This is a genomic window from Micromonospora sp. WMMA2032 (genome assembly GCF_002688545.1).
GTDB classification, from domain to species: domain Bacteria; phylum Actinomycetota; class Actinomycetes; order Mycobacteriales; family Micromonosporaceae; genus Micromonospora; species Micromonospora sediminicola.
In genome coordinates, this window is the sequence record NZ_CP024052.1 from 5826065 (window position 1) to 5882757 (window position 56693).

The 56693-nt window shown below is 73.3% G+C and carries 52 protein-coding genes, 1 tRNA gene and 1 other RNA gene (1 of these 54 cut by a window edge); 34 read left to right on the forward strand and 20 right to left on the reverse strand.

The window, feature by feature from the left end; all coding sequences use genetic code 11:
* Positions 1-223: 223 nt before the first annotated feature.
* The 3 genes from gltX to CO540_RS27160 are packed head-to-tail and all read right to left on the reverse strand — an operon-like array spanning position 224 to position 4269.
* Positions 224-1633 carry a glutamate--tRNA ligase gene (gene gltX / locus CO540_RS27150; protein ID WP_099164133.1) on the reverse strand — a complete coding sequence of 470 codons (1410 nt, stop codon included), beginning with the start codon at positions 1631-1633 and terminating at the stop codon, positions 224-226.
* A gap of 48 nt (positions 1634-1681) precedes the next feature.
* Positions 1682-2959: an MFS transporter gene (locus CO540_RS27155; RefSeq protein ID WP_099164134.1), complete on the reverse strand. Its 1278-nt coding sequence runs from the start codon at positions 2957-2959 to the stop codon at positions 1682-1684.
* On the reverse strand, positions 2956-4269 hold the full coding sequence (locus CO540_RS27160) for a GH1 family beta-glucosidase (protein ID WP_099164135.1): 1314 nt from the start codon (positions 4267-4269) through the stop codon (positions 2956-2958). The genes CO540_RS27155 and CO540_RS27160 overlap by 4 nt, the downstream gene beginning before the upstream one ends.
* Before the next feature lie 202 nt (positions 4270-4471).
* Here CO540_RS27160 and CO540_RS27165 point away from each other — a divergent pair, with 202 nt between their 5' ends.
* Positions 4472-4918, forward strand: a complete 447-nt coding sequence (locus CO540_RS27165; RefSeq protein ID WP_091572600.1) for an SRPBCC domain-containing protein — start codon at positions 4472-4474, stop codon at positions 4916-4918.
* 138 nt (positions 4919-5056) lie between these two features.
* Here the strand turns inward: CO540_RS27165 and aceE are convergent, their stop codons facing one another.
* Positions 5057-7801 (reverse strand): pyruvate dehydrogenase (acetyl-transferring), homodimeric type, encoded by a 2745-nt coding sequence (gene aceE, locus CO540_RS27170; protein WP_099164136.1) that lies wholly within the window; start codon positions 7799-7801, stop codon positions 5057-5059.
* A gap of 182 nt (positions 7802-7983) precedes the next feature.
* Here aceE and CO540_RS27175 point away from each other — a divergent pair, with 182 nt between their 5' ends.
* Both CO540_RS27175 and CO540_RS27180 read left to right on the forward strand, forming a co-directional pair.
* Positions 7984-8331 (forward strand): hypothetical protein, encoded by a 348-nt coding sequence (locus tag CO540_RS27175; RefSeq protein WP_157779183.1) that lies wholly within the window; start codon positions 7984-7986, stop codon positions 8329-8331.
* A gap of 23 nt (positions 8332-8354) precedes the next feature.
* On the forward strand, positions 8355-8759 hold the full coding sequence (locus CO540_RS27180) for a YjbQ family protein (RefSeq protein ID WP_172967946.1): 405 nt from the start codon (positions 8355-8357) through the stop codon (positions 8757-8759).
* Positions 8760-8802: 43 nt separating this feature from the next.
* Here the strand turns inward: CO540_RS27180 and CO540_RS27185 are convergent, their stop codons facing one another.
* Together CO540_RS27185 and CO540_RS27190 are read right to left on the reverse strand one after the other, a co-directional pair.
* Positions 8803-10446, reverse strand: coding sequence for an alkaline phosphatase (locus CO540_RS27185; RefSeq protein ID WP_099164138.1), 1644 nt, complete (start codon positions 10444-10446; stop codon positions 8803-8805).
* A 130-nt stretch (positions 10447-10576) separates the two neighbouring features.
* Positions 10577-11347, reverse strand: coding sequence for an AraC family transcriptional regulator (locus tag CO540_RS27190; RefSeq protein ID WP_098746803.1), 771 nt, complete (start codon positions 11345-11347; stop codon positions 10577-10579).
* 87 nt (positions 11348-11434) lie between these two features.
* Here CO540_RS27190 and CO540_RS27195 point away from each other — a divergent pair, with 87 nt between their 5' ends.
* The 7 genes from CO540_RS27195 to CO540_RS27225 all read left to right on the forward strand — a co-directional run bounded on the left by CO540_RS27195 (position 11435) and on the right by CO540_RS27225 (position 18037).
* A complete protein-coding gene (locus CO540_RS27195) occupies positions 11435-12856 on the forward strand; it encodes an MFS transporter (protein WP_157779184.1) in 1422 nt (473 codons plus the stop codon).
* A gap of 21 nt (positions 12857-12877) precedes the next feature.
* Positions 12878-13339 (forward strand): MarR family winged helix-turn-helix transcriptional regulator, encoded by a 462-nt coding sequence (locus tag CO540_RS27200; protein ID WP_099164140.1) that lies wholly within the window; start codon positions 12878-12880, stop codon positions 13337-13339.
* A gap of 51 nt (positions 13340-13390) precedes the next feature.
* A complete protein-coding gene (locus tag CO540_RS27205; RefSeq protein ID WP_099164141.1) occupies positions 13391-16114 on the forward strand; it encodes a thiamine pyrophosphate-dependent enzyme in 2724 nt (907 codons plus the stop codon).
* A gap of 111 nt (positions 16115-16225) precedes the next feature.
* Positions 16226-16663 (forward strand): DUF3052 domain-containing protein, encoded by a 438-nt coding sequence (locus CO540_RS27210; protein WP_091572628.1) that lies wholly within the window; start codon positions 16226-16228, stop codon positions 16661-16663.
* A 43-nt stretch (positions 16664-16706) separates the two neighbouring features.
* Positions 16707-17174 carry a peroxiredoxin gene (locus CO540_RS27215; RefSeq protein ID WP_091572632.1) on the forward strand — a complete coding sequence of 156 codons (468 nt, stop codon included), beginning with the start codon at positions 16707-16709 and terminating at the stop codon, positions 17172-17174.
* A 79-nt stretch (positions 17175-17253) separates the two neighbouring features.
* Positions 17254-17328, forward strand: a tRNA-Val gene (locus CO540_RS27220).
* A 229-nt stretch (positions 17329-17557) separates the two neighbouring features.
* Positions 17558-18037, forward strand: a complete 480-nt coding sequence (locus CO540_RS27225) for a hypothetical protein (RefSeq protein WP_099164142.1) — start codon at positions 17558-17560, stop codon at positions 18035-18037.
* Positions 18038-18106: 69 nt separating this feature from the next.
* On the opposite strand, the gene CO540_RS27230 is transcribed toward CO540_RS27225, so the two are convergent.
* Complete coding sequence (locus tag CO540_RS27230; RefSeq protein WP_099164143.1) at positions 18107-18610, reverse strand: hypothetical protein; 504 nt, start codon at positions 18608-18610, stop codon at positions 18107-18109.
* Positions 18611-18763: 153 nt separating this feature from the next.
* On the opposite strand from CO540_RS27230, the gene CO540_RS27235 reads away from it, so the two are divergent.
* Complete coding sequence (locus tag CO540_RS27235) at positions 18764-19099, forward strand: glyoxalase superfamily protein (RefSeq protein ID WP_099164144.1); 336 nt, start codon at positions 18764-18766, stop codon at positions 19097-19099.
* Positions 19100-19106: 7 nt separating this feature from the next.
* On the opposite strand, the gene CO540_RS27240 is transcribed toward CO540_RS27235, so the two are convergent.
* Together CO540_RS27240 and CO540_RS27245 are read right to left on the reverse strand one after the other, a co-directional pair.
* The gene (locus tag CO540_RS27240; RefSeq protein ID WP_099164145.1) at positions 19107-20954 is read right to left on the reverse strand and encodes a glycoside hydrolase family 15 protein; all 1848 of its coding nucleotides are present in this window, start codon (positions 20952-20954) and stop codon (positions 19107-19109) included.
* 58 nt (positions 20955-21012) lie between these two features.
* On the reverse strand, positions 21013-21999 hold the full coding sequence (locus CO540_RS27245; RefSeq protein WP_099164969.1) for an NAD(P)/FAD-dependent oxidoreductase: 987 nt from the start codon (positions 21997-21999) through the stop codon (positions 21013-21015).
* 79 nt (positions 22000-22078) lie between these two features.
* On the opposite strand from CO540_RS27245, the gene CO540_RS27250 reads away from it, so the two are divergent.
* The 3 genes from CO540_RS27250 (at position 22079) to CO540_RS27260 (ending at position 25263) form a co-directional block, all read left to right on the forward strand.
* A complete protein-coding gene (locus tag CO540_RS27250; protein ID WP_099164146.1) occupies positions 22079-22663 on the forward strand; it encodes a helix-turn-helix domain-containing protein in 585 nt (194 codons plus the stop codon).
* A 229-nt stretch (positions 22664-22892) separates the two neighbouring features.
* Positions 22893-24383, forward strand: a complete 1491-nt coding sequence (locus CO540_RS27255; protein WP_099164147.1) for an NCS2 family permease — start codon at positions 22893-22895, stop codon at positions 24381-24383.
* Between the two features lie 82 nt (positions 24384-24465).
* A complete protein-coding gene (locus tag CO540_RS27260) occupies positions 24466-25263 on the forward strand; it encodes an alpha/beta fold hydrolase (protein WP_099164148.1) in 798 nt (265 codons plus the stop codon).
* A 23-nt stretch (positions 25264-25286) separates the two neighbouring features.
* Here the strand turns inward: CO540_RS27260 and CO540_RS27265 are convergent, their stop codons facing one another.
* The 4 genes from CO540_RS27265 to CO540_RS27280 form a co-directional block, all read right to left on the reverse strand.
* Positions 25287-26714: an MFS transporter gene (locus CO540_RS27265; RefSeq protein WP_099164149.1), complete on the reverse strand. Its 1428-nt coding sequence runs from the start codon at positions 26712-26714 to the stop codon at positions 25287-25289.
* 73 nt (positions 26715-26787) lie between these two features.
* Positions 26788-27267 (reverse strand): MarR family winged helix-turn-helix transcriptional regulator, encoded by a 480-nt coding sequence (locus CO540_RS27270; RefSeq protein ID WP_099164150.1) that lies wholly within the window; start codon positions 27265-27267, stop codon positions 26788-26790.
* A gap of 108 nt (positions 27268-27375) precedes the next feature.
* Complete coding sequence (locus CO540_RS27275; RefSeq protein WP_099164151.1) at positions 27376-28323, reverse strand: phosphotransferase; 948 nt, start codon at positions 28321-28323, stop codon at positions 27376-27378.
* Positions 28324-28446: 123 nt separating this feature from the next.
* Positions 28447-29043: a dihydrofolate reductase family protein gene (locus CO540_RS27280; protein ID WP_172967947.1), complete on the reverse strand. Its 597-nt coding sequence runs from the start codon at positions 29041-29043 to the stop codon at positions 28447-28449.
* Between the two features lie 64 nt (positions 29044-29107).
* Here CO540_RS27280 and CO540_RS27285 point away from each other — a divergent pair, with 64 nt between their 5' ends.
* Positions 29108-29686: a TetR/AcrR family transcriptional regulator gene (locus CO540_RS27285; RefSeq protein ID WP_099164153.1), complete on the forward strand. Its 579-nt coding sequence runs from the start codon at positions 29108-29110 to the stop codon at positions 29684-29686.
* Positions 29687-29778: 92 nt separating this feature from the next.
* Positions 29779-30924 (forward strand): polysaccharide pyruvyl transferase family protein, encoded by a 1146-nt coding sequence (locus tag CO540_RS27290; protein ID WP_099164154.1) that lies wholly within the window; start codon positions 29779-29781, stop codon positions 30922-30924.
* A gap of 10 nt (positions 30925-30934) precedes the next feature.
* Here CO540_RS27290 and CO540_RS27295 read toward each other — a convergent pair whose 3' ends face one another.
* Positions 30935-31141, reverse strand: a complete 207-nt coding sequence (locus tag CO540_RS27295; RefSeq protein WP_099164155.1) for a hypothetical protein — start codon at positions 31139-31141, stop codon at positions 30935-30937.
* An 83-nt stretch (positions 31142-31224) separates the two neighbouring features.
* On the opposite strand from CO540_RS27295, the gene CO540_RS27300 reads away from it, so the two are divergent.
* Complete coding sequence (locus tag CO540_RS27300; RefSeq protein ID WP_098746787.1) at positions 31225-31746, forward strand: DinB family protein; 522 nt, start codon at positions 31225-31227, stop codon at positions 31744-31746.
* Positions 31747-31749: 3 nt separating this feature from the next.
* Here the strand turns inward: CO540_RS27300 and CO540_RS27305 are convergent, their stop codons facing one another.
* Entirely contained in the window at positions 31750-32610 is an 861-nt protein-coding gene (locus CO540_RS27305) for a carbohydrate kinase family protein (RefSeq protein WP_099164156.1), read from the reverse strand.
* Between the two features lie 65 nt (positions 32611-32675).
* On the opposite strand from CO540_RS27305, the gene CO540_RS27310 reads away from it, so the two are divergent.
* Together CO540_RS27310 and CO540_RS27315 are read left to right on the forward strand one after the other, a co-directional pair.
* The gene (locus CO540_RS27310; protein ID WP_099164157.1) at positions 32676-35936 is read left to right on the forward strand and encodes a DEAD/DEAH box helicase; all 3261 of its coding nucleotides are present in this window, start codon (positions 32676-32678) and stop codon (positions 35934-35936) included.
* Positions 35933-36907 (forward strand): SWIM zinc finger family protein, encoded by a 975-nt coding sequence (locus CO540_RS27315; protein ID WP_099164158.1) that lies wholly within the window; start codon positions 35933-35935, stop codon positions 36905-36907. Before CO540_RS27310 ends, CO540_RS27315 begins: the two co-directional genes overlap by 4 nt.
* Positions 36908-36958: 51 nt before the next feature.
* On the opposite strand, the gene CO540_RS27320 is transcribed toward CO540_RS27315, so the two are convergent.
* A complete protein-coding gene (locus CO540_RS27320; protein WP_091572710.1) occupies positions 36959-37216 on the reverse strand; it encodes a DUF3040 domain-containing protein in 258 nt (85 codons plus the stop codon).
* A gap of 574 nt (positions 37217-37790) precedes the next feature.
* On the opposite strand from CO540_RS27320, the gene CO540_RS27325 reads away from it, so the two are divergent.
* The 5 genes from CO540_RS27325 to CO540_RS27345 are packed head-to-tail and all read left to right on the forward strand — an operon-like array spanning position 37791 to position 44157.
* The gene (locus tag CO540_RS27325; protein ID WP_099164159.1) at positions 37791-39878 is read left to right on the forward strand and encodes a DUF1800 domain-containing protein; all 2088 of its coding nucleotides are present in this window, start codon (positions 37791-37793) and stop codon (positions 39876-39878) included.
* Positions 39879-39892: 14 nt separating this feature from the next.
* Entirely contained in the window at positions 39893-41266 is a 1374-nt protein-coding gene (locus tag CO540_RS27330) for a DUF1501 domain-containing protein (RefSeq protein WP_253866784.1), read from the forward strand.
* Positions 41263-42678, forward strand: coding sequence for a ferric reductase-like transmembrane domain-containing protein (locus CO540_RS27335; RefSeq protein WP_099164161.1), 1416 nt, complete (start codon positions 41263-41265; stop codon positions 42676-42678). The genes CO540_RS27330 and CO540_RS27335 overlap by 4 nt, the downstream gene beginning before the upstream one ends.
* Before the next feature lie 10 nt (positions 42679-42688).
* Entirely contained in the window at positions 42689-43288 is a 600-nt protein-coding gene (locus CO540_RS27340) for an FMN-binding protein (RefSeq protein ID WP_099164162.1), read from the forward strand.
* Positions 43289-43335: 47 nt separating this feature from the next.
* A complete protein-coding gene (locus CO540_RS27345) occupies positions 43336-44157 on the forward strand; it encodes an FAD:protein FMN transferase (RefSeq protein ID WP_099164970.1) in 822 nt (273 codons plus the stop codon).
* 162 nt (positions 44158-44319) lie between these two features.
* Here CO540_RS27345 and CO540_RS27350 read toward each other — a convergent pair whose 3' ends face one another.
* Positions 44320-44991 carry a bifunctional DNA primase/polymerase gene (locus CO540_RS27350; RefSeq protein ID WP_091572730.1) on the reverse strand — a complete coding sequence of 224 codons (672 nt, stop codon included), beginning with the start codon at positions 44989-44991 and terminating at the stop codon, positions 44320-44322.
* Positions 44992-45208: 217 nt separating this feature from the next.
* Here CO540_RS27350 and CO540_RS27355 point away from each other — a divergent pair, with 217 nt between their 5' ends.
* The 7 genes from CO540_RS27355 to mctP all read left to right on the forward strand — a co-directional run bounded on the left by CO540_RS27355 (position 45209) and on the right by mctP (position 51915).
* Positions 45209-46441: a helix-turn-helix domain-containing protein gene (locus tag CO540_RS27355; protein WP_099164163.1), complete on the forward strand. Its 1233-nt coding sequence runs from the start codon at positions 45209-45211 to the stop codon at positions 46439-46441.
* Between the two features lie 16 nt (positions 46442-46457).
* Positions 46458-47039: a flavoprotein gene (locus CO540_RS27360; RefSeq protein WP_099164164.1), complete on the forward strand. Its 582-nt coding sequence runs from the start codon at positions 46458-46460 to the stop codon at positions 47037-47039.
* Between the two features lie 89 nt (positions 47040-47128).
* Positions 47129-47995: a Nif3-like dinuclear metal center hexameric protein gene (locus CO540_RS27365; RefSeq protein WP_099164165.1), complete on the forward strand. Its 867-nt coding sequence runs from the start codon at positions 47129-47131 to the stop codon at positions 47993-47995.
* A complete protein-coding gene (locus tag CO540_RS27370; RefSeq protein WP_099164166.1) occupies positions 47992-48729 on the forward strand; it encodes a zinc ribbon domain-containing protein in 738 nt (245 codons plus the stop codon). Before CO540_RS27365 ends, CO540_RS27370 begins: the two co-directional genes overlap by 4 nt.
* Before the next feature lie 5 nt (positions 48730-48734).
* Positions 48735-49883, forward strand: a complete 1149-nt coding sequence (locus tag CO540_RS27375; RefSeq protein ID WP_099164167.1) for a bifunctional RNase H/acid phosphatase — start codon at positions 48735-48737, stop codon at positions 49881-49883.
* Between the two features lie 134 nt (positions 49884-50017).
* Entirely contained in the window at positions 50018-50263 is a 246-nt protein-coding gene (locus CO540_RS27380; RefSeq protein WP_091572757.1) for a DUF3311 domain-containing protein, read from the forward strand.
* Entirely contained in the window at positions 50263-51915 is a 1653-nt protein-coding gene (gene mctP, locus CO540_RS27385) for a monocarboxylate uptake permease MctP (RefSeq protein ID WP_099164168.1), read from the forward strand. The genes CO540_RS27380 and mctP overlap by 1 nt, the downstream gene beginning before the upstream one ends.
* Positions 51916-51974: 59 nt before the next feature.
* Here mctP and CO540_RS27390 read toward each other — a convergent pair whose 3' ends face one another.
* The gene (locus CO540_RS27390) at positions 51975-52442 is read right to left on the reverse strand and encodes a MarR family winged helix-turn-helix transcriptional regulator (RefSeq protein ID WP_091572765.1); all 468 of its coding nucleotides are present in this window, start codon (positions 52440-52442) and stop codon (positions 51975-51977) included.
* Between the two features lie 57 nt (positions 52443-52499).
* Here CO540_RS27390 and CO540_RS27395 point away from each other — a divergent pair, with 57 nt between their 5' ends.
* Positions 52500-53723: an MFS transporter gene (locus tag CO540_RS27395; RefSeq protein ID WP_099164169.1), complete on the forward strand. Its 1224-nt coding sequence runs from the start codon at positions 52500-52502 to the stop codon at positions 53721-53723.
* Positions 53724-53730: 7 nt separating this feature from the next.
* Here the strand turns inward: CO540_RS27395 and CO540_RS27400 are convergent, their stop codons facing one another.
* The gene (locus CO540_RS27400) at positions 53731-54492 is read right to left on the reverse strand and encodes a sulfite exporter TauE/SafE family protein (RefSeq protein ID WP_099164170.1); all 762 of its coding nucleotides are present in this window, start codon (positions 54490-54492) and stop codon (positions 53731-53733) included.
* 186 nt (positions 54493-54678) lie between these two features.
* On the opposite strand from CO540_RS27400, the gene rnpB reads away from it, so the two are divergent.
* Together rnpB and CO540_RS27410 are read left to right on the forward strand one after the other, a co-directional pair.
* An RNA gene (gene rnpB, locus CO540_RS27405) (RNase P RNA component class A) lies at positions 54679-55087 on the forward strand.
* Between the two features lie 624 nt (positions 55088-55711).
* Positions 55712-56206 carry a hypothetical protein gene (locus tag CO540_RS27410; RefSeq protein ID WP_216642307.1) on the forward strand — a complete coding sequence of 165 codons (495 nt, stop codon included), beginning with the start codon at positions 55712-55714 and terminating at the stop codon, positions 56204-56206.
* On the opposite strand, the gene CO540_RS27415 is transcribed toward CO540_RS27410, so the two are convergent.
* Positions 56199-56693: the final stretch of an ATP-binding protein gene (locus tag CO540_RS27415; RefSeq protein ID WP_099164971.1), read on the reverse strand. It continues 2310 nt past the right edge of the window; 495 of the gene's 2805 nt are visible here — the last part of the coding sequence; its start codon lies off the right edge, out of view; its stop codon occupies positions 56199-56201. The two genes, CO540_RS27410 and CO540_RS27415, sit on opposite strands and share 8 nt — an antisense overlap.

A 56693-nucleotide genomic window follows, 5' to 3' on the forward strand; every position in this document is an offset into this window, starting at 1 on the left:
GGTATATCGCTCGCACCTGTATCGGCTCTCGGCCGCGACACGCCTGCGGACGACACGCCGGTCGGCTCCCCACAGGCCAGCCGCGCCACGCCGCGGGATCGTGCCGCGTCGGGCCGCGCCGCTGGGCCCACCCCGTCGGGCCGCGCCGCCAGGCCCGCCCCGCCGGACGGCACGGTCGGGGCGTCCGCGGAGCGACCGTCACGGGGCGACCGCGCCGGGCGGGTCAGACCAGGCGTACCCGGGCGGCGCGCAGCCGGGTGAGCGTGCGGTCGCGGCCGAGCACCTCCAGGGACTCGAACAGCGGCAGCCCGACGGTGCGTCCGGTGACCGCGACCCGGACCGGCGCCTGTGCCTTGCCCAGCTTCAGCCCGCGCTCCGCGCCGACCGCCTCCAGCGTGGCCTTCAGCGACTCGGCGTCCCACGAGTCGAGCGCGTCGAACGCGGCGATCGCGGCGTCCAGCAGCTCGGCGGCGCCCTCCTTCATCGCCTTCGCCCAGGCCGCCTCGTCGATCAGCGGGTCGGTCAGGAAGAGGAAGTCGACGTTCGGCACGATCTCGCTGAGGACCGCGATCCGGGTCTGCGCCAGCGGGGCCACCGCGGCGAACGCGGCCGGGTCGAACTCGGCCGGCTGCCACGGCGGCGGGGCGATCGTGTCGGTGCCGGTGAGCCACGGCCGGCAGGCGGCGACGAAGTCCTCCACCGGCAGCGCCCGGATGTACTCCCCGTTGAAGGCCCGCAGCTTCTTCTCGTCGAAGAAGGCGGGGGAGGGGTTGACCTCGTCGAGCCGGAACTCGTCCTCGATCACCGACCAGGGCACGATCTCCCGGTCGCCCGACGGCGCCCAGCCGAGCAGCATCAGGTAGTTGCGCATCGCGTCGGCGAGGTAGCCCTCGTCCCGGTACGCCTCCAGGGCGACCTTGTCGCGCCGCTTGGACAGCTTCTGCCGCTTCTCGTTGACCACCACCGGCACGTGCGCCCAGATCGGCGGCTTGACCCCGAGCGCGTCCCAGAGCAACTGCTGCTTCGGGGTGTTGGGCAGGTGCTCCTCGGCCCGGATCACGTGGGTGATCCCCATGGTCATGTCGTCGACCACGTTGGCGAGCAGGAAGACCGGCGACCCGTCGCCACGGGCGATGACGAAGTCCTCGATCAGCTTGTTCTCGAACGTCGGCTCACCCCGGATCAGGTCGACCACCACGGTCTCGCCCTCGTCCGGCGTACGGAAGCGCAGTGCCCGGCCCTCGCCCGGCCCCAGGCCGCGGTCGCGGCAGAAGCCGTCGTAGCCGCGGTGCTGCGAACCGGTACGCGCCTGCACGTCCTCGCGGGTGCAGTCGCAGTAGTAGGCCCGGCCGCCGTCGTACAGGCGCTGGGCGGCGGCGCGGTGCTCGCCGGCGTAGGAGGACTGGAAGTACGGGCCCTCGTAGCTGCCCCGCGAGATGCCGATCCAGTCGAGCGCGGAGAGGATGCCCTCGGTCCACTCGGGCTTGTTGCGGGCCGCGTCGGTGTCCTCGACGCGGAGCACGAACACCCCGCCCTGCTGCTTGGCGAAGATCCAGTTCTGCAGCGCCGAGCGGGCGCCGCCGACATGGAACATTCCGGTCGGGGAGGGGGCGAAGCGTACACGTACCGTCACGTCCCCCAGCCTACGGCGGGCCGCGACCGTGTTCCGGCAGGGGGCCGGTCAGGGCACCGCCCTGATCTTCACCACCAGGGCGCTGCCGAGCAGGGTGACCGCTGCGGTCACCGCGTACAGCGTCGGGTAGCCGCCGAGGTGCACGACGATCGGTGCGGACAGCGCCGGACCGAGCACCTGCGGCGCCGAGTTGGCAATGTTGATCACGCCGAGGTCCTTGGCCCGGTCGGTGGCGGCCGGCAGCACCTGGGTGATCAACGCGGCGTCCACCGCCAGGTAGACGCCGTAGCCCGCGCCGAGCAGGAGCGCGGCCACGATCGCCATCGGCCAGACCGGCGCGACGGCGAGCAGCGTCGCCGCCACCGCCATGATCAGCCCCGACACGATCACGAAGACCTTACGCCGGCCGGAGCGGTCGGAGAGTCGCCCGGCGACCACGGCGGTGAGCATCATGCCCAGCGTGTAGAGCAGGATCAGCACCAGCAGCGAGCCCTCGGGGTCGGTCACCCGCACCCCGTCGGTGAGGAAGTAGAGCAGGTAGAGCGTGCCGAGCGCGTTGCCGGTCTGCACCAGGAAGCGGGTGAACCAGGCCCAGGCGAAGTCGGGGTGGCGGCGCGGGCTGATCCACATCGAGGCGAGCAGGGCGCGCAGCCGCACCGGCGACCGGTGCTCCCGCGGCAGCGGGTCGTCCTGGGTGAGCAGCGCGAACGGCAGCGACAGCAGCAGCACGGCGAGCGCGATCGCCGCGTACCCGGCCGCGTTTCCGGTCACCACGGCGGTGACCAGCACCGCGCCCAGCACCAGGCCGAGCGCCTGCGGGATGCCCACCCAGCCCGAGACGCCGCCGCGCTGGGCCACCGGCACCCGGTCCGGGATCGCGGCGGTGAGGCTGGCCAGCATGGCGTTGAAGCAGACCTGCGCGGCCACCCAGGCCACCGCCACCCCGGCGATGCTGTCCTGACGGGCCAGCAGCATCAGAGCGGCCGCGCCGACCACCGCGCCGGTCGCGGTCCAGACGTGCCGGCGGCCGAAGTGCCGGTTGGCCAGCCGCAGCGAGGTACGGTCCGACAACGCGCCGGCGAGCGGGTTGGCCAGCACCGCGGCGAGTGCGCCGAGCCCGGTCACCACCGCCAGCATGGCCTCCTTGTCGCCCGGCGCGATCCGTTCCACCTGCTGCGGCAGCAGAACCTGGATCGGGGTGAAGAACGCCATCCAGACGCCCAGGTTGGCCGCGAAGATCAGCGCGATCCAGCTCCGTCGGACCGGCACCGTCGGCTCGGCGAGCGCCGCCGGCAGCGAGGCCGGCGTCGGGTTCACCGTGGTCATCGCCGCACCAGGTCACGGAACCAGGCGTACGACGACTTCGGCGTGCGCCGCTGGGTCGGGTAGTCGACGTGCACCAGGCCGAAGCGCTTGGTGAACCCCTCGGCCCACTCCCAGTTGTCCAGCAGCGACCAGACGAAGTACCCGGTCACCGGCACGCCCGCGCCGATCGCCTCGTGCACCGCGCGCACGTGCCCGTCCAGGTAGGCGATCCGCTCCGGGTCGTTCACCCGGCCCTGGGCGTCGGGCGCGTCGTCGTACGCGCACCCGCTCTCGGTGACCTGGATCTCCGGCAGCGCGTCGCCGTACCGGTCCCGGAGCTGGAGCAGCAGCTCACGCAGCCCGTCCGGGGCGACCGGCCAGTCGAACGCGGTGCGCGGGTAACCGTCCAGCAGCACGATCTCGAACGGCAGCGGCGACCCTTCCTCGGGCGCGCGGATGCCCGTCGGGTTGTAGTAGTTCACGCCGAGTACGTCGATCGGCGCGGCGATGACGTCCAGGTCGCCGTCGCGGACCACGGTCGGGTCGACGCCGGGCGCGTCGGGGTAGCCGAGACCGAGCAGCGGGTCGGTGAAGAGCCGGTTGTGCAGCGCGTCGTACGCCGCGGCGGCGGCCCGGTCGGCGTCGCTGTCCCCGGCCGGCCGCACCGGCGAGTAGTTGTTGGCGATCGCCACCGGGCTCGCGGTGCGGGCCCGCAGCGCGGCGACCGCGAGACCGTGCCCGAGGAGCTGGTGGTGCGCGACCGGGAAGGCGTCGAAGAGCAGCACCCGGCCCGGCGCGTGCACGCCCATGCCGTGGCCGAGGCTCATGTGGATGAATGGCTCGTTGAGCGTGATCCAGAGCTTCACCCGGTCGCCGAGGCGGGCCGCGGTCACGTCGGCGTACTCGGCGAAGCGGGCGGCGGTGTCCCGGTTCAGCCAGCCGCCGGCGTCCTCCAGCGCCTGCGGCAGGTCCCAGTGGAAGAGCGTGGCGACCGGGTCCACGCCGGCTGCGAGCAGACCGTCCACCAGCCGGTCGTAGAAGTCCAGCCCGGCCGTCAGGGCCGGACCGGCGCCGGTGGGCTGGATCCGGGGCCAGGAGATCGAGAACCGGTACGCGGACACCCCCAGCCCGGCCAGCAGCGCGGTGTCCTCGGCGTACCGGTGGTGGTGGTCGCACGCCTCGTCGCCGGTGGTGCCGTCGACGATCCGGCCGGGCTCGCGGGCGAACGTGTCCCAGATGGACGGCCCGCGACCGTCGACGGTGGTCGCCCCCTCGATCTGGTACGCGGAGGTGGACACCCCCCAGCGGAAGCCGGCGGGGAAGTCGGGCATCGGCGCGGTCGTCAAGTCACCCTCCCGAGACGTGAAGCGTGTTCGCGACTCTAGGGCTCGGACGACCGCCGCGCCATAGGCCGGAAAGCGTCGACGGCACAAGGGTTTCCGGCGTGTCTTCTCCAAACTCGTCCGCTTAAGTCCGATTTACACATAGAGTGCCGAATATCGCGGATGTGATTTAAGTGGGGGAAAGATACTCATGATCCTCGTGGAACGCAGCGCACACGTGGCGGCGCCGGTGGAAGTGGTCTGGGACGTCGTGCAGCGGGCCGAGCAGCTGCCGGCCTGGCTGGCGGGGGTCCGCGCGGCCGAGGTCCTGTCGGGGGAGGGATTCGGCCGGCGACAACTGGTCCAGGCCGGACGCGGCTCCGCGCACGAGGCCGAGGTGATCGCCTACCAGGAGCCGACCCTGATCGGCTGGCGCGAACGGGCCAAGGGCGCGGGCGCCCGGGCCGAGGCGCGCACCGAGATCTACGTCCAGCTGACCGCGGACGAGGAGGACGGTGGCACCGTCGTACGACTGATCGTCGTGCGGTGGCCCGCCGGCCCCGTCAAGGCCGCCCTGCTGCGGCTCGGCCTGCGCCGGGTCGGCGCCGACCTGGAGGACTCGCTGGCCCGGCTGACCGACCTGGCCGCCGTCGGCTGACCGAGCCCGTCCCGGCGTCGCCCGCGATGGTGATGGTCCGGCGTCCCCGCCAGGGACGCCGGACCATCGTCGTCTGTACCCGAAGTGTTAAGAAGGGGCCCCTTCTCTACCGGAGGCGTTAAGAAGGGGCCCTTCCTTTCAGCTGTCGCCGCCGGTCTCGCCGACCGGGGCGGCGGTGACGTCGTCCAGCGCGTACTTGCGGGCGGCGTCGGCCGGCACGTGGGCCGGCACCGTGCCGCGCAGGGCGAGCTGGCGCAGCGTGGCGACCGCGATCGACTCGGCGTCGACGTGGAAGTGGCGGCGCAGCGCGTGCCGGGTGTCCGACATGCCGAAGCCGTCGGTGCCGAGCGAGGTGTAGTCACCGGGCACCCAGCGGGAGATCAGGTCCGGCACCGCGCGCATCCAGTCGCTGACCGCGACCTTCGGGCCGTCGGCGTCGGCCAGCTTCCGCGCGATGTACGGCACCCGCTGCTCCTCGCCCGGGTTGAGCAGGTTGTGCTCCTCGCACTGCACCGCGTCGCGGCGCAGCTCGGTCCAGGACGTCACCGACCACACGTCGGCGGACACGCCCCAGTCCTCGGCGAGCAGCTGCTGGGCCTTGAGCGCCCACTGCATGCCGGTGCCGGAGGCGAGGATGTTCGCCTTCGGCGCGTCGTCACCGACCTGCGGCGCCGGCGAGTAGCGGTAGATGCCCTTGAGGATGCCCTCGACGTCCACGCCCTCCGGCTCGGCCGGCTGGAAGATCGGCTCGTTGTAGACGGTGAGGTAGTAGAAGACGTTCTCCTGCTCCTCGCCGTACATCCGGTGCAGGCCGTTCTCCATGATGTGCGCCAGCTCGAAGGCGAACGCCGCGTCGTAGGAGACCACCGCCGGGTTGGTGGCGGCGAGCAGCAGCGAGTGGCCGTCCTCGTGCTGGAGGCCCTCACCGTTGAGCGTGGTCCGGCCGGCGGTGGCGCCGAGCACGAAGCCCCGCGCCATCTGGTCCGCCGCCGCCCAGAACCCGTCGCCGGTGCGCTGGAAGCCGAACATCGAGTAGAAGATGTACAGCGGGATCATCGGCTCGCCGTGCGTGGCGTACGCCGTGCCGGCGGCGGTGAACGAGGCGACCGAACCGGCCTCGTTGATGCCCTCGTGCAGGATCTGCCCGGTGGTCGACTCCTTGTAGGACAGGAACAGCTCCCGGTCCACCGAGGTGTAGCGCTGGCCGTGCGGCGAGTAGATCTTCTGGGTCGGGAAGAGCGAGTCCATACCGAAGGTGCGGGCCTCGTCCGGGATGATCGGCACCCAGCGCTTGCCGAACTCCTTGTCCTTCATGATGTCCTTGAGCAGGCGGACGAACGCCATCGTGGTGGCGACCTTCTGCTTGCCCGACCCGCGCTTGACGTCGGAGAACCGCTCGCTGCCCGGGACGGCCAGCGTCTTGCGCGCGGTGTTGCGCGTGGGCAGGTAGCCGCCGAGCTGCTGCCGCCGGTCCTTGAGGTACGCGATCTCGTCCGACTTCTCGCCCGGCGTGTAGTACGGCGGGAGGTAGGGGTTCTCCTCCAGCTGCTTGTCCGGGATGTCCAGGTAGAGGCGGTCGCGGAAGAGCTTCAGGTCCTCCAGCGTCAGCTTCTTCATCTGGTGGGTGGCGTTGCGGCCCTCGAAGTGCGAGCCCAGGGTCCAGCCCTTGATCGTCTTGGCGAGGATCACCGTCGGCTGGCCGGTGTGCTCCGTCGCCGCCTTGTAGGCCGCGTAGAGCTTGCGGTAGTCGTGACCGCCCCGCTTGAGGTTCCAGATCTCGTCGTCGGAGAGGTGCTCGACCATCTTGCGGGTGCGCGGGTCGCGGCCGAAGAAGTGCTCCCGGACGTACGCCCCGGACTCCGCCTTGTAGGTCTGGTAGTCACCGTCGGGCGTGGTGTTCATCAGGTTGACCAGCGCGCCGTCGGTGTCCGCCGCGAGCAGCGGGTCCCACTCGCGGCCCCAGACGACCTTGATGACGTTCCAGCCGGCGCCCCGGAAGAACGCCTCCAGCTCCTGCATGACCTTGCCGTTGCCGCGGACCGGTCCGTCCAGGCGCTGGAGGTTGCAGTTGATCACGAAGGTGAGGTTGTCCAGCTCCTCGCGGGCGGCCACGCCGATCGCGCCGAGCGACTCGACCTCGTCCATCTCACCGTCGCCGAGGAACGCCCAGACGTGCTGCTGGGAGGTGTCCTTGATGCCGCGGTGGTGCAGGTAGCGGTTGAACCGCGCCTGGTAGATCGCGTTGAGCGGGCCGAGGCCCATGGACACGGTGGGGAACTCCCAGAAGTCCGGCATCAGCCGCGGGTGCGGGTACGACGGCAGCCCGCCGCCGGGGTGCGACAGCTCCTGCCGGAAGCCGTCGAGCTGGCTCTCGCTGAGCCGGCCCTCCAGGAACGCCCGCGCGTACATGCCGGGGGAGGCGTGACCCTGGTAGAAGATCTGGTCACCACCGCCCGGGTGGTTCTTGCCCCGGAAGAAGTGGTTGAAGCCCACCTCGTAGAGCGACGCGGAGCTGGCGAACGTGGAGATGTGGCCGCCGACGCCGATCTCCGGCCGCTGCGCCCGGTGCACCAGCATGGCGGCGTTCCAGCGGATGTACGCCCGCAGCCGCCGCTCGATGTGCTCGTCACCCGGGAACCACGGCTCCCGCTCCGGCGCGATCGTGTTGATGTAGTCGGTGGTGGTCAGGGACGGCACCCCGACCTGGCGCTCGCGGGCCCGCTCCAGCAGGCGCAGCATGACGTACCGGGCGCGCTTGGTTCCGCGCTCGTCGATGACACCGTCGAGCGACTCGACCCATTCGCTGGTCTCTTCAGGGTCGATGTCCGGAAGCTGGCTCGGCAGACCAGCGGTGATCACCGGGCGCTTGCGTTCCGTAGCCACAGGCGTTCCCTCGGTTCTGTGTGGGATAGGTCTCTAGCGCCATCCTGCCCCCTCGTGGCGCTCGTCGTCACGTCTCCCTCCCCCAGACGCGACGCTGAACACAGGTACCCACCAGTAACTTTGTGCGATCACCGGATGCGCTAGCCGGGTCGCGCGTGGCGGTCCACGGCTACCCTGCCGGCATGCGGCGGGATCCGGTTCTGGTCGGCGGCGTGATGACGGCGCTGGGGGTGCTCGTGGCGCTCGTCGCCGCGGTGGGGTTGGCACGGGAGATCGCGCGTACCCCGGAGTGGGGGCCGGAATGGATCTTCGTCCTGGGCGGTGGCGTGCTGCTGGTCCTCGGCGGCGTCGGTGAACTCCGGCACCAGCGCCGCTTCCGGTCCGGCTACCGGGAGGCGGCGGGCGGGGGCAACGCCTTCGACTACGTCCCACCCGGCCCGCACGGCACGAGTGGGGAGATGCCCAGCTACGGCTCCGGCGACGGTGGCGGTGGCGGCGACTGCGGTGGCGCTGGTGGCGGCGGGAACTGAGCCGCTGCGGCAGAATGCGCCGTATGCGCAGTGAGGTGATCAGCGTCCGGACCGGGTCCCGGCCGACCGTCCGGGACATCACGGCCGAGGCCGAGCGGTTCGTCGCCGGGGCCGGCGACGGGTTGCTGCACGTCTTCGTGCCGCACGCCACGGCCGGGCTGGCGATCATCGAGACCGGCGCCGGGTCGGACGACGACCTGCTCCGTGCGCTCGACGACCTGCTCCCCACCGACGACCGGTGGCGGCACCGGCACGGCTCACCCGGGCACGGCCGCGACCACGTGCTCCCGGCGTTCGTGCCGCCGTACGCGACGCTGCCGGTGCTCGACGGGCGGCTCCAGCTCGGCACCTGGCAGTCGATCTGCCTGGTCGACCCGAACGGCGACAACCCGGACCGCCAGGTGCGCTTCTCGTTCCTCGCCGGCTGAGCGGCCGGGCCGGGCGCGTCGCACCCGCCCCGGCCTCCGCCGGTCACGGCCGGACGGTCTCCGCCTCCACCGTCTGCCGGCCCTGGTCCGCCCCGGGAGCGACGGTCCGCGCCGCGGCCGGCGGCCGGTCGTACGTCAGGTTCAACCCGGGGACCCGGTCCTCGACCACGAACGTGGCCCGGGTGTACGCCGGCGCGTCCGGCCGGCTCACGTACGGGAGCACGTCGAAGTTCGCGGTCAGGTCCTTCGGGGTGATCGTGGTGCGGACGTACCCGCGCAGGTTGTTCTGGAAGCGCAGGTGCGGGTTGAACGCCAGCCACGGGTGCGAGCCGGTGGGCGAGTCCGCGCCGTCCCCGGTCGAGGTGATCGAGGAGCAGACCAGCTCGCTGCCGACCGTGCGCGACGTCGGGTCCGCGTAGTCCAGCTTCAGGTCGCTCGCCCAGTGGGCGTGCACGTCGCCGGTGAGCACCACCGGGTTGCGCACCCCGGCGGCCACCCAGCCCCGGGTGATCCGGTCCCGCGAGGCGACGTACCCGTCCCAGGCGTCCATGCTGGTGACCGTCATCGGCCCGGCGTTGTTGTCCCGCTGGGCGAAGAAGACCTGCTGGCCGAGCAGGTCCCAGCGGGCCTCGGAGCGGCGGAAACCGTCCAGCAGCCACGCCTCCTGCGCGGCGCCGGTGATCGACCGGGCCGGGTCGGACGCCGCCGCGCAGTCCTTGTAGCCGTCGCCGCACGCCTGGTCGTCCCGGTACTGCCGGGTGTCGAGCATGTGGAACGTGGCCAGCCGGCCCCAGCGCACCCGCCGGTAGAGCTGCATGTCGATGCCGCGTGGGATCGAGGTGCGGCGCAGCGGCATGTTCTCGTAGTACGCCTGGAACGCCGCCGCCCGCCGGGTGAGGAAGTCCGGGTCGGGCGCCTCGGGCACCTCGTCGGCCCAGTTGTTCTCCACCTCGTGGTCGTCGAAGACCACCACCCAGGGCGCGACCGCGTGCGCCGCCTGCAGGTCGGTGTCGGTCTTGTACTGGGCGTGCCGCTGCCGGTAGTTCGCCAGCGTCCGGGTCTCCGGGCCCTCGTGGTCGCGCGCGTTGCCGCCGGGCACGGTGTAGGTGTCCTTGGCGTACTCGTACTGGTAGTCGCCGAGGTGCAGGATCAGCTCCGGCTCGGTCTCGGCCAGCCGGCGGTAGGCGGTGAAGTAGCCGTGCTCGTACTGCGAGCAGGAGACGAAGCACATGGCCAGCGCGGACGGCATCAGCCACGGCGCCGGGGCGGTGCGGGTGCGGCCGACCGGGGAGAGCCAGCGCTCGGCCCGGAACCGGTAGAAGTACTCCCGCCCGGGGAGCAGTCCGTCCAGCTCGACGTGCACGCTGTGCGCCGACTCCGGCCGGGCCAACCGGACGCCGCGCCGCACGACGTGCCGGAAGCGCTCGTCGGCGGCCACCTCGAAGGACACCGGCACCACCCGGGACGGCACGCCGCCCAGGCCGTCCTCGGCCAGCGGCTCCGGCGCGAGCCGGGTCCAGAGCACGAAGCCGTCGTGGTCGGGGTCGCCGGAGGCCACCCCGAGCGTGAACGGGTCGCGGCGCAGCGGGCCGGGCGACGCGGCGGCCGCGACCGGCAGGCCGGCTGCCGCGCCGGCGGCGCCGAGCGCCGCGCCGCTGAGCAGGATGGTACGTCGGGACAGTGCCACGGTTTCCTCCCCGGAGTCCGGTTCGTCGACTCCGGGCAGCCTCGCGAGCGCCGATGGCCGTCAGGTGACACCGAGGCGACCGCACGGCACTTTCCGTCGAACAGCGGCCGGCGGACGAAAGGCGACGACGTCAGCCGAGCAGCCGGCGCAGCTCGCCCGGCGTGTGGCCGAGGTGGGCACGGACCGTGCGGGTCAGGTGCGCCTGGTCGCTGAAGCCCAGCTCGCCGGCGAGGTCGGCCAGGCGTACGTCCCCCTGCTCGATCCGGTCCAGCGCCCGGGCGACGCGCAGCCGGTTGCGGTAGCGGGTGAGCGGCACCCCGGTGCGGGCCTGGAACTCGCGGCTGAGCCGGTAGGGCGACACGTCGAGCGCCCGGGCCAGCGGGAGCAGCCCGGCGGCCTCCGGGGCGTCGTCGTGCAGCGCCGCCCGGGCCCGCTCCACCAGCCGCCGGCCCGGCCCGCCGCCGCCGGCGACCGGCGTGACGGCACGCCCGACCAGCCGTACCAGCCGCTCGGCGGCGGCGTGGTCGGGATCGGCGGCGTCCCGCAGCAGGAGCCGGTGGGCCAGGTCCAGTCGGCCGTCGACGTGCACCGTGCCCGGCGCCGGCCGGTCGTCGAACAGCTCCCGCCACAGCCGCTCCGACAGGTGCACCGACGTGCACTCGTCGCCGCCGGCCGGGTGCGCGAACCGCTCCTCCTCGCCCGGGACCGTCAGGTAGGCCACCGTCGACCCGACCCACGTGGCCCCGTGGCGACCGGCCCGCCGGAAGGCGCCCCGCCGGGCCAGCACCAGGCCGTACGCGTCGGCCGGCTCGGGCGTGGACCAGCCGCGGTGGTCGTCCCGGCAGCGCACCACGGTGACCCGGAAGTCCGGTCGGGCCAGCAGCCGGGTGGCGGTACGCATGCGGGTCAGCGTAGGCCGCCGCGACGACGGAAACGCCCCGCAAGGATCGACAAGACCGGGGACGGCCGGCCCGGCAGGGTGGCCGGCGTGACCACTTCGCACCGCCGACCCGCCGCCCTGCTCGTGGTGCTGCTCACCGGGCAGGCGATGGCCTCCATGGACACCTCGATCACGGCCGTGGCCGCGCCGGCGATCCGGGCCGACCTGGGTGGCTCCGCCGCCGTCCAGCAGCTCGTGCTGGCCGGCTACACGCTCACCTTCGCCGTGCTGGTGGTGGTCGGCGCCCGCCTCGGCGCCCGGCACGGCGGCCCCCGGGTCTTCCTGTTCGGCCTGGCCGGCTTCACGCTCGCCTCGCTGGCCTGCGGCCTGGCCCCGACGCCGGTCACGCTGGTGCTCGCCCGGGTGGCCCAGGGCGCGGCGGGCGCGCTGATGGTGCCGCAGGTGCTCGCGCTGATCCGGGCCGCGCTGCCGGACGCGGCCCGGGCGCGCGCGATCGGGGCGTACTCGATGGTGCTCGCTCTCGGCGTCGCCGCCGGTCAGGTCCTCGGCGGGCTCCTCGTCACGCTCGACCTCGGCGGCCTCACCTGGCGGCTGGCGTTCCTGGTCAACGTGCCGGTCGGGGTGGCTCTCCAGATCGTCGGCCGGCGGGTGCTGGCCGGGCCACCGGCCGCGCCGCCCCGGCGGGAGCCGCTCGACCTGACCGGCGCGGCGCTGCTGGCCGCGGCGATGCTCACCCTCGTGCTGCCGCTGGTGCTGGACACGCCCATCGGGATCCGCGTCGCCGCGGTCGCCGCCGGCGCCGTCGGGCTGCGGCTCTTCCTCGGGTACGAGCGGAGGCGGGCCCGTCGGGGCGACGCCCCGCTGCTGGACGTGACGGTGCTGCGCCATCCCGGCGTCCCGGCCGGACTGCTCGCCTGCTGCGTGGTGATGGGCTGCTACGCGGGCTTCCTGTTCGTGTTCACAGTGCGGGCGCAGGACGCGCTGGGCCTCAGCCCGCTCGCCGCCGGGCTGGCGTTCCTCCCGTACGCCGCGGGTTTCGCCCTGTGCGGTCTGGCGGTCGCACGACTGCCGGAGGCGACCCGCGCGGTCCTGCCGGTGGCCGGGCCGCCGGTGCTGGCCGCGGTGGCGGTGCTCCTCGCCGCGCTCTCCGCCCGGGGCTGGCCCTGGGTGGCCGGCGGCGCGTTGCTGCTGCTCGGCGGCGCAGCGCACGCGGCGGCGTTCAGCCCGCTGGTCACCCGGCTCACCGACGCGGTGCCGGCGGGCGCGGCGGCCGCCCTGTCCGCGCTCGTCTCCACCGGCACGCTGCTCGCCGCCGTGCTCGGGGTGACCGTGGTCGGCGGCGTCCACCTGGCGCTGACCGCGGCCGCCCTGCGGGGGGCCGCGCTGGCCCTGCCGCCGGCGGTCGTCACCGCCGGGTTGCTGCTGGCCGGCGCGGTGGCCGCCCGGCGGGCGCTCCGGCCGGCCCGACCGGTCGCGCCGGAACATATAGTGGAGCATGTCAATTGTTGATCGGTCACGTACGATCGGGGCATGGAGTCGCCGTCCCCCGACGATCGACCCGGCCTGGCCGGGGACACGGTGCGCCGGATCCTGCACGTCGCCGCCGCGCTGCGGCACCACCAGGACGAGGCGGTCGCCGCGCTGGGGCTCACCCCGGCGGCCGCCCGGGCCCTGCACGAGCTGGACCCGGACCATCCGCTGCCGGCCCGCGACCTCGCCGAGCAGTTGGGCTGCGACCGGTCCAACGTCACCGGTCTGGCCGACCGGCTGGAGCAGGCCGGGCTGGTCGAGCGGCGGGTCGACCCCGCCGACCGGCGGCAGAAGACGCTGGTGGTCACCGGGCACGGACGCGAGGTCCGCGAGCGGGTGGGGCGGGTGATGTCGGACTCCCGACTCCTCGACGGGCTGACCACCGCCGAGCTGGCCGCCCTGCGCGAGCTGGTCTGGAAGGTCTCCGACGGCGGCTGCCCCGAGGAGTGCGGCGAGGTCTGAGCCACACCGGGCGGAACGTGTCCGACTGGGCGCGGCGGCCCGGAGTCGGTAATGCTGTCCGACGTGACCACCCCGCACGATCTCGACGACCGGCTCCGCACCGACCTGGCCGCGCTCGGCGCGCCGGAGCGGCGGCGTGACCTGGCCGAGCCGCTGCCGGACGGCGGGCCGCTGACCGGGGCCCAGCTGTTGGCCCTGTTCGACGCGCAGCTCACCAGCCGGCTGCTCGACCTGGCCGGGCGCTGGCTGCGCGGCTTCGGCGAGGGGTACTACACGATCGGTTCTGCGGGTCACGAGGGCAACGCCGCGGTCGCCGCCGCGCTCCGGCCGACCGACCCGGCACTGCTGCACTACCGGTCCGGCGCGTTCTACTGCCTGCGGGCCGCCCAGGCGGCCGGCGACTTCCCGCCCGGCCCGCCGCCCCCGCTCCCCGACGCACCGCCGTCCGACGATTCGGCGGCGCCCCTCCCCGACGGCTCGCCCGACTCCACGTCTCCCGGTTCCCGGGATGAGCTTCCCGAATCGCGGGAAATGTCCAGATCTGGGAACGACAGTGCCTCCCTGGGGGCCACGTCCCTCCACGATCCGGATCCGGCGGTCGGAACCCGTCTGCGGGGTGAGCGGGGCGGTCGGCCGGGTGCCGAGGGGAGCGAACCGTCGGCCGAGGCGGTGCGGCTCCCGCCCGGAGCCGGCGTGACCGTGGACGCGGACGGCGACGCGACGGTCGGCGTGACGCCGGCCGGGGGTGGTGACGCGAGGGGCGGCGTGACCGTGGACGCGGACGGCGACGCGACCGCCGACGTACCCGATCTGCCCCCGCCGGCCCCCGACGACGCCTACGCGGACGCGGCGCGCGACGTGCTGCGCGGAATGGCCGCCTCGGCCGCGGAGCCGATCGCCGGCGGCCGGCACAAGGTCTTCGGTCGGGCCGACCTCGCGGTCGTGCCGACCACCTCCACCATCGCCTCGCACCTGCCCCGGGCGGTCGGCCTGGCACTGGCGCTGGAGCGGCCGCGCCGGGGCGGCCCGCGCGCCGACGGCGAGCCGGAGGCGACGTCCTGGCCGGCGGACGCGGTGGTGGTCTGCTCGTTCGGCGACGCCTCGGTCAACCACGCCAGCGCCACCGCCGCGTTCAACACCGCCGGCTGGTACGACCACTCCGACCTGCGGGTCCCGGTCCTGTTCGTGTGCGAGGACAACGGGCTCGGCATCAGCGTGCGCTCGCCCGAGGGATGGGTGGCGGCCACGCTGCGGTCCCGGCCCGGCATCCGCTACTTCGCCGCCGACGGGACGGACGTGGTGGAGAGCCACCGGGTGGCGGCCGAGGCGGCGGACTGGGTGCGCCGGCACCGCCGGCCCGCCGTGCTGCACCTGGACACGGTCCGGTTGATGGGCCACGCCGGCGCGGACGCGGAGACCGCGTACCGGAGTCCCGCCGAGATCGCCGCCGACGCGGCCCGGGACCCGCTGCTGGCCACCGCGCGGCGGCTGGTGGAGGCCGGGTACGCCGGCGGCGGGGACCTGCTCGCCCGGTACGACGAGCGGGGCTGGCAGCTGCGCCGGATCGCCGAGGAGGTGCTCGACGAGCCGAAGCTGGCCTCCCCGGTCGAGGTGGTGGCGGAGTTGGCGCCGCGCCGGCCGGCGCGGGTGTCCCGGGCGGTCGCCGAGGCGGCGGCCCGGGCGGTGGGTCCGGGCGCCGCCGCCCGCGCGGAGGCGTTCGGCGGCAAGCCGCCGGAGCTGACCGGGCCACTGACGCTGGCGCAGAGCATCAACGCGGCGTTGGCCGACGGCCTGCTCGACGACCCCGGGATGGCCGTCTTCGGCGAGGACGTCGCCGTCAAGGGCGGGGTGTACGGGGTCACCAAGGGGCTGCGGGACCGGTTCGGCGCGGCCCGGGTGTTCGACACGCTGCTCGACGAGACCTCGATCCTCGGGCTCGGGCTGGGCGCCGGGCTGGCCGGCATGCTGCCGGTGCCGGAGATCCAGTACCTGGCGTACCTGCACAACGCCGAGGACCAGCTGCGGGGCGAGGCGGCCAGCATGCGCTTCTTCTCCCGGGGCGCGTTCCGCAACCCGATGGTGGTGCGGGTCGCCGGCCTGGCCTACCAGGAGGGCTTCGGCGGGCACTTCCACAACGACAACTCGGTGGCGGTGCTGCGCGACGTGCCGGGGCTGGTGATCGCGGTGCCGGCCCGGCCGGAGGACGCCGCGCCGATGCTGCGGACCTGCCTGGCGGCGGCGCGGGTGGACGGCAGCGTGTGCGTCTTCCTGGAGCCGATCGCGCTCTACCACGCCCGCGACCTCTACACCGAGGGCGACGGCGAGTGGACCGCCGAGTACGCCGAGCCGGGCGCCTGGGCCGGCCGGCACGTGCCGGTCGGCCGGGCCCGGGTGTACGGGGTCGGCTCGGCCGAGGACCTCACCGTCATCACCTTCGGTAACGGCGTGCGGATGTCGCTGCGCGCCGCGGCCAGGCTGGCCGACGAGGGGATCGGCACCCGGGTGGTGGACCTGCGCTGGCTCGCCCCGCTGCCGGTGGCGGACATCATCCGGGAGGCCTCCGCGACCGGCCGGGTGCTGGTGGTGGACGAGACGCGGCGCTCCGGCGGGGTGGGCGAGGGGGTGCTGGCCGCGCTGGTCGACACCGGGTACGTGGGGGCGGCGCGCCGGGTGGCGGCACTTGACTCGTTTGTACCATTAGGTCCGGCTGCCCGTCAGGTTCTGGTCTCGGAGGAGGCCATCACCCAGGGTGCCCGTACGCTGCTGGCACGGTAAATTCCGTTCCACCCGGTGCGCCACTTGCGCGGCGAGCCGCAACTGTGTGGACTGGGCGCGACGGCGTCGCACGACGCCACGAGCAGGCATGAGATGAGGAGGCACGCGACAGTGAGCGCGACCGCTGGTCAGGCCGCCGACGGGGTACGCAGCCTGGCGGACCGGTTCGGGATCGAACCGGGCATGGTCGTCATGGAGATGGGCTACGACGACGACGTCGACACCGATCTCCGGGACGCCCTGACCGACCGCTGTGGAGAGCTTGTCGACGAGGACACCGACGAGGTGGTCGACGCGGTTCTGGTCTGGCACCGCGACGGCGACGGTGACCTCTTCGAGCTGCTCGTCGACGCCCTCGGGCCGCTGGCGGACAACGGGGTGGTCTGGCTCCTGACGCCCAAGGCGGGCCGGGACGGCCACGTCGAGCCGAGCGAGGTCGCGGAGAGCGCGCAGACCGCCGGCCTCCAGCAGACCTCCACCATCAACGCCGGCCGCGACTGGAGCGGTGCCCGCCTCGTGCTGCGGCGCGGGTCGAAGAGCAAGAAGTAGGGTCTCCCTGATCATTTCCAGACCCGATCCCGAGGGAGCGCGCATGCCCATCGAGGTTGGCGCCGAGGCGCCGGACTTCCTGCTCAAGGACCAGAACAACCAGGAGGTCCGGCTCTCCGACCTCCGCGGTCGCAAGACCGTGCTGCTGGTCTTCTACCCGCTCGCCTTCACCGGCATCTGCCAGGGCGAGCTGTGCGAGGTGCGGGACAACCTCAACGAGTACGTGAACGACGACGTCCAGGTGCTGACCGTCAGCGTCGACTCGGTCTACGCCCACAAGATCTGGGCCGACCGGGAGGGCTACCAGTTCCCGCTGCTGGCCGACTTCTGGCCGCACGGCGCGGTCGCCCAGGCGTACGGCGTGTTCAACGAGGTCGCCGGCATCGCCAACCGGGGCACGTTCGTCATCGACAAGGCCGGCGTGGTCCGGTTCGCCGAGATGAACATGCCCGGCGAGGCGCGCGACCAGCAGGGCTGGCGCAAGGCGCTGGCCGAGGCCGTCGCCGCCTGATCCACCCCGGGCACGTCGTTCGACCGGGCCGGAGGCCGGCAGGTAAGCTTGCCGCTCCGGCCCGCCGTTCGGGCGTTCCGGGCGCGTAGCTCAGTGGGAGAGCACTCGCCTTACAAGCGAGGGGTCGCAGGTTCGAAACCTGCCGCGCCCACCACACACCACCGGCGGACGGTGGCAGCAGTGGCGGTCATGAAGGGCCGCCTGTCGATTTTCCCAAGGGCCTGCCGGCGAGGCCGGGGCGCCAGTTGGTTCCGCCGGCATCGGAGGACAACGGGATGCTCTCGGACCACCAACAGCGGCTGCGGGCGAGGTTTCTCGCCGCTCCGGTCGTCGCGCCGCCGGAGCCATGGCGACACCTCGACCGGACGCGCCGGTGCATACCGGTGGGCGGGCTGCAGGGCGTCGGCTTCGGTGTCCACCCGCAGACCGGCGTCGATCTGCTGATGGTCGTCTCGATGGACGGCTTCGGCCTGATCGACGCGACAACGGGTGCGACGATCGCCCGGGACCGTGACCCCGACCCCGACGACGCGTCACCGTCCGGGCCGGACCTGGCCTGTCCGGGCATCGGCGTGCTGGTGGGAACGCGGGTACGCGTCGCCGGGTTGTTCGGCGGCGGCCTGCACGCCACGACCGGCGACGGGTGGACCGTCGACGTGGTGGCGCCCGAGTGGCCGAACCATCGCGTCCTGCTGTCCGCCGACGGCGGTGCCTGCAAGGGCCCACCGGGCACGTCCTGGTGGCACGTCCTCCATGCCGACTACTCCGAACTGCGCGCCGCCGGCTTCTCCCCGTCCGGCCGCACCCTGGCGATCGCCACCAGCAGCGACGTGACACTCATCGTCCGCCCCGATCTCCCGTAAGGGCTCGGGACATCCTCGCGGCCGATCCGACCGTGCCCCCGCTGGCTCTCGTAAGGGCCGGTGACCGCATCAGCTCTTACGAGAGCCGTCGGGCCGCCCCGACGGGTCACTGATCCGGACGCCGTGGGAGCGCAGAAGCGCCTCCACCCGGTCCCGTGTCTCCGGGTCCGGCGCCCGCAACTGCCAGACCCGCCCGACCATGACCGCGTTGTTCGGCCCTGGCACGTCCCACGGACCGCCCTCCGGGAACACGGCGAGCGCGAGCCGGGCGAAGCCGGGCCGGGCGATCCCGGCCTCGCGGATCTCGGACCACCGGTAGCTGCGGATGACCTGTCCCCGGTGCCGGACCAGCAGTCCTAGGTCGTCGGCGAGCAGCGCCCCGTCGCGCTGGTACCACGCCGCGACCACGGTGGCCGCCGTCAGTCCGCTCCAGGTGAGCACCGAAGCGGTGTGCAGCCGGAAGCCGATCGCGATCGTCGTCGCCAGGATCCCGAGCGGGACGAGCACCGCCGGCCACCACCGCGACGCGAACAGCACCACCGGCTCCACGCCGGCCCCCCGCCCCTCCGCCATCCGACGGTGGTGCCCGCATCGGTCGCGATCGACACCTGCGGCGGCGGCCCGGAGCCACATGCCCCGGAGAGCGATATGACTGCTGGTCATATTCATGACTCAGCGGTATATCGACCACAACACCATGCTCCTCCGGGCTGGCACAATCGCGGGATGACCGAGCGACTGGCGCCGATCCTGCGGGTCCGCGACGCCGACGCCGCCGCGACCTGGTACGCCCGTCTCGGCTTCGCCCGCCTGTGGGAGCACCGGTTCGCGCCGGACCTGCCGCGCTACGTCGGCATCGGCCGGCCCGGCATGGAGATCCACCTGTCCGAGCACGCCGGTGACGCCCGGCCCGGGACGCTGCTCTACCTCTACGTGGACGACGTGGACGCGGCGGCGGCGGCCTGCGGCGGGGTCGAGGTGCGGAGCCAGGACTGGGGGCGGGACTTCGAGGTCACCGACCCGGACGGCAACCGCATCCGGGTCGGGACCGTGCCGTCCTGAGTGACGGTCACTGGCGGCGGCGGGCCTCGGCCTCGACGTCGAGCAGGTCGTTCAGCGCCAGCGCGGAGTTGATCAGGGACAGGTGGCTGAACGCCTGCGGGTAGTTGCCGATCTGCTCACCGGTCGCGGCGATCTCCTCGGCGTACAGGCCGAGGTGGTTGCTGAAGGTGAACATCTTCTCGAAGGTGAGCCGGGCGTCGTCCAGGCGGCCGGACCGGGCCAGCGCCTCGACATACCAGAAGGTGCACATGTTGAACGTGCCCTCGTGGCCGGGAAGACCGTCCGGGGAGTGCACCGGGTCGTAGCGGTGGACCAGGCTGTCGGAGACCAGGTCCCGCTCGATCGACGCCAGTGTGGACTGCCACAGCGGGTCGCTGGGCGTGACGAAGCCGACCGCCGGCATGGCCAGCAGCGCGGCGTCCAGCACGTTCTCGTCGTACGCCTGCACGAAGCTGCCGCGTTCCCGGTGGTAACCGCGGGCCATGACCTGGTTGTAGATCCGGTTGCGCTGCTCGACCCAGCAGGACATGTCGCCGGGGCGGCCGGTGCGGGTGGCCAGCCGGATCGCCCGGTCCAGCGCCACCCAGGACATCACCCGCCCGAAGGTGTAGTTGCGGGGGTGGTGGCGGCTCTCCCAGATGCCGGCGTCAGGCTGGTCCCAGTTGTGGCACAGCCAGTCGACGAGCCGGACGGTGCTCTTCCACACCTGGTGCGACACCCGGATGCCCTGCTCGTCGGCGAGGTGCATGGCGTAGAGCGCCTCGCCGTGGATGTCCAGCTGGAGCTGGTCGGCGGCGCCGTTGCCGATCCGCACCGGCCGGGAGCCGCGGTAGCCCTCCAGGTGCTCGAGCACCTCCTCGTGCAGGTCGGAGGAGCCGTCCACCCGATACATGATCTTCAGCGGGTCCTGGTGGTCGCCGGCCTCGCGGATGCGCTCGTCCAGCCAGTCCATGTACCGGCTGACCTCCTCGGTGAAACCGAGGCCGAGCAGCGCGTGCACCGAGAACGACGTGTCGCGTACCCAGGTGTAGCGGTAGTCCCAGTTGCGGGTGCCGCCGACCAGCTCCGGCAGCGCGGCGGTGGGCGCGGCGATCATCGCGCCGGTCGGCGCGTACGTCATGAGCTTCAGCGTGATGGCCGAACGCTCGACCATCTCCCGCCAGCGGCCGGTGTAGCGGGAACGTTCGACCCAGCGCCGCCAGTAGTCCCGGGTCCACTCGAACATGCCCTGGACCTCTTCGGGCGGGATGATGCGCGGCTCGATGCCGCCCGTCTCCAGCACCACCCCACCGGTGTCACCCTCGTTCAACGTGCCGTACGCGACCAGGTCGCCGTCGTCGAGGTGCACGTCGCCGGTCTGGGAGATGAGCCGCCGCACCGGGTCGACCGGGTGGAAGGTGAGCGACTCCGTGCGGCCGCGGAAGACGTAGCCGTTGCGGTGCCGCTCCAGTTGGTGCTTCTCCCGCGCGTAGTCGAACCGGGGCCGGCACTCCACCCTGAACCGCATGCTGCCCCGCACCATGTTGACGATGCGGACCAGGCGGTGCGAGTCGGTGGCCCGCTCGCCGGTGACCGGCATGAAGTCCATCACCTCGGCGACGCCGTCGGCGCTGATGAACCGGGTGATCAGGATCGGCGTGCCGGGGAGGTAGAGCTGCTTGGTCACGTACCGGACCTCGTGCGGGGCGATCCGGAAGTAGCCGCCCTTCTCCTTGTCCAGCAGCGCGGCGAAGATGCTCGGCGAGTCGAAGCGCGGCGCGCAGAACCAGTCGACGGTCCCGTCACAGGTCACCAGCGCGGCGGTCTGCAGGTCCCCGATGAGCCCGTGATCCTCGATCGCCGGATAGCTCTCCACGTCGCCCCCCGGTCTCGACTGCCTCCTGCGCCTTCAACCTAGGGGAAGAATTGTCGGGTTAGGCGGGATTCGCGGTGAGCCCACCCGCCCGCGTGCGCCGGTACGCCTCGACGGCCCGGCGGGTCTCCTCGGCCACGAGGTCCGCGTTGATCATCGCGGCGGTCCGGGCGCCGTCCGCGGCGGCGGCGCCGACCTGGGCGGACAGGTCGGTCACGTTGCCCGCGACCCACACCCCGGGAACCTCGGTACGCCCCGTCGGGTCGGCCGGCAGGTGCTCGCCCGCCCCGCTCGCGTGCGGTGCCGGCCGCAGGCCCAACCCGGTCAGGAACCCGGCCCGCGCCACCATCCGGGGCGCGACGGTCAGCACCTCGCGGGCGACCGTACGGCCGTCGCGCAGGCGTACCCCGGTCAGCCGGTCCCCGGCGACCTCGACGGCCGCGACCTCGCCCTCGACCACCGGCACGCCGCGCGCGGCGAGCTGCTCGGCCTGCTCGTCGGTGAGCGGCGGCGCGGTGTGGCGGAGATAGACCACGTCGTCGCTCCACTGCCGGAACAGCAGCGCCTGGTGCACCGACAGCGGGCCGCTGCCCAGCACTCCGATCGCCTGGTCGCGCACCTCCCAGCCGTGGCAGTAGGGGCAGTGCACCACGTCCCGGCCCCAGCGCTCGCGCAGGCCCGGCACCTCCGGCAGCTCGTCCACCAGGCCGGTGGTGACCAGCAGGTGGGCGGCGCGCACCCGGCGGCCGTCGGCCAGCGTCACGTCGAACCCGTCGTCGTCGCGGGCCGCCGCCTCGACCTCGCCGGTGAGCAGGTGCCCGCCGTAGCCGCGCACCTCGTCCCGGCCGCGTGCCAGCAGCTCGGCCGGCGACATGCCGTCGCGGGCCAGCAGCGCGTGCACCCCGTCGGCCGGGGCGTTGCGCGGGCTGCCCGCGTCGACCACCAGCACCGACCGTCGGGCCCGGGCGAGCATCATCGCGCCGCTCAGGCCGGCCGCGCCGCCGCCGATCACCAGTACCTCGTAGCCGTCCGTCCGTACCTCGGTCATCTCGACCACCTCCGCGACCAGCCTGCGGCCGTCGCCGCCAAATCTGCAAACTCCGTTGCCGATCTGGCAAACTGGCGGAATGGACGACGACCTCAACGGCGCGCTCGACGCGGTCGGCCCCCGGTTGCGCGCGTTGCGCCGCGAGCGGGAGACCACGCTCGCCGACCTCTCCGCCGCCACCGGCATCTCGGTGAGCACCCTGTCCCGGCTGGAGTCCGGTGGCCGCCGGCCCACACTGGAGCTGCTGCTCCCGCTCGCCCGGGCGCACGGCGTCACCCTCGACGAGCTGGTCGACGCGCCGCCCACCGGCGATCCGCGCATCCACCTGCGGCCGGTCGCCGCGTTCGGGATGACCATGCTGCCGCTCACCCGCCGGCCCGGCGGCATCCAGGCGTACAAGCTGATCATCCCGGCCGGCGGCCGGGCCGTGCCCGAGCCGAAGACCCACGAGGGGTACGAGTGGGTCTATGTCCTCAACGGGCGGCTGCGCCTGGTGCTCGGTGAGCACGACCTGGTGCTCGAACCGGGTGAGGCGGCCGAGTTCGACACCCGGGTGCCGCACTGGTTCGGTCGTGCCGACGCCGAGGGTGTGGAGTTCCTCAGCCTCTTCGGCAGCCAGGGTGAGCGCGCCCACCTGCGCGCCCGTCCCCGTGCCCGCGAGTGATCCTGCCCACGCCGCGCGCTCAGCAGCAGGTCGACCGGGGTTACCCGGCGGTTAGGGTGGCGGCGCGAAGTCGCTCCCGGGACCCGGGACGCGGCTTCGTAGTGCTTCACGGCGTCCGTGGAGCCCAGCCGTCCCGACGTTCTCCGGGCCAACCGCACCGGGACGGCTGCACCCCCACCGCCCGTCCGGCACGACCGGCGGGCCAACCCGGAACGGAGTAAGCCACGCCATGAGCGTGACGACGCAGGATCATGCTGCCCCGGTGGAGCCGACCGAACCCGCCCCGCGGGGTCGCCTCGACCGATACTTCGAGATCACCCACCGCGGCTCGACCGTGCGGCGTGAGGTGCTCGCCGGGCTCACGACGTTCGCCACGATGGCGTACATCGTGGTGCTCAACCCCCTGATCATCGGCACCGCGCCGGACGCCGACGGCAACCTGCTCGGCATCGCCCCGGTCGCCGGCGTCACCGCCCTGGTGGCCGCCGTCATGACGATCATGATGGGCGTCGTCGGCCGGGTGCCGTTCGCCGTCGCCACCGGCCTCGGGCTGAACGCGTTCGTGGCGTACGCGGTGGCCTCGCAGATGTCCTGGGCCGAGGCGATGGGCCTGGTGGTCGTCGAGGGCCTGATCATCACCGTGCTGGTGCTCACCGGCTTCCGCAAGGCCGTCTTCCGGGCCATCCCGGCCGAGCTGAAGGCCGCCATCGCCGCCGGCATCGGCCTGTTCATCGCCATGATCGGGTTCGTCGACGGCGGCCTGGTCCGGCGCGTGCCGGACGCGGCCGGCACCACGGTTCCGGTGCAGCTCGGCGGCGACGGCACGCTGCGCGGCTGGACCACCGTGGTCTTCCTGGTCGGCCTGCTGGTCACCGGCATCCTGGTCGCCCGCAGGGTCAAGGCCGGCGTGCTGGTCGGCATCGTGGTCACCACGGTGGTCGCGGTGATCGTGAACGCGCTGGCCAAGCCGGGACCGGCGTTCGTCGACGGCAAGCCCAACCCGGAGGGCTGGCGGCTCAACGTGCCGACCCTGCCCGACCCGCTGATCCAGAAGCCCGACCTGCACCTGCTCGGCAACGTCTCGTTCGGCGCGTTCGCCAACGTCGGCCTGATGACCGCGCTGCTGCTGGTCTTCACGCTGGTGCTGGCCGACTTCTTCGACGTCATGGGCACCACGGTCGGGCTCGCCAAGCAGGCGAACCTCGCCACCGAGGACGGCACCGACATGCCCCGCCTGGGCAAGGTGCTCTTCGTCGACGGGGTCGCCGCCGTCGCCGGTGGCGCCGGCAGCGCGTCGTCGGCCACCACGTACGTGGAGTCGTCCTCCGGCATCGCCGACGGCGGCCGCACCGGCCTGACCAGCGTGGTCACCGGCGTGCTCTTCCTCGGCGCGCTGCTGCTCACCCCGCTGGTGTCGCTGGTGCCCAGCGAGGCCGCCGGCCCGGCGCTGGTGGTGGTCGGCGCGCTGATGATCCGCCAGGTCAAGGACATCGACTTCACCGACCTCGGCGTCGCCGTGCCGGCGTTCCTCACCATGACGCTGATGCCGTTCACCTACTCGATCACCAACGGCATCGGCGCCGGCTTCGTCAGCTGGGTGGCGATCCGGGTGGCGCAGGGCCGGGCCCGCGAGATCCACCCGCTGCTCTGGGCGGTCGCCGTGGCGTTCGTGATCTACTTCGGCATCAACCTGGTCAAGGCCGTCACCGGCGTCAGCTGACCGCGCCGTCGGGTGCGTTTCCGGTCGTCCCGGCGACCGCAAACGCACCCGGAGCGCGGCCCCGCGGCGGCACGATCAGCCGGTGGGTTATGCGGACGTGGGCGGGCGGCAGGTCTGGTACGAGGTGCACGGCGCCGGCCGGCCGCTGGTGCTCCTGCACGGCGGCTACGGCTCGACCGAGACGTTCGCGCCGGTCCGGCCCGCGTTGGCCGCGCGCCGCCGGCTGATCGCGGTCGACCTCCAGGGACACGGCCGGACCCCCGACGCGGACCGGCCGCTGCGCCACGAGTCGATGGCCGACGACCTGGCCGCCCTGCTGCGCCGGCTCGACCTGCCCGCCGTCGACCTGCTCGGCTACTCGCTCGGCGGCGGAGTGGCGCTGCGCACCGCGATCCAGCACCCCACCCTGGTCCGCCGCCTGGTCGTGGTCTCCGCGCCGTGCCGGCGGCGCGGCTGGTATCCGGAGGCGCTGGCCGCCATGTCCGCCCACGACGAGCGGGCCGCCGAGCGCATGCGCGGCACCCCGGCGTACGAGCGGTACGCGCGGGTCGCGCCCCGACCGCAGGACTGGCCCACGCTCTGGGCCAAGAGCGGCGACCTGCTGCGCCGCGACTACGACTGGTCGGCCGAGGTGGCCGCGCTGCCGATGCCGGTGCTGCTGGTCTTCGCCGACGCCGACGCGATCCCGACGAGCCACGTGGCCGAGTTCTACGGCCTGCTCGGCGGTGGGCACCGCGACCCGGGCGGCGACGGATCCGAGCGTCCCGCGTCCCGGCTGGCCGTGCTGCCCGGGCTCACCCACCGGGAGGTGGTCGCGTCGCCGGCACTGCCGGCGGCGGTGCTGCCCTTCCTCACCCACACCGTCCGCGCCCCCGGCTGAGCGGCGCGGCACGCCGGGGCGGGTCAGGCGGCGAGCGCGTCCGCGTTCTCCGCCGGGGCTGCGCCCGCCGTCACCCGCGGGCGCAGCAGCGCGTACGCGAGGACGACGGCGACCACGACGAGCCCGGCGCCGACCGCGAACGCGAGGTGGAAGCCGCTGGTCAGCGCGGTGACCCGGTCGTCGCCGTGCGCGACCCGGTCGGTGGTGCGGGCGGCGGCCAGGGTGGACAGCACCGCGACGCCGAGCGCCATGCCGAGCTGCTGGGTGGTGTTGAACAGCCCGGAGGCCAGACCGGCGTCCTCGGCGCGGGCGGCCGACATGCCCAGCGCGGTCAGCGCCGGCAGCACCAGACCGAACCCGGCGGCGAGCAGCATCACCGGCAGCACGTCGACGAGGTAACTCCCGTCCGCCGGCACCCGGGCCAGCAGCGCGAACATGGCGACGAGCAGGACGAGCCCGGCCACCAGCACGGCCCGCTCGCCGAAGCGCCCGTTGAGCCGGGCGGAGACGCCGAGCGACACCGCGCCGATCGTCACCGCCGCCGGCAGCAGGGCCAGCCCGGTGCGGGTGGCGTCGTAGCCGAGCACCTGCTGGAGGTAGAGCGTGACCAGGACCTGGAACGCGAACGTCGCGGCGACGGTGAGGACCTGGACCACGTTCGCCACGGCGACGCCGCGGGAGCGGAGGATCCGCAGCGGCATCAGCGGCCGGCGCGCGGTCGCCTGCCGCAGCACGAAGCCGGCGAGCAGGGCGACCGCGAGGGCGCCCAGGCCGAGGGTGCGGGCGGACGTCGCCCCGTACCGCTCGATCGTGACCACCGCGTAGATTCCGGTCACCAGGCCGGCGGTGACCAGCAGCGCGCCGGCCACGTCGGCGCCGGCGGCGAGCCCGATGCCCCGGTCGGCCGGCAGCGTGCGGGCGGCGAGCGCGATCGTGACCAGGCCGATCGGCAGGTTGATCAGGAAGATCCAGTGCCAGCCGAACGCGTCGGTGATCAGGCCGCCGGCGACCTGACCGATGGCCGCGCCGGCGGCGCCGGTGAAGCTGAACAGGGCGATCGCCCGGGCCCGCTCGGCGGTGCCGGGGAAGAGCGTGACCAGGATGCCGAGGCTCACCGCGGTCGCCGCCGCGCTGCCGACGCCCTGCAGGAACCGGGCGGCGACCAGCACGGCGGGGGAGCCGGCCACGCCGGCCAGCGCCGAGGCCGCGGTGAACAGCGCGGTGCCGGCCAGGAACATCGCGCGGCGGCCGAGCAGGTCACCGAGGCGGCCGGCGAGCAGGAGCAGACTGCCGAACGCGATCAGGTAGGCGTTGACCACCCAGCTGAGGCTCGTCGGGGTGAAGTCCAGGTCGCGCTGGATGGCGGGCATCGCGATGGTGACGATGCTGCCGTCGAGGATGGTCATCAGAGCGCCGGTGGCGAGCACGCCGAGGGCGAGGCCGCGAGACATGGGGTCCTCCTGTCGGAAGGGGCGACAGGAGGACCGTAACGGATAGTTCCGTTGCAGACAATCTTTTAAAGAACTACTGGCGTGCGCGGCGTACCGGTCGGGGATTCTGCGCCGGGGTGGCCAGGTGGTCGGCGGCCAGGCTCTCCAGCGCGCGGACGAGGACCTCCCGCTCGTCGTCGGGCAGGCTGGCCAACGCCTCGGCGTGCACCCGGTCGACGATCTCCTGACTGCGCTCGGCCACCCGGGCGCCCTCCTCGGTCACCGCGATGATCCGCGCCCGCCGGTCGGTGCTCGACGGGCGGCGGACGGCCAGCCCGGCCCGCTCCAGCGCGTCCACCGTCACCACCATGGTGGTCTTGTCCATGTCGCCGATCTCGGCGAGCTGGATCTGGGTGCGCTCCTCGGGCAGCGCGTGCACCAGCACGCAGTGCATCCGGGCGGTCAACCCGATCTCGGCCAGGGCCGCGGCCATCCGGGTGCGTAGCACGTGGCTGGTGTGGTCGAGCAGGAAGGACAGGTCCGGGGTGGTACGCGTCGGGCCCATGGCGGTCATGACACCAGCGTACCGACGGTTCCGTGCCGGATGATCCGGCACGGAACGGCGCGCCCGTGGTGGGGGCCGGCGGAGTCGTGTGGCAGCCGGTGGACGGCGCGGCCCGCGTCAGCGCGCCGGCCCGTCCAGCCGGCGGGCCAGCCAGGGCAGCAGCGCGTCGCCCTGCAACCGCTGGAACGCCCGGACGGTCGGGATGCCGGGCGGCGGCGGTTGACGGGCGCCGTCGAGGAAGAACCCGGTGAGCCCGGCCAGGACGCCGGTCAGGTCGGTCGGGTCGACGTGCGCGGTCAGCGGGCGGGTGGCCAGCAGCTCGTCCGGGTCGTGCCCGCCGTACACCTGGACGTTGACCACGGTGAGCAGGGTGTCCAGCCAGGCCGGGCCGCGACAGGCCCAGGGCCAGTCGACGACCGTCACCGTGCCGTCCGGGCCGAGCAGCAGGTTGTCGGCGCGTACGTCGAGGTGGCAGAGCGTGTCGCCGGTCAGCGCGGTGAGGCCGTGGTCGGCGGCGGCGCACAGGTCGGACAGGTGGGCCCGGGCCCACGGATCCAGGTCGGCAGGCGGGTCCTCGGCGATCCGCCGCCAGCCGCCGAAGTCGGTCACGAGCCGCTCGGTGGCGGTGGCGGTCGCGGCGGCGGGGGCCGGGGTGAGCGCCACGGCCATCGCCTCCAGCGTGGACAGCGCGGCGTCCAGCTCGCCGGCGTCCCACGGGGTGACCGGGTGCCGGCCCTCGACGTCGGCGAAGACCAGCGCGATCCAGTCACCGTCGTCGTGGCTGCCGAGCAGGCGGGGTGTCGGCGCGTCGGCGGGCAGGGCGGCGGCGATCCGGGCCTCGGCGCGGTGCATGTCGGGGCTGCGGTCGTTCTGCGCCGGGCTGACCGCCTTGACGAAGGCCCGGCCGCCGCGCGCGGTGCGGATGCGGTCGGCGGTGCCGGGGGAGAAGCCGCCCGGCTGCGACTCCGCCGCCACCACCCGGTCGTCGAGAATGGCCTCGATCGCTGTGCGGACGTGGGCCGGGAGTTCGCGCCAGTGGAGTCGGGTCTTGCTCGGGCCGGTCACCGCCCCACGGTGACGTGTCGCCGCCCGCCGCGGCAACCGGATTGCAAGGAGGGGCCCCTTCTTAACACCCCCTGTTAAGAAGGGGCCCCTCCTCTACCGGATGCGTTAACAAGGGGCCCCTCCTTACCGCGTGTAGCGCAGCACCACCACGCCGCTGTCGAAGGGGCGCGTGGAAGTGAGCGTGAACCGGCGCGGGTCGAAGCCCCGGTCGACCAGCGGGATGCCGCTGCCGACGACGACCGGGTTGAGCTTGACCACCAGCTCGTCGACCTCGTCCAGGAGTTGGCCGGCGAGCTGCCCGCCGCCGCAGAGCCAGATGTCGGCCCCGGGCCGCGCCTTCAGCTCGCGGACGAACGGCACCGGGTCACCGGCGACGATCCGCACGTCCGGATGGTCGGCCGGGGCGAGGGAGCGGCTGAAGACGTACTGCGTCAGGTGGTCGTAGGGGCTGGGGAAGCCGAGCGTCAGGCCGGGCTCGTAGGTCGCGCGTCCCATCAGGACGGTGTCGAAGCGGCCGGCGGGCGGCGAGTCCACGCCGAGCTGGGCGTGGGCGAACGTGGGCAGCGTCTGCGGCCACTCGGAGACCAGGTAGGGAGCGACGTCGGGCTCCAGCGGAAGGAAGTCGAAGGACCCGTCGGGGGCGGCGATGAAGCCGTCGAGGGTGCTGGCGACGAAGTACACGAGCTTACGCAAACCGACTCCGATGTCCGGGGATTCCACGACGGCTGTCGTGGTTCGGCGACGAATGTACAACACCTGTCGTGGTTTTTGCTACTGTCTTCGCGTGGCCAGGAACCCGCAACGCCGTACCCAGCTCGCCGACGCCGGCCTGACGGTCCTCGCCGCCGCCGGCGCGCGCGGACTGACCCACCGGGCGGTCGACGCCGAGGCGGGCGTGCCCACCGGCACGACCTCCAACTACTTCCCGTCCCGGGCGGCGCTGCTCGCCGGCCTGGCCGAACGGATCTTCGACCGGATCGCGCCCGACCCGGCGGTGCTGGCCGACCTGGGGCGCCGGGAGCCGTCGCTCGCGCTGATGACCGACTACCTGCGCGACATCGTCGCGCGCACCACCCGCGAGCCCGACCTCACCCGGGCCCTGATCGAACTGCGGCTGGAGGCGGCCCGCCGGCCCGAGCTGCGGGCCGCGCTCGGCGGCGTGCTCCGCCGGGGGTACGCCGACGACGTCGCCTTCCACGTCGCCGCCGGCCTGCCCGGCGGGGCGTACGAGATCGCGCTGCTGCACTACGCCGTCGACGGGCTCCTGCTCGACCTGCTCACCACCTCGATCGACGCCGGATTCGACCCCGACCAGGTGGTCTCCACCCTCGTCTCCCGTCTGGTGGGAGCCGCACCCGACTGAGCGCCGTCGCCGGCCCAGCGCCGACCCGGCAAGTTATGCCGGCCCGGCCAGCGGGAACGCGGGCCGGGACGTTCCCCGGGAAGGAGCAACGGATGCCGGATCGCACCGGACTGACCATCGGCGTGCTCGGTTCGTACGGCGGTCGCAACCTCGGCGACGAGGCGATCCTCACGGGTCTCCTGGCCGACCTGCGCCAGCACGAGCCGAACGCGCGGATCATCGTCTTCTCCCGCAACCCGGCGCACACCGCGCTGGCGCACCCCGACGTCGAGGCGGTGCCGTGGGAGGGCGTCAGCCGGGTCGACTCCTCCCAGGTGCTCAACCAGCTCGACCTGCTCATCCTGGGCGGCGGTGGCATCCTCTACGACAAGGAGGCCCGGCGCTACCTGCGGGTGGTCCGGGTCGCCCAGGAACGCGGGCTGCCCCTGCTCACCTACGCGGTCGGCGTCGGCCCGCTCACCGACGGCATGGACACCGGCATGGTGCGCGAGACGCTGGCGCAGGCGGTCGAGGTGACCGTCCGCGACCAGGAGTCGCGGATGGTGCTGGAGGAGGCCGGCCTGGTCAACCCGATCACCGTGACCGCCGACCCGGCGTTCCTGCTGGAACCCGAGGAGTTCCCGGCGCAGTGGCTGCGCGAGGAGGGCGTGCCGGCCGGTTCCCGGCTCGTCGGCCTGAGCGTGCGGGAACCGGGGCGCGCCGCGGAACGGCTCGACGTCGACGGCTACCACCGGCTGCTCGCCCAGATCGGCGACTTCCTGGTGCACCGGATCGACGCGTACGTGCTCTTCGTGCCGATGGAGCGCGACGACATCCGGCACTCGCACGGGGTGCTGTCGCACATGATCGCCGCCGACCGGGGCCGGATCCTGCACGGCGACTACCGGCCGGCGCAGATCCTCGGCTTGATGCGCCACTTCGACCTGGCGGTCGGCATGCGGCTGCACTTCCTGATCTTCGCCGCCATGATGAACACGCCGTTCCTGCCGCTGCCGTACGCCGGCAAGGTCTTCGACCTGGCCCAGCGGCTCGGCGTGCCGGCGCTGCGTGGCGTGGAGCGGGAGGTGGAGGGCCCGTTGCTGGCCGAGGTGGACCGGCTGTGGGACGAGCGGGCGGCCCGGGCCGACGAGACCGCCCGGCGGGTGGCCGAGGTGTGCGACCAGGCGCGGGGCACCTCGCAGGTGACCCGCAGCGTGCTGGACAGCATCCGGGCCCGGGCGTTGACCCCCGCGGTCTGACCGGGTCCGGTCAGACCGCCGGGCCGCGCCAGGTGTAGACCCACTCGTGGTCCGGCCGGTCACCCGACTCCAGCTCGTAGATCTGCGCCTCCGCCAACCCGCCCGGCCCGAGGTGGTGGTGGGTCAGCGGCGGGCGGCCGTTGCTGTCCAGCTCGACCGTGACGGTCTCGCCGTCGGCCGTACCGCCCACCAGGGGGATGTGCACCGAGGAAGCCATGCGCCCATCCTGCCCCGGCCGGCCGGGGCGCGCAGCGGATCACGGGGCAGCGGGCGGGCCACGGTGGCGACTAGGGTCCGGGGATGGCGAACTCGACGATCGACCCGGCACTCGGTCCGGTCCTCGCCCGCACGGGCGACGAACGGGCGATCCTCGACGCGTTCCTCGACTTCCACCGCGCCACCGTGCTGCGCAAGGCACGCGGCCTCGCCGACGCCGACGCCCGCCGGCGCCTGGTGCCCTCGCTGACCACCCTGGCCGGGCTGCTCAAGCACCTGACCCTGGTCGAGGGCAACTGGTTCGGCCGGTTGTTCGCCCCCGAGCCGGGCGACGTCTACCTGACCTCGCAGGAGGAGGCCGACGCCAGCTTCACGCTCGGCCCGGCCGACACGGTCGAGGCGCTCACCGTGGCCTACGAGGCGGCCTGCGACCGGTCCCGGGCCATCGCCGCCCGGTTCGACCTCGACCACGTGGTGCCGCACCCGCAGCTCGGCGAGGTGTCGCTGCGCTGGGTGCTGGTCCACCTGATCGAGGAGACCGCCCGGCACGCCGGCCACGCCGACATCCTGCGCGAGCTGACCGACGGCGAGACCGGCGCGATCTGAGGCTCAGCGCCTCGGGAGCAACCCGTCCGGATACTCCATCCCGTCGTGCGTGCACGCCGCGGCGGCCACCCGGGCGGCGTAGCGGGCCGCGTCGAGCGGGGCGGCGCCGCGCAGCCGGGCCGCGATCAGGCCGGCGGCGAAGGCGTCTCCGGCGCCGTTGGTGTCCACCACCGGCGCCGGCGGCTCGGCCGCGGGCACGTGTGCCGGCGGGGCGTCCGGGGCGTACAGCGTCGCGCCGGCGGAGCCACCGGTGACCAGGACCGTGCGCGGCGCCAGCGCGGCCGCCTCCTTGCCGGCCCTCTCGCCCAGCTTGACGTCGCTGACGAAGACCAGGTCGGCGGCCTCGGCGAAGGGCCGGTGGTAGTCGTTGTCGCCGTCCCAGTCGTGCAGGTCGGTGGAGAGGGAGGTGGCGGCGCGCAGCACCGGCAGCGCGTCCCGGGCCCAGTCCATGATCGACACGTGCACGTGGGCCGCGCCGGCGACCAGCGCCGCCAGCTCCGCCTGCGGGAACGGCGCCGGACCGGACCAGGGCCGCGGGTCGTAGAGCGACATCCGCCGGCCCGCCGGGTCGACCAGGTTCACCGAACGGCGGGTGCCGGCGGGCGCGTCGACCAGCACGGTCCGCACCGAGGTACGGGCCAGCGCCGCCCGGACCACGTCGCCGGCCGGGTCGGTGCCCAGCACGTCGACGAGCGTCACCCGGAGACCGAGCGCGTGCGCGGCCAGGGCCACCCCGGCGCCGGTGTTGCCGATCCGCAGCTCGACCGGGGGCACGGTCAGCGAGTCGGCGGCGGGCAGCGGCAGGGCGGGCACCCGGGCGCGGACGTCCACGCCGAGCCCGCCGATCACGAGGAGGTCGACCATGGCGCCGACGATAACGCCGACCGGCCGCCTATCCTGGCCCCGGGCGTCGTCGAGGGGGAAAGCACGTGCTGGTCATCCACGGGCTGTGGCTGCCCGGTGCCGGGCTCGCCCTGTGGGCCGAGGACGGCACGCTGCCGGCCCGGGCGCCCCGCCGACCCGGCCGCGTGCCGCGCGAACGACCGCACCCGTTCGCCGCCGACCACGCCACGCTCGCCGCCGCGCTCGACGGGCCGCCGGGCGAGCCGGTCTCCGTCCTGCTCGGCCTGCCCACCCGCGCCGGCTCGCCGGTCGACTCGCCCGAGCTGGTCCGGGCCGCCGTCGAGGACCCGGGCCGCGGTCCGGTCACCCGCGCCGGCTGGCGGGTGCCCGCCCTGGCGTACGCCCCGGACGACGCGTTCGCGCTGCTGCGCGCGGGGTGGCCGCACCCGGTCGGGGCGAGCCTGCGCCACCTGGGTGAGCTGGCCGACTTCGCCGCCGACCTGGTGACGCGGGGTCGGGTGCTGCCCGGCGTCGTCGACGCGTACCCCGGGGGTGGGCGGCCGGCGTCCGGCCGACGGGCCGACGGGCCGGGCGGCGCGGTTCCCGGCGGGCCGCTGTCGACGGCGCTCGCGGGCCCGGACGGGTCGGCGCCCGGACGGCAGCCGTCGGCGGCGGCCCGGACCGGGGGCGGGCGGGGGCTGCGGGTGGTGGCCGAGACCGACGTGGCGACCGCGCTCGCGGTCTGGCGGCCGCTGCTCACCGGCACCGACGCGGCGTGGGCCCGCGACCTGGCACTGGCCCTGCCCCCGGCGGCGCGGACGGCCCGCGAGTGGCAGCCGGAGGCCGCGGGTGCGCCCGTGGTCGCCCCGGTGACGACAGGCGCGCCCACCGCAGCCGGCGCGGGACCGGGGGAGCTGGTCGCGGAGGCGCTGGACGCCCTGGTCGACGCCGCCGCCCGGGTGGCCCTGGCCGACACCCGGCTGCACCGGGCGATGCGCCCCGGCGGGCCGGTGCCGCGCTGGCTGGCCGCGCTCACCGGCCCGCAGCGCGCCTTTCCCGCCGAGCCGGCCGCGCTGGAGACCCTGCGGGCCGAGCTGGACGCGTGGCAGCGCGACGCCGCCGGCGGCGCGGTACGGGGCACGTTCCGCCTCGTCGAACCGGCCGTCGATCCGGTCGCCGAACTGGTCGAGGGTGCCACCTGGCGGGTGGAGTTCGGCCTGCACCCGGCCGACGAGCCGGGGCTGGTGGTCGACGCCGGGCACATCTGGCAGCGACCCGCGCCCGCGCTCGCCGCACGGGGCGTGGACCCGCAGGAGACGCTGCTGGCCGAGCTGGGCCGGGCCAGCCGCCTCTGGCCGGAGCTGGAGGCCGCGCTGCGCTCCGCCGCCCCCGAGGGAATGGAGCTGGACGCCGAGGGCGCGCACCGGTTCCTGCGCGAGGGCGCGCCGGTGCTGCACGCGGCCGGTTTCGGGGTGCTGCTGCCGTCCTGGTGGCGGCGTTCCTCGTCCCGGCTCGGCGCGCGGCTGCGGGCGCGCAGCCGCACCGCTCCCGGCGCGGTGGCCACCACCGCCGGCGGCCTCGGGCTGGACGCGCTCGTCGACTACCGCTGGGAGCTGGCGCTCGGCGACCAGCCGTTGACCGCCGAGGAACTGGCCTCGCTGGCCGACCTGAAGTCGCCGCTGGTCCGGCTGCGCGGCCGGTGGGTCGAGTTGGACGCGCAGCGCCTGGAGGCCGGGCTCCGGCTGCTCCGTTCCTCCGGCGAGCTGACCGTGGCGGACCTGCTGCGAATGGGGCTCTCCGGCGACGACCGGGCCGGTGAGCTGCCGGTGCTCGACGTGGTCGCCGACGGGGCGCTGGGCGAGCTGCTGGCCGGCGAGGCGGAGCGGCGGCTCACCCCGGCCGACCCGCCGCCGGGCTTCGCCGGGACGCTGCGGCCGTACCAGCGGCGCGGGCTGGCCTGGCTGGCCTTCCTCCAGTCGCTCGGGCTCGGCGGGATCCTCGCCGACGACATGGGCCTGGGCAAGACCGTGCAGCTGCTCGCGCTGCTCGCCGGCGACCCGCCGGAGGCCGGGCCTACGCTGCTGGTCTGTCCGATGTCGCTGGTCGGCAACTGGCAGCGGGAGGCGGCGAAGTTCGCGCCCGGGCTGCGGGTGCACGTGCACCACGGCGCCGAACGTGCCCGGGGCGACGGCTTCGCCGCCGCCGTGCGGGAGTCGGACCTGGTGCTCACCACGTACTCGGCGGCCGCCCGGGACGCGTTCGAGCTGGCCGGCGTCGACTGGCACCGGGTGGTGGTGGACGAGGCGCAGGCGATCAAGAACGCCGCGACCCGGCAGGCCGAGGCTGTCCGGTCGCTGCCCGCGCGGCACCGGGTCGCGGTCACCGGCACGCCGGTGGAGAACCGACTCGCCGACCTCTGGTCCATCATGCAGTTCGCGAATCCGGGGCTGCTCGGCCCGGCGGCGACGTTCCGCAAGCGCTTCGCCGAGCCGATCGAGCGGCACGGCGACGCCGAGGTGGCCGAGCGACTGCGCCGGATCACCGGCCCGTTCGTGCTGCGCCGGCTCAAGACCGACCCGTCGATCATCACGGACCTGCCGGAGAAGCTGGAGATGGAGGTGGTCTGCAACCTCACCGCCGAGCAGGCCGCCCTCTACCGGGCCGTGGTCGACGACATGATGGCGAAGATCGAGTCCAGCGACGGGATCGAGCGCCGGGGTCTGGTGCTGGCCACCATGACCCGGCTCAAGCAGGTCTGCAACCATCCCGCCCAGCTGCTGCACGACGGGTCCGCGCTGGTCGGCCGCTCCGGCAAGCTGGAACGCCTCGACGAGATCGTCGACGAGGTGCTCGGGGCGGGGGAGAAGGCGCTGCTGTTCACCCAGTACGCCGAGTTCGGCGGCATGCTGCGCGGGCACCTGTCGGCGCGTACCGGCAGGGAGGTGCTGCTGCTGCACGGCGGCGTCGGCAAGGCCGAACGGGACGCCATGGTGACCCGGTTCCAGTCCCCGGACGGGCCACCGCTGTTCGTGCTCTCCCTCAAGGCCGGCGGCACCGGCCTGACGCTGACCGCCGCCAACCACGTGGTGCACGTGGACCGGTGGTGGAACCCGGCGGTCGAGGACCAGGCCACCGACCGGGCGTTCCGCATCGGACAGCGCCGCCGCGTCCAGGTCCGCAAGTTCGTCTGCGCCGGCACGGTGGAGGAGAAGGTGGCCGCGATGATCGCCGACAAGCGCAGCCTGGCGCGGTCGGTGGTGGGCAGCGGGGAGCAGTGGGTCACCGAGCTGTCCACCGCGACGCTGCGGGAGCTGTTCACGTTGGAGTCCGGGGCGGTGGTCGAGTGACCACACCGGACGACCGGCCGGCCCGCCGGTTCGACGAGTACGGGCCGCCGCTGCGGGTCGAGGGCGGCCTGCGGGCCCGCAGCACCCGGGGCGCGATCGGGCAGTCCTGGTGGTCGCGCCGCTTCCTGGAGGTGCTGGAGTCGTTCGCGCTCGGCTCCCGGCTCACCCGGGGCCGGGCGTACGCGCGCCGGGGGCAGGTACTCCGGCTGGACATCTCGCCCGGGGAGGTCACCGCCGAGGTGCAGGGGTCCCGGCCGACGCCGTACCCGGTGCGGATCGGGCTGGCCGCCCATCCGGAGGAGGTGTGGCGGCGGATCGAGGCGGAGCTGGCCGGGCAGGCGTTCTTCAGCGCCCGCCTTCTCGCCGGCGACCTGCCGGGCGAGTTGGAGGGGGTGTTCGCCGAGGCGGGCGCGCCGTTGTTCCCCGAGCGGGTGGGCGAGTTGGCGCAGCGCTGCGGCTGCCCCGACTTCGCGGTGCCGTGCAAGCACCTGGCGGCCACGTTCTACCTGCTGGCCGAGGCGTTCGACGCGGACCCGTTCCAGCTGCTGCACTGGCGCGGCCGGCCCCGGGCCGACCTGCTCGACCGGCTGCGGTCGCTGCGCGGGGCGCACCCCGCCGACACCCCGTCGGACGCCGGCACGCCGGACGCCCTCATGCCGGACGCCGGCACGCCGGACGTCGGTGGCGCGGTGCCGGTCCTCGGAGCCGCCCGCGCGATGGCCGGGCTGCCGGCCGTCGAGCCGGACGAGGAACTGGCCCGGTTCTGGCTGTCGCCGACACCGTTGCCGGACCAACCGCCCACCCTGGCCACCGGGCCGGAGCTGCTGCTGCGCCAGCTCGGCCCGCCGGGCGCCGGGATCGGCGGGCCGGGCCTGGCCGAACGGCTGCGGCGTGCGTACCGGGAGTTCGGTCGCGGCGAAGCCGCGTCGCCCAGGGAGTTCGGTCGCGGCGAAGCCGCGTCGGAGCGTTAAGCGGGGGCCCCTCCTCTACCGGAGGCGTTAAGCGGGGGCCCTTCCTTACGCTCACAGCAGGCGGCGGCGGAACCGCCACATCAGGGCGGCGTTGGCGACCAGCACCACCGCGCAGATCGCACCGGCCAACCTCCCGGCCAGCACGGTCATCGCCGGCAGCGAGGCCCACAGCACGATCGTCAGCAGCATCATGTACCGGCCCCGGCGGCCCTTGACCCGGTTGTCCAACCGGGCGAAGAACCGCGGATCGCTCTCCCGCAGCTGGCGGGTGATCTGTTCGAACCTGCGCTGATCCTCTTGGCTGAGCATGGCGGTGCCTTCCCCTCACGGCTTCAGCGGTTCGGCGGCATACCCGGATCGAAGGGCGGTCACGCGCCGCCGCTGCTGCTGTTTCGACGAGCCGGACACGGGTGCACACACGGCCCGGTGGCCGGTCGCGGCCGGGACGACGAGGCCGCAAAGTGCGATATACCGCTGAGTCATAGATATGACCAGGCGGTATATCGCCCAAAAATCGTCATTCGGCTGTCCAGCAGTCCGGATGTCCGGGACCTCAGCGCAGGCTTATCCCTACCTTAAGTTTGCGTGAGGTGGTGAACGCCGCCGGCAGCGTCGCGTCGGGCCGAAACGTCACGTCCGGGCGGTCGGCGCCCGGGTAGTCCCTGCTCCGGACGGTCGGCGGGTGGCGTCGGGGTGCCCGGCCTCGTGCAGCCGGCCTGAGCACCGTCTTAAGTGCGCGCACGGGCGCTTTCGGTGCGCCTTGAGCGGCCGGGGAGCGCTGGCTACTTTCCCGTAGCAACTCTCCGGCAACCGTCGCCGCCCCTCCGCCACCCAACCCCCGGGTGGCCGGCGTGCCGGCGCTCGAAGAAAACGGGATAGGTACATGGCCGACCTGAACGTGCCACCGCGTCGACCCCGGGACGACCGCGGCTGGGACGGATACCAGCACCCCCATCCGGACGGGTACCGAGACTCCGCCGCGCCGTACGCCGGCGGGCACCCCGCCCCGCAGTCCGGCGCGGGCCCGCAGTGGGTCGGGCCGAACGGCTTCGCCCCCGCCGGCCACGCGACCGGCGGCTACGCCCAGCCCGCCGCCGGCGGTTACGCCCAGCCCGCGCCCGGCGGCTACGCCCAGCCCGCCGGCGGGTACGGCCCGCCGCCCGGACCGGGACTGCCCAGCCTGGACGACGACGGTGCGGACGCGCCGCGAAGCGGCCGGCGCCGCGCCCTGGCGACCCTGGGCGGCGCGGCGGTGGTTGCCGGCGGCGCCGCCCTGGCCCTGTCCCCGCAGATCCGTGGCCTGTTCACCGACGAGGCGGCGGGTGACGCCACCGGCACGGTGACCACCGACGGCACCACGGCCCGGCCCAGCGGCCAGCAGCCCAGCACCGTGCGGACCTACACCGAGCAGAACGAGAGCTACATGGGCTCGCGGGCCGGTGCGGCGCTCAAGCGCAACGCCCCGGCCGGTGGCCGCCTGTTCGGCAGCCCGGCGGCCGCCGCCGAGGCGACCGAGGTGACCGTGAAGACGGTGCTCGCCAAGGACCCGATCACCCACCTGGCCCGCCGGACCACGTTCGGCCCGACGCCCAAGGTGATCGCCGACATCAAGCGGCTCGGCATCGACGACTGGCTGCGCCAGCAGTTGGAGCCGGAGAAGATCGCCCCGACCAAGGGCGAGCTGAAGCTGGCCGAGCTGCCCTCGCTCAAGCTGAGCCCGACCCAGCTGCGGGACCAGCGCGAGCAGCTCAACGAGCGCGGCGTCGACCCGGCCCGGGAGACGGTGGACGCCACCATCGCCCGGCAGATCTGGTCCGACCGCCAGCTCTTCGAGGTGATGGTCGACTTCTGGAACGACTTCCTGCACGTGGCGGCCGACTTCGACGGCGGCGAGAACTACCGCAACGCGTTCGACCGCGACGTCATCCGCAAGCACGCGCTGGGCAGCTACCCGGACATGCTGGTCGCCGCGAACAAGCACCCGGCGCTGCTGCTCTACCTGAACCAGGTCGACTCGCGCAAGGACGCGATCAACGAGAACCTGGCCCGGGAGAACCTGGAGCTGTACTCGGTCGGCGTCGACGGCGGCTACACCGAGAAGGACGTGCGGCAGGCCGCGATGCTGCAGACCGGGCGCGGCGTCGCCGACGGCAAGTACATGTTCTTCGCCGACCGGCACTACGTCGGCAAGGTGAAGATCCTCGGGTTCAGCCACGCCAACAACTCGAGCGACCCGAAGGTCGCCGACAAGGTGATCGACTCGTACATCCGGTACATCGCGCTGCACCCGTCGACCGCGAAGTACGTGGCCCAGAACCTGGCCACCCGGTTCGTCTCCGACACCCCGCCGAAGTCGATCGTGGACCGGCTGGCGAAGGCGTACACCACCAACAAGGGCAACATCCGCCCGGTGCTGGCGACGCTGTTCAGCTCGTCGGAGTTCTGGGCCGCCGTCGGCCAGAAGGTGCGCCGGCCGATGGAGTACCTGGTCGCCACGTACCGGTCGCTGGGCGTGGGCCCGGACGCGACCGCCGGGTTCGAGGGCGACAAGCGGCGTACGCCGTTCGCCCAGGGCCTGCGGCAGATCCAGGACAAGATGCGTGAGCTGGGCCAGTACCCGATGGGCAAGCCCACCCCCGACGGCTACGCCGACGTCTACCTGGCGTGGACCTCGGCCGGCACCATGATCGACGGCTGGAACGAGGCCGGCGACCTGCTCGGTGGCTGGCGCAAGCAGTTCACCTACGTCAAGCCGGAGAAGCTGGTGGCGAAGCCGCCGACGACCGCCGGGGCGTACGTGGACGCGCTGGCGCAGAAGCTCGTGCACCAGAAGCTGAGCGCCAAGGAGAAGAAGCTCGTGCTCGCCGTGGCCGGGGTCACCGAGAGCACCAAGGTCGACGCCACCTTCAACGGGGCCATCGCCGCGGTCGCGCGGACGATCCTCGCGTCCCCCCAGCACCACCTCCGGTGAGGCATTCGATGGAGATGACCGTGAACCCGTACCCCCTGCACCCCGAATGCCCCGACCTGCGGCGGCTGGCCGACAACCCGGCCGAGGCGCTGCTGCGCGCCGAGGCCGACATCGTCGCGGCCGAGAACGCGGCCGAGGCCGACCGGTACCGCCGCCTGGAGGAGGTCGAGGAGGCCCAGCAGGACGGCCGGGGCGTCACCCGGCGTACCTTCGTCGCCGGCGCCGCGGCCACCGCGACCGCACTGGCCACCGCGCAGTTCGTCACCACCTCGGCGTCGTTCGCGGCGACCAAGACCGGCACCCTGATCCACGTCTTCCTCTACGGCGGGCTGGACGGGCTCAGCCTGGTCGCGCCGGCCGACGACCCGGTGCTCGCCAAGGCCCGGCCCGACCTGCTGCTCGGCAACGACTCGCTGGCCCTGGGCCGCGGCTTCAAGCTGACCAGCGCGTTCGCCCCGCTGGAGAAGTGGCTCAAGGCGGGCCAGCTCGGCTTCGTGCCGGCGGTCTCCGACCCGCGGCTGTCCCGCAGCCACTTCCAGGCCGCCGACGCCTGTAACCTGGGCGGCCTGCCCGGTGAGACCGGTGGCCGGGGCTGGCTGGACAGCCTGGTCGACACGCTCGGCAAGGGCACCGCGTTCCGCAGCGTCGGCATCGGCAGCACGCTGCCCCGCTCGCTGGTCGGCGTGAACGGCGCGATCTCCCTCAACAGCGTGGGGGAGCTGCGGCTCAACGGCGACGACAAGTACCGCGCCGCCACCGAGAAGGCGATCCGTGGCCTGTTCACCGGGATCAACCACCCGGTGGAGGAGTCGGTCATCGAGGGGATGGGCGCGCTGGCCACCGCCCAGAAGCTCGCCGCGAAGCCGTACGCCGCCGCCCCCGGGGTCGAGTACCAGGGTGTCGGGAACGCGTTCAAGCAGCTCGCCCAGCTCATCAAGGGCGGGGCGAACGTGCGGGTGGCCACCGTCGGCATGGGTGGCTACGACACCCACGAGAACCAGGGCACCCGCGAGGGCGGCCAGCTCTGGCGGCGGCTCAACGAGCTGGCCAACGCCATGGCCGCGTTCTTCACCGACCTGGGCGACCGGGCGTCGGACGTGACGATCATGGTGTCCAGCGAGTTCGGCCGCCGGGTCGGCTCGAACGGCGGCGGCACCGACCACGGGCACGGCGGCGTGGTCACCGTGCTGTCCGGGCGCAAGCTCGCCGGGTCGCTGCTCGGCGCCTGGAACGGCTTGGACAAGCTGGACAGCGGCGACGTGCCGGAGTACAACAACATGTTCAACGTCTACGGGTCGGTGGCGCAGGGCCGGTTCGGCCTGACCACCGCCGAGGTGGACAAGGTCTTCCCCCGGCAGAAGTTCACCCCGATCAAGATGTACGCGTGACGTATCAGGACACCCGCGCCGCCGGCCGCCGTACCGGGCACTCCGCCCCGTACGGCGGCCGTCCGGCTGCTCCCGTACCGCCGGGCCGGCCGCGCCGCGGGCCCGGCGGCCGGCGTGCGCTGGCGGTGGTGTTCTGGCTCGGCCTGGCCGCCGCGGTCCTGCCGTGGTGGCTGGACACCCCGGCCGGCTCGCTGACCGACACCGCCGACGTGCTCACCGCCGGCGGTCGGGTCACCGGCCTGGTCGCCGGCTACCTGCTGCTGGCGCAGGTGCTGATGATGAGCCGGCTCGGCGTGCTGGAACGCACGCTCGGCGGGGAGCGGATCTCCCGGCTGCACCGGGACCTCGGCGCCACCCTCCTGGTGGCGGTGCTCACCCACATGGCGCTGCTGGTGGTGGGCTACGCCCGGCAGGAGAAGAACTCGGTCCTCGGCGAGGTCGGCGCGCTGCTGACCGACTACGAGGACATGGTCTCCGCGTTCGTGGCCGCCGGCGTCATGGTCGCGGTCGGGGTCACCGCGGTGCGCGGCGTACGCCGCCGGCTGCCCTACGAGCTCTGGTACGTGCTGCACCTGACCAGCTACCTCACGCTGCTGCTCGGGTACGCGCACCAGTTCAGCAACGGCGCCCAGCTCTACGAGCCCGGGCCGGTGCGCACCGGCTGGATCGCCGCGTACCTGCTGGTGGTGGCCGCGCTGGTGTGGGGCCGGGTGATCGCGCCGTTGGTGTTCAACCTGCGGCACCGGCTGCGGGTGGCCGACGTGGTGGCGGAGAGCCCGGACACCGTCTCGATCTACCTGACCGGGCACCGCCTCAACCAGATCGACATGCTCGGCGGCCAGTACTTCCGCTGGCGGTTCCTCAACCCCGGCTGCTGGTGGCAGTCGCACCCGTTCTCCGTCTCGGCGGCGGCCAACGGCCGCTGGCTGCGGCTCACCGTGAAGGTCGTCGGCGGCCACACCGCCGAGCTGCGCGACCTCACCCCGGGCACCCGGGTGTGGGCCGAGGGCCCGTCCGGCACGTTCACCGCCGCGCACCGCACCCGCGAGCGGGCCCTGCTCATCGCCGGGGGCAGCGGCATCGCGCCGCTGCGAGCGATGCTGGAGGAGCTGCCGCCCGGCGCGGCGTTGATCTACCGCGCCCGCACCCCGGCCGACGTGCTGCTGCACCAGGAGCTGGACTGGCTGGCCCAGGCCCGGCAGACCTCGGTCTGGTACGTGATCGGCCGCCGCGACGACCCCGGCCCCCGGCAGGTGATGAACCCCGAGGGCCTGCGCCGGCTGGTGCCCGACCTGACCCGGCGCGACGTCTACCTGTGCGGCCCCGGCGGCCTGGTCGACGAGGCCGTCAAGGCGCTGCGCGCCGCCGGCGTGCCCCGCCGCCAGATCCACCTCACCGCGTTCGAGCTGTAGGAGAAGCACCATGCGTCGCGCGCTCCTCGCGATCACCGGCCTGGCCGCCGGCACCACCGCGCTGGTGGTGCTCAAGGGCGCGCCGGGCACCGGGCAGGCGGCCCAGGACCTGCCGGCCGCGCTGGCCCCGGCCGCCCCGGGCGGCTCGCCCGCGCCCGGCGGGCCGACCCCCACCTCGCCCGGCGGGGCGACGCCCTCGGCCGCGCCGAGCGCGTCGGCGAAGCCCAGCGCCAAGCCCTCCGCCGACCGGAAGCCGGCCAGCCGGGGCGGCACCCGGACCAGCAGCGCCCCGGCCGCGCCGAAGACCACCACGAAGGCGCCGCCGAAGCCGACCACCCGCACGGTGACCGGCCCGTCGGTCAGCTACGAGTACGGCTCGCTCCAGGTCCGGATCACGTTGAGCGGCAGCCGGATCGTCGACGCCACCGCGATCGGCATGCCGCTGGGCGGGCAGTCCGGCCAGCGCAGCGACGACGTGCAGGCCCGCTACAGCGGCAGCTCGGGCGAGGTGGTGGCGAAGCAGAGCGCGAACCTGAGCACCGTCTCCGGCGCCACCTACACCAGCACCGCCTACAAGCAGTCGCTGCAGGCCGCGATCGACAAGGCCTAGCCTTGACCGCCGCCGGTCGGCCCGGGCTGCGCCGGGTCGAGCAGATCATGGGTACGGCGATCAGCCTCGACCTGGCCGACGAACTGCCCGCCGCCGTCCTGCACGAGCTGGCCGAGGACACGTTCGACTGGCTGCGCGAGGTGGACGCGCGGTTCAGCACCTACCGGGACGACAGCGAGGTGTGCCGGCTGGACCGGGGTGAGTTGGCGCTGGCCGACGCCTCCGACCACCTGCGGGCCGTGCTCGAGTGCTGCGCCGACCTGTGGTCCGCCACGGACGGCTTCTTCGACGCGTACGCGACCGGGCGGCTGGACCCGTCCGGCTACGTCAAGGGCTGGGCGGCGCAGGTGGCGTCGGACCGGCTGCTGGCCGCCGGCGCCCCGAACCACTGCGTGAACGCCGGCGGCGACGTGCGGGTACGCGGCCACACGGCCACCGGTGAGCCGTGGCGGATCGGCGTGCGGCATCCCTGGGACCCGGCGGCGACCTGCCTGGTGCTGACCGGCACCGACCTGGCGGTCGCCACGTCCGGGGTGTACGAGCGCGGTCACCACGTGGTGGACCCGCGCCGGGGGACGCCCGCGGTCGGACTGCGCTCGGTCACGGTGGTCGGCCCGGACCTGGGGCTGGCGGACGCCTACGCCACCGCCGCCGTCGCCATGGGCGACCCCGGCATCGCCTGGCTGGACCGCCTACCGACCCCCTGGCAGCACGCCGTGGTCACCGACACCGCCCGCCTCCTCCACTCCCGCACCCTCCCGGTGACCCCTGACGGGGACGGGGCGGTCAGCGGAGGGGGCGGTGGAGGATGGCGGGGCGGGAGCCCGGCGGTCGAGGGCGGCCGGGGCGGGCGCCCCGGGGGCGGGTGAAGCCCCACGGGCGGCGGCGGTGCCGCGGTGGCTCGGTGCCGCCGGTGTGGCGGGCCGCGTCGTCCCTGGACATCGTCAAACCCCCGCTCTGGCGCGTGCGCGCCCTCGGCAGGCTCAACGAGTGCGGTGCCGGGGAGGTCGCTGTCGGGCAGTTGTCCCGGCTCAGCGGCCTCGGCGGGGCAGGGGGAGGTGGCCGGGGAGCAGGTCCGGGGTGAGCGTCACCCCGGCGGCCCGTAACGCGGCGATCAGCGCGTTCTGCACCAGGTAGGAGTCGGGGAGCTGCCATCGGGCCTGCTCCGGCGCGACCGCCCAGCGCACGGTCCCCTCCGGCAGCCGGGTCGGCGGCGCCGGGATCCACGAGCCGGGGCCGTGCCGCACCACGTGGAAGCAGTGCTCCAGCTCCGGCCGGAGCGGGTCGCCGGGGCGGACCAGGAACATCCAGCGGCCGGTCGGGGTGACCAGCACCGGCCCCCGTACGCCGAGACCGGCCGGGTGGGTGGCGACCGTGTCCAGCACCCGCCGGCCGAGGTGGGCGGCGACCTCCAGCACGTCGAACGCGTGTCCGGTGGGCAGCAGCACCCCGTGCGGGCGGTCCCGCCACCAGGTGGCCACCCGGGCCGGGTCGGCGCTGGCCGCGCGCTCCCAGTCCTCCAGGGCGGGGTGGCAGCCCACTGTGGGACAGCCGGCCCGCCCGCAGACGAAGCGGCTGTTGGCCAGGCAGGCCCCCGGGGTGACCGGCCAACCGTGCAGCGCGTACCGGACGGCGACCCGGCGCAGCCGGACCCGCTCCAGCGGCGACAGGTGAGCGACGCGCGGTCGGACGTTCCCCCACATGTGTGCCATCCCCTCTCGCCCCGCCGAACCGTCCACATGCCACACGTCGAAAGCCGTCACTGCCTAAACCCACGTTCGTTGAGCTGACGAACGGCCGGTGCAACTTGCACGAAAACTACGAGAATTGGCTGGACGGCTGACGCACAACCTGTGCGACCAGGGCAAACCTGATGGACGTGGGGGGACCGGCCGGCGCCGTGAGGGGGAGGGAGCAGGGATGGACGAACTACCCATAGGCCGGCGGGTGGCGTACTGGCGGAGTCGCCGCAAGATGTCCCAGCAGGTCTTCGCCGACCGGCTCGGCAAGTCCAAGAGCTGGGTGGACAAGGTGGAGCGCGGCGTCCGCCGGCTGGACAAGTTCTCGGTCCTCTACGAGATCGCCGACATCCTCCAGATCGACGTGCAACTGCTGCACGGCAAGGACCCGGAGCGGCGCACCGACGCGCTCAACTGCATCGACCAGGTCGAGGTCGAGGAGATCCGCACCGCCCTGGAGCGGTACGACTCGATGAGCGCCTACTTCGACGCCGCGCCCTACCCGCCGCCGCTGGCCGACATGCACAAGGCGGTCAACCACGCCTGGCTCACCTACCAGTACGGCCGCTACGGCATGCTCACCCGCGCGCTGCCCAAGCTGCTGCGCGACGCCCAGGCGGCCGACGCCGGCTACGGCGGCGGCGGCGACCAGGCCCGGGAGGCCGCCCACCTGCTCGGGCAGGTCTACCAGATCGCCTCCTCGGTGCTGCGCAAGCTCGGCGAGTGCGACCTGGCCTGGCTGGCCGCCGACCGGTCCATGGCGGTGGCGCAGCGGGCCGACGACCCGCTGCTCGCCGGCATCGCCACCACCCGGGTCTGCAACGCCCTCGTCGCGATGGGCCGCCCCCGCCCGGCGCTCGAGCTCAACGTGCGGATCGCCAACCGGCTCGCCCCCGGCGGCGACAACGACGTCCGGCCCGAGCGCCTGTCCGTCTACGGCATGCTGCTGCTCCAGGGCGCGATGGCCGCCGCCCGGATCGGCGACTCGGCGACGGTCGACGACCTGCTCACCGGCGCGGGGGAGGCGGCCACCCTGCTCGGCGCCGACCACAACCACTACTGGACGTCGTTCGGCCCGACCAACCTGGAGCTGCACCGGGCCGCCGCGGCCGTCGAGCTGGGCGACGGCGGCCGGGCGGTGGAGACGCACCACCGGCTGGCCGAGCCCGCGTTCAACGCGCTGCTGCCCGAGCGGCGCGCGCACCACCTGCTCGACCTGGCCCGGGGCTACGCCCAGATCGGCGACGTCGCCAACGCCGGCGACATGCTGCTGCGGGGCGACCGGCTCGCGCCCTCCGAGATCCGTTGCCGGCCCATCGCCCACGAGGTGATGTCGGACGTGCTCCGTCGCACACGGGGTGCGCCGCCTCCGCCCATCGCGGAGTTGGCTGAGCACATGGGAGTAGGAGTATGAGCGCGGGTCGGGTCGGATGAGCGGTCCGCACACCAGCAACGGGCACCGCCGGGTGCTCTACGTCATCGCCTGCGGCTCGCCGCTGGCCCGTCACGTCGGCCGGCTGGTCGACCTCGCCCAGCGAGACGGCTGGACGGTCTGTGTGGTCACCACGCCGGACGGCGCGAAGTTCGTCGACCGGACGGCGCTGGCCCGGCAGACCGGTCACCCGGTCCGGACGCACTACAAGAACCCGGGCGACCCGGACGTGCTGCCCCCGGCCGACGCGATCCTGGTCTGTCCGGCGACGGTCAACACGGTCAACAAGTGGGCGGTGGGCATCACCGACACGCTGGCGCTCGGCCTGCTGGTCGAGGCGCAGGGCCTCGGGGTGCCGATCGCGGCCGTCCCGTACACCAACGAGGCGATGGCCGGGCACCCGGCGTTCCGGGCGAGCCTGGCCCGCCTCCGCGAGTGGGGCGTCCGGGTGGTGTTCGGCGAGCACGTCGTCCGCCTGCACCCGCCGGGCACCGGTGAGCGGCACCTGGACGCCTTCCCCTGGGACGCCGGCCTGGCCGCCCTGGACGGCGCGGCGCGGCCGGTCGCCCCGGTCGGCTGACGGGTGGGCGCGGGGCCCGTCGACGTCCGACGGCCCCGCGCCACCGCGGTGGGCGTGTCCCCGGCCGGACGCCGGTAAGCTGGCCGGCCGTGAGCACAACCGGATCGCCGCCCACCGTCGCCGACGTGGTGGCCGCCCTGGACCGCCGCTACCCGCCGGCCTGGGCCGAGGAGTGGGACCGGGTCGGCCTGGTGCTGGGCGAGCCCGACCACCCGGTACGCCGCGTCGCCTGCGTGGTCGACGTGGTCCCGGAGACGGTGGACGAGGCGCTCGCCGCCGGCGCCGACATGATCGTCGCGCACCACCCGCTGCTGCTGCGCGGCGTCTCCTCGGTGGCCGCGACCACGTACAAGGGCCGGATCGTGCACCGGTTGATCAAGGCCGACGTCGCCCTGTACGTGGCGCACACCAACGCCGACGTGGCCGCCCCCGGCGTGTCCGACGCCCTGGCCGCCCGGTTCGGGCTGACCGGGTTGCGCCCGCTGCACCCGCCCCGCCCCGGCTCGCCCGCCGACGGCCCCGGCCGGGGCATCGGCCGCATCGGCGAGCTGCCCGCCCCGACGACCCTCGCCGAGCTGACCCGGCGGGCCGCCGACGTGCTCCCGGTCACCGCCTGGGGAGTTCGCGCCGCGGGTGATCCCGGGCGTATGGTTCGTACCCTCGCCGTCAGCGGTGGCTCGGGGGACAGCTTCCTCGCCGAGGCGACCGCGGCCGGGGTGGACGCGTTCCTCACCGCGGACCTGCGTCACCACCCGGCCGGTGAGCACCTCGCCGCCGGTGGGCCGGCCCTGCTGGACGCCGCCCACTGGGCGACCGAACGACCCTGGCTGGACGACCTGGCCGCCCACCTGCGGGACGAGCTGGGCGTCGAGGCCGTGGTGTCCGACCTGGACACCGACCCGTGGACCGTGCACGCCGCCGCGCCCCGACCGGACGACAAGGAGCCCCGACCGTGAAGGCTGACCCGAAGGTGCAGCGTCGCCTGCTCGACCTGCAGGCGATCGACACCACCCTGGCCCAGCTCGCGCACCGCCGCCGGAGCCTGCCGGAGCGGGCCGAGCTGGAGGCGCTCGCGCGGGAGCTGTCCGCGCTGGAGGACGAGCGGGTCCGCGCTCAGGTGGCGGTCGACGACCTGGACCGGGACATCGCCCGGCTGGAGAAGGACGTCGACCAGGTGCGGGCGCGCAAGAGCAAGGACGAGGCCCGGCTGGCCTCGGGCAGCGGTCCGGCCCGGGAGCTGGAGGCGCTCCAGCACGAGCTGGTCTCGCTCAACCGCCGGCAGAGCGACCTGGAGGACGCCGAGCTGGAGCTGATGGAGCAGCGGGAGACCGCGCAGGGCGTGCTCGACGGCATCGAGGGCCGGATCGCCGACGCCCGGGAGCGCCGGGCCGCGGCCGAGCAGCGCCGCGACGACGCGCTGGCCGAGATCGCCAAGGAGGAGGAGTTCAAGCGCACCTCCCGCCAGCCGCTCGCCGGTGACCTGCCGGCGGACCTGGTCACCCTCTACGACAAGATCCGCGAGGACACCGGGCTGGGCGCGGCGCTGCTCACCGGGGGCCGCTGCGGCGGCTGCCGGCTGGAGCTCTCCGGCGCCGACCTGGCCCGCATCCGCAAGGCCGACCCGGACGACGTGGTCCGCTGCGAGGAGTGCCGCCGGATCATGGTCCGGACGAACGAGTCGGGGCTGTAGTCGCCGTGGCGGTGCGCGCGGTGGTGATCGAGGCCGACGGCGGCTCCCGGGGCAACCCGGGGCCGGCCGGCTACGGCGCGGTGGTCCGGGACCCGGCGACCGGCGAGGTGCTGGCCGAGCGGTCCGAGTCGATCGGCACGGCGACGAACAACGTGGCCGAGTACCGGGGCCTGATCGCCGGGCTGGAGGCCGCCGCCGAGCTGGGCGCGGTCGAGGTCGAGGCGCGGATGGACTCCAAGCTCGTGGTCGAGCAGATGTGCGGCCGCTGGCAGATCAAGCACCCCGGGCTGCGCCCGCTCGCGGCCCAGGCCGCCGGGCTGGTCGGCCGGTTCGCAGCCGTACGCTTCGTCTGGGTGCCCCGCGAGCGCAACCGGCACGCGGACGCCCTGGCCAACGCGGCGATGGACGCGGCGGCCGCCGGCGCTCCGGCGGGGTCCGCGGCCACCCCGCCGCCCGCGGCGACGGTGGCCCGGGCCACCGGCACCGACCCGGCCACCACGCCCGCCTCGTGGGAGCCCCGCCCGACCGAGGAGGGCACCCGGCTGATCCTGGTGCGGCACGGGGAGACCGAGCGCACCGTGCAGAAGCGCTACTCCGGCCGGGGCGACGTGCCGCTGACCGAGCGCGGCCGGGCGCAGGCCCGGGCCACCGCCGCCCGGGTGGCCGAGCTGGCGCCGTCGGTCGCGGCCGTGGTCAGCTCGCCGCTGTCCCGGTGCGTGGCCACCGCCGAGGCGGTCGCCGCGCGGGTCGGCGAACCACCGGTACGCACCGACGACGACCTGATCGAGTGCGACTTCGGGATCTGGGAGGGACGCACGTTCGCCGAGGTGCGCCAGGGCTGGCCGGGCGAACTGGACGCCTGGCTCGCCTCGACCCGGGTCGCTCCGCCGCAGGGTGAGTCGTTCGCCGAGGTCGCCGAGCGGACCGGGCGCGCGGTGGACCGGCTGCGGTCGGCGTACCCGGGGGAGACCGTGGTGGTCGTCTCCCACGTCTCGCCGATCAAGCTGGTGCTGCGCGACGCCCTCGCCGCCGGCGACGCGTTCCTGCACCGGCTCTACCTGGACACGGCGGGCGTCTCGGTCCTGGACCTCTACCCGGACGGCGGCGTCGCCGTCCGCCTCGTCAACGACACCGCGCACCTGCGGAACCTCTGAGCCCCGGGCGGCCGTTCGGCGCACGCCGGCGGCCGCTCGGCGCATCGGCGTCGGTCTGTCGAACGTGACCGCGCTCACAGGGTCGTAGCCTCCGGCCGTCACATGGCCCGCTACGACTGCCCGGAGGGTGTCACATGGCCACACCGGAACCGGAGGCGCTGGACACGGCGCGATCCAGGGCGAAGGACAAGAGTCCCTGGAACTGGTTGCTCTTCATCCCGATCGTGGTGCCGCTGATCCCGGCCTTCTTCAACGCGGACTCGCCCCGGCTGTTCGGGTTCCCGCGCTTCTACTGGCTGCAACTGGCCTGGATCCTGCTGGGCGTCGGCACCACCACGCTGGTCTACCAGATGACCAAGAAGAAGCGGGGTGACCGCTGATGTGGCGCGACCACCTCACCGAGATCATCGTCTTCTCGCTGCTGTTCCTCCTGGTCAGCGCCATGGGTTTCGTGGCGGCCCGGTGGCGGCGACCGCAGGACATGGCCCACCTCGACGAGTGGGGTCTGGGCGGGCGCAGCTTCGGCGGCTGGATCACCTGGTTCCTGGTCGGCGGTGACCTCTACACCGCGTACACGTTCGTGGCGGTGCCGGCGCTGATCTTCGGGGCGGGCGCGGCCGGCTTCTTCGCCGTGCCGTACACGATCGTGATCTATCCGCTGGTGTTCCTGGTGCTCTGCCGGCTCTGGTCGGTCTCGCACCGGCACGGCTTCGTCACCCCGGCCGACTTCGTGCGCAACCGGTTCGGCTCGCCGATCCTGGCGCTGCTGGTGGCGATCACCGGCATCGTCGCCACCATGCCGTACATCGCGCTGCAACTGGTCGGCATCGAGGCGGTGCTCAAGACCATGGGCGTCACCGGCGACAGCGCGCTGGCCCGGCACCTGCCGATCATCATCGCGTTCGCCATCCTGGCCGCCTACACCTACCAGTCCGGGCTGCGCGCGCCGGCGCTGATCGCCTTCGTCAAGGACTCGCTGATCTACGTGGTGATCCTGGTGGCGGTCGTCTACCTGCCCTACAAGCTGGGCGGCTGGGGCAGCATCTTCGACGCCGCGGACGCGAAGTTCGCCGCCTCACCGAATCCGAACGACGGCATCCTGCTCAACGCCAACAACCAGCTCCAGTACGTGACGCTGGCGTTCGGCTCGGCGCTGGCGCTCTTCCTCTACCCGCACAGCATCACCGGCGTGCTGGCCAGCCGGAACCGGGACGTGATCAAGCGGAACATGTCCGCGCTGCCGGCCTACAGCCTGCTGCTCGGGCTGATCGCGCTGCTCGGCTACATGGCCATCGCGGCGAACGTGAAGCCGTTGCCCGGCGCGAAGGAGGGCAGCGTCGACGGCAACACGGTGGTGCCGCTGCTGTTCGACCAGCAGTTCCCGGACTGGTTCGCCGGTGTGGCGTACGCGGCCATCGGCATCGGCGCGCTGGTGCCGGCGGCGATCATGTCGATCGCGGCGGCCAACCTGTTCACCCGCAACATCTACAAGGAGTACCTGAAGCGGGACGCGACGCCGGCCCAGGAGGCCAACGTCTCGAAGATCACCTCGCTGGTGGTGAAGGTCGGCGCGGTGGCCTGCATCGTCTTCCTCGACCCGCAGTTCTCCATCGACCTCCAGCTCATCGGCGGCGTGATCATCCTGCAGACGCTGCCGGCGGTGGCGCTGGGCCTCTACACCCGCTGGTTCCACCGGGGCGCGCTGATCGCCGGCTGGGTGGCCGGCATGGGCCTGGGCATGTGGATGCTCTACCAGATCGGCAACCCGGCGACCGGGAAGAAGCACTTCGCCGGTTCGGCGTTCCCGCTCTCCGAGTTCGGCTTCGACACCAAGAAGACGATCTACGTGGGGATCGTCGCGGTGCTGGTGAACCTGGTGGTGGCCGCGCTGGGCACGCTGGTGCTGCGGGCGGCGAAGGTGGCCGACGGGCCGGACGGCACCACGCCGGACGACTACTTCGCCGACGAGGGGGACCCGCGGGTCACCACCTCCGCCGACAGCGCCGACGCCGCGCGCGAGCCGGTCGCATGAAAGGAGGGGCCCCCTCTTAACGCATTCGGTAGAGGAGGGGGCCCCTCTTAACAACCGCCTCAGCGGCGGCGGTTGCGCGCGTCGAGCGCCTCGTTGAGGCGGTGCAGCAGCTCCGCGAGGGTGTCCCGGTCCGCCTCGGACCAGGAGGCCAGCATCTCGCCGTAGAGCCGGGTGCGGGCGGCCCGCACGGCCGCCATCCGCTGCAGCCCGGCCGCCGTCGCGGAGATCACCGTGCCGCGCCCGTCGGCCGGGTCGGGGGTACGCGCGATCAGGCCGTCGCGTTGGAGCGCGGAGACCTGCCGGGTGACCGTGGACCCGTCCAGGTTGAGCCGGGCGGCCAGCGCCGAGACGTTCTGCGGCCCGGCCTGGTCGAGGTGGCGCAGGATCACGTACGCGGCGCGGTCGAGCAGCCTGTGCTCCATGGTGCCGGTGCCCCGCCGGGTGGCCTCGCCCAGTCGCATCAGCAGCGCGACCTCGGTTTCGATCCGGCCGAGTGTGACCTCTTTCGCGTGGGCGTCGTCGCTCATAGCTGTATGATACAAGAAAATTACCTGTACGATACAGCTATCTGGGGAGGTTGCGGAGTGGATCGCCGATCCGAGCCCAACCGCAGTGCCATCTACGCCACCACGCTCGTGGCGTTCCTCGCCATCGCCGGCATCGCCGTGGTGGACCCGATCCTGCCCGCCATCGGCGAGGCGATCGGCGTCACCGCCTGGCAGGTCGAGCTGCTCTTCACCGCGTACATCGCGGTCATGGCCGTCGGCATGATCCCGGCCACCCTGGCCAGCGGAAGGTTCGGCTTCAAACCGGTGCTGATCACCGGCGTCTCGGTGGTCGGCCTGGCCGCCATCCTCGCGTCGTTCAGCAACGACATCGTCCAGCTCTCCGTGTTGCGCGGCGTCTGGGGCCTGGGCAACGCGATGTTCTTCGCCACCGCCATGGTGGTGCTGGTCAACCTCGCCAACGACCGGGAATGGGTGGTCGGCCTCTTCGAGACCGCGCTCGGCCTCGGCTTCGCCGTCGGCCCGCTCATCGGCGGCCTGCTCGGCGAGGTGAGCTGGCGGCTGCCGTTCTTCGTCTGCGGCGTGTTCATGGTGCTCGCGCTCGGCGTCGCCGCCCGCAAGCTCCGCGAACCCACAACCAAGCAGGCTCCGGTACGCGTGGGCCAGATCTTCGCCACCTACCGCCGGCCGGCGTTCATCACGCTCTGCGTGGTCACCGCCGCGTACAACTTCGTCTTCTTCGTGGTGCTCGGCTACACACCGCTGTTCCTGCGCCTCGACGTCATCCCGCTGGGCCTGGCGTTCACCGGCTGGGGCCTCGGCCTCGCCGCCGGCATCCTGCTGATCGGGCACCGGCTGGCCCACCGCATCGGCGCGGTGCAGACCGTCGGCGTGGCCATCGTCGGCCTGCTGGCCTGCATGGTGCTGTTCGCCACCTCCACCGGCACCGCCATGTCGCTCGTCGTCCTGGTCGTCGCCGGCCTGTTCATGGGCCTGGCCAACGCCAACCTCACCGACCTGGCGCTCGGCCTCGGCTCCGCCGACCGCCGCGTCGCCACCGGCGCGTTCAACCTGGTCCGCTGGGGCGCCGCCGCGCCCGCCCCGATCATCTCCGGCAAGCTGGCCGAGCACGGCCTGGCGCTGCCGTTCTGGGTCGGCTTCGGGGTGCTCGCCGTCGGCGTGCTCGTCTACCTCGGCTTCGGCCACCTGATGGCCGCCGGCTACGGCGAGCGGGTGGTGTGGAACCGGGCCGCCCGCACCGCCGAGCACGCCCCGGAGGAGCCGGTGGGGGAGGCGTACTGACCGATCGTCAGGTCAGCGCGCGCCACAGCAGGTAGAGGCCGATGGTCGTGCCGAACAGCACGATGACCGTCTTCAGCACCACCGCCGGAAGCCGGCGGGCCAGCCGGGCGCCCGCGTACCCCCCGACCAGGGTGGCCGGCGCGACCACCGCGACGGCCACCCAGTTCACCGGGCCGAACAGGGCGAACACCACCAGCGTGGTCAGCCCCACCACGGCCGAGAGCAGGTTCTTCACCGCCGTCACCCGGGCCAGCGTGGCGTCCAGCACCAGGGCCAACCCGGCCACCAGCATCACCCCGAGCGCCGCGCCGAAGTAGCCGCCGTACACACTGCCGACCGCGACCATGACCTGCACGGTGACCGTACGGCGGCGCGGGCTCAGCTGCGCCGGATGGCCCACCAGCCGGCGCAGCGGGTCCTGGAACGCCAGCACCGCCGTCGCGCCCAGCACCAGGAACGGCACCACCAGCTCGAACGCGCGGGCCGGGGTGGCCAGCAGCAGTACGCAACCGACCACGGTGCCCACCGCCGCGGTCGGCAGCAGCGACCACAGGGCCCGCCCGCGCGGCAGATCCGCCCGGCTGCCCGCCACGCTGGCCAGGTAGCCCGGGAAGACGGACACGGAGTTGGTGACGTTGGCCGGTACCGGCGGCAGGCCGCTCGCGATCAGCGCCGGGAACGTGATCAGCGAGCCGCCGCCGGCGACCGCGTTCACCGTGCCCGCGGCGAGGCCGGCGGCGAGCAGCAGCGCGGCGTCGGAGAGATCCATGATCCCCAGAGGCTAGTACGCCCGGGACCGGGTCGCCTGCCTGGTTCGGGCTCGGGTTGCGCCCGGATCCCGCGGCTGTGCCCCCGGCCCCGCGCTGTCGCCACCTCGGCGAACTCGCGGTCCGCCGTCGCGCCCGGGTCGGAAATGCGCGTGACGGGTGCGTCGTTAGGATGAGAGCGCGACGGACGAGTCGACCGGGCGGTCGCGTCGACGGGCTCCGGCCCGTCGCCGAGGAACGTCCGGACTCCACAGGGCAGGGTGGTTGCTAACGGCAACCCGGGGTGACCCGCGGGACAGTGCCACAGAAAACAGACCGCCGGCCCGTCACGGGACGGTAAGGGTGAAACGGTGGGGTAAGAGCCCACCAGCACCCCGGGTGACCGGGGTGGCTCGGTAAACCCCACCCGGAGCAAGGCCAAGAAGGGGCCGTCACCGCAAGATGACGACCCGCGCAGACGCTTGAGGGCTGCCCGTCCGATGTCTGCGGGTAGGCCGCTGGAGCCTGCCGGCGACGGCAGGCCTAGATGGATGGCCGCCGCCGGCGCGTCCTCGGACGCGCCGGGCACAGAATCCGGCGTACAGGTCGACTCGTCCGTCGCCCACCAGCTCAGAGCCGTGATCAAGGCTCTGAGCTGGTCGTTTGTCTGGTGCCGTTGGTTGGCCTCGGTCATCGTTGGGTGGCGTTTGACGGCCTGGCCACGGCCTGGGACGGCCTGGAGACGGCCTGAGTGTTGGCTCAGCCAGCCTCGGATTCGGCCTACGCCCTGCCTCGTCCTGAGGGCCCTTCCGGCGGCGTCGGGCCCTCTGCCGCTATGCCGCCGGCTGTCGGGCACGTTCTGGCGGTGGAACTGGTGCCGCAACCCGGTGATCCGGTGGCAAGCCAGTCCCGGGGTTGGACTGGCGCGGCAGTCGGAAGCCCCGACATCCGACCAGAGCGGCCCCGCTGGCTTCCGTCACGGCCTCGCTGAGGCTGGTTCCTCTTCCCCTGGGGCGGGGTGTCCCGGCGGCTGTCGGTGGCTCACCGCCCCGGCGCCGTAGGCGGCCGGGGCGGCTTGCCGCCGGCCGGGCTTGCCGCCCCGCACCGCGCGGAGCGCGGTGCCTTGATTCAACCAAGAAAAATTCGGCAGTCGTGGATCTCCCGCGGATCTCCTGCGGTTGTCTCCTGCGGTTTGTCTCCTACGATCAAAGGCTTGTAGACACTGCGGATATGATCAGACCTATGAGCCGGCTAACAACTCAAGCTAGTCGCAGGCGACCGACGGCCGACAAAATGCCTGAACTCGTTCACGAGCGCTACAAATTCGTATTGCAGCAGCTCCACGCCACGAACGAAAACGTCTATCGCTTTCTCGCAATCTATCAATCATTAGCCACAGCGCTCTCTACGGCGGCGCTCGCGCTGTTCGTTGGGTATGAGAAGTGGCAGATAGGGCCCGCCGTAGCGCGAGCCGGGATACGGGGTTTCTTGACAATCCTAACTGGCATCGCTCTTTTCGCTGCCTTGCTTGTCGTTGTCGGGACGATGGCTTGGGTGGATTATCGAAAGGAGGAGTGTGAGATCCTGGCTAAATATTACTCTCCAGACCTGAGGCATGCGCCTCGCTTGCGGAATTTCTATCGATGGTACGAAACATACGTCTTCATCTTCATTGTTGCATCGGCTGCAACCATCTGGGTCCTTGTGGAATCGATCATCATTCCACAGATCAACTAGTCACTTCGGAGGCCTGAGCTGCGTGAGGCTTGCGAATGCGTAGGCCAAAGTGAGCGCTCTTTTTTCCTTGCCTCGTCGTTAGAATGAATCGGTTGTCAGCTTCTGAATCCCGGTCCCAAGCCAGCAGCTGCACGTCTAGGTCCTCCGCCGGAACCGCCCAAGCTTCGGCGATTGCTCTGATCACGTATCTTGGCGTAGAGGAAATTCCCGTGCCAGGCCAAACCCTGCGGTATGGACTACCAGGCTTTGCCATCAATTGAAGTATTTCGTCAGTTTCTGGCTCCGGGCGATCAATTTCAGGAATCAAGTAGTCTGTGCTGAACTCCAAGAGAAGAACATTGTCCGGCATATCAATTTCTTCACCATCTTGAAAGTTTATAAAACGCTTGCCGCCATCGGTTTTGTTGAAGCAGAGCATTGTGCCTTGCCCAAGCAAAATTAATTCATGCTTACTCTTGGCCCAAGTGGCAAGTTTCTCTAACGGAAG

Bases quoted from the DNA above. Each gene is read 5' to 3' on its own strand.
- CO540_RS27355 (WP_099164163.1), top strand. From the start codon at position 45,209: ATGGACGAACTACCCATAGGCCGGCGGGTGGCGTACTGGCGGAGTCGC.
- CO540_RS27165 (WP_091572600.1), top strand. From the start codon at position 4,472: ATGATCCTCGTGGAACGCAGCGCACACGTGGCGGCGCCGGTGGAAGTG.
- CO540_RS27325 (WP_099164159.1), top strand. From the start codon at position 37,791: ATGGCCGACCTGAACGTGCCACCGCGTCGACCCCGGGACGACCGCGGC.
- CO540_RS27330 (WP_253866784.1), top strand. From the start codon at position 39,893: ATGACCGTGAACCCGTACCCCCTGCACCCCGAATGCCCCGACCTGCGG.
- CO540_RS27290 (WP_099164154.1), top strand. From the start codon at position 29,779: ATGCCGGATCGCACCGGACTGACCATCGGCGTGCTCGGTTCGTACGGC.
- CO540_RS27265 (WP_099164149.1), bottom strand. From the start codon at position 26,714: ATGTCTCGCGGCCTCGCCCTCGGCGTGCTCGCCACCGGCGCTCTGATG.
- CO540_RS27305 (WP_099164156.1), bottom strand. From the start codon at position 32,610: ATGGTCGACCTCCTCGTGATCGGCGGGCTCGGCGTGGACGTCCGCGCC.
- CO540_RS27160 (WP_099164135.1), bottom strand. From the start codon at position 4,269: ATGCCCGACTTCCCCGCCGGCTTCCGCTGGGGGGTGTCCACCTCCGCG.
- CO540_RS27390 (WP_091572765.1), bottom strand. From the start codon at position 52,442: ATGAGCGACGACGCCCACGCGAAAGAGGTCACACTCGGCCGGATCGAA.
- CO540_RS27410 (WP_216642307.1), top strand. From the start codon at position 55,712: ATGAGCCGGCTAACAACTCAAGCTAGTCGCAGGCGACCGACGGCCGAC.
- CO540_RS27245 (WP_099164969.1), bottom strand. From the start codon at position 21,999: ATGACCGAGGTACGGACGGACGGCTACGAGGTACTGGTGATCGGCGGC.
- CO540_RS27350 (WP_091572730.1), bottom strand. From the start codon at position 44,991: ATGTGGGGGAACGTCCGACCGCGCGTCGCTCACCTGTCGCCGCTGGAG.
- CO540_RS27230 (WP_099164143.1), bottom strand. From the start codon at position 18,610: ATGGCGGAGGGGCGGGGGGCCGGCGTGGAGCCGGTGGTGCTGTTCGCG.
- CO540_RS27340 (WP_099164162.1), top strand. From the start codon at position 42,689: ATGCGTCGCGCGCTCCTCGCGATCACCGGCCTGGCCGCCGGCACCACC.
- CO540_RS27190 (WP_098746803.1), bottom strand. From the start codon at position 11,347: ATGCGTACCGCCACCCGGCTGCTGGCCCGACCGGACTTCCGGGTCACC.
- CO540_RS27175 (WP_157779183.1), top strand. From the start codon at position 7,984: ATGCGGCGGGATCCGGTTCTGGTCGGCGGCGTGATGACGGCGCTGGGG.
- CO540_RS27180 (WP_172967946.1), top strand. From the start codon at position 8,355: ATGCGCAGTGAGGTGATCAGCGTCCGGACCGGGTCCCGGCCGACCGTC.
- CO540_RS27255 (WP_099164147.1), top strand. From the start codon at position 22,893: ATGAGCGTGACGACGCAGGATCATGCTGCCCCGGTGGAGCCGACCGAA.
- CO540_RS27250 (WP_099164146.1), top strand. From the start codon at position 22,079: ATGGACGACGACCTCAACGGCGCGCTCGACGCGGTCGGCCCCCGGTTG.
- CO540_RS27320 (WP_091572710.1), bottom strand. From the start codon at position 37,216: ATGCTCAGCCAAGAGGATCAGCGCAGGTTCGAACAGATCACCCGCCAG.
- CO540_RS27295 (WP_099164155.1), bottom strand. From the start codon at position 31,141: ATGGCTTCCTCGGTGCACATCCCCCTGGTGGGCGGTACGGCCGACGGC.
- CO540_RS27205 (WP_099164141.1), top strand. From the start codon at position 13,391: ATGCTGTCCGACGTGACCACCCCGCACGATCTCGACGACCGGCTCCGC.
- CO540_RS27345 (WP_099164970.1), top strand. From the start codon at position 43,336: ATGGGTACGGCGATCAGCCTCGACCTGGCCGACGAACTGCCCGCCGCC.
- CO540_RS27235 (WP_099164144.1), top strand. From the start codon at position 18,764: ATGACCGAGCGACTGGCGCCGATCCTGCGGGTCCGCGACGCCGACGCC.
- mctP (WP_099164168.1), top strand. From the start codon at position 50,263: ATGTGGCGCGACCACCTCACCGAGATCATCGTCTTCTCGCTGCTGTTC.
- CO540_RS27300 (WP_098746787.1), top strand. From the start codon at position 31,225: ATGGCGAACTCGACGATCGACCCGGCACTCGGTCCGGTCCTCGCCCGC.
- CO540_RS27360 (WP_099164164.1), top strand. From the start codon at position 46,458: ATGAGCGGTCCGCACACCAGCAACGGGCACCGCCGGGTGCTCTACGTC.
- CO540_RS27270 (WP_099164150.1), bottom strand. From the start codon at position 27,267: ATGACCGCCATGGGCCCGACGCGTACCACCCCGGACCTGTCCTTCCTG.
- CO540_RS27380 (WP_091572757.1), top strand. From the start codon at position 50,018: ATGGCCACACCGGAACCGGAGGCGCTGGACACGGCGCGATCCAGGGCG.
- CO540_RS27400 (WP_099164170.1), bottom strand. From the start codon at position 54,492: ATGGATCTCTCCGACGCCGCGCTGCTGCTCGCCGCCGGCCTCGCCGCG.
- CO540_RS27200 (WP_099164140.1), top strand. From the start codon at position 12,878: ATGGAGTCGCCGTCCCCCGACGATCGACCCGGCCTGGCCGGGGACACG.
- CO540_RS27215 (WP_091572632.1), top strand. From the start codon at position 16,707: ATGCCCATCGAGGTTGGCGCCGAGGCGCCGGACTTCCTGCTCAAGGAC.
- CO540_RS27155 (WP_099164134.1), bottom strand. From the start codon at position 2,959: ATGACCACGGTGAACCCGACGCCGGCCTCGCTGCCGGCGGCGCTCGCC.